Source organism: Amycolatopsis sp. PSD-21, assembly GCF_055561455.1.
This window is the reverse complement of sequence record NZ_CM145712.1, coordinates 7,580,859-7,636,960: the sequence shown is the minus strand read 5'-3', so window position 1 is coordinate 7,636,960 and position 56,102 is coordinate 7,580,859. Positions and strand designations below refer to the sequence as shown.

59 protein-coding genes (2 of these 59 cut by a window edge) are annotated in these 56,102 nt (G+C 68.4%); 42 read left to right on the top strand and 17 right to left on the bottom strand.

What is annotated here, in order from left to right:
- Positions 1–1,121 carry the 3' portion of an epoxide hydrolase family protein gene (locus tag ACZ1DY_RS35860; protein WP_465485750.1) on the top strand. 4 nt of this gene lie to the left of the window's left edge, so 1,121 of the gene's 1,125 nt are visible here — the last part of the coding sequence; the start codon falls outside the window, past its left edge; the stop codon is at positions 1,119–1,121.
- Positions 1,122–1,272: 151 nt separating this feature from the next.
- Positions 1,273–2,190, top strand: a complete 918-nt coding sequence (locus ACZ1DY_RS35855) for a cation diffusion facilitator family transporter (RefSeq protein WP_465482326.1) — start codon at positions 1,273–1,275, stop codon at positions 2,188–2,190.
- Positions 2,191–2,268: 78 nt separating this feature from the next.
- On the opposite strand, the gene ACZ1DY_RS35850 is transcribed toward ACZ1DY_RS35855, so the two are convergent.
- Positions 2,269–2,979: a DUF305 domain-containing protein gene (locus tag ACZ1DY_RS35850; RefSeq protein ID WP_257484570.1), complete on the bottom strand. Its 711-nt coding sequence runs from the start codon at positions 2,977–2,979 to the stop codon at positions 2,269–2,271.
- 8 nt (positions 2,980–2,987) lie between these two features.
- Complete coding sequence (locus ACZ1DY_RS35845; RefSeq protein WP_257489899.1) at positions 2,988–3,788, bottom strand: DUF3105 domain-containing protein; 801 nt, start codon at positions 3,786–3,788, stop codon at positions 2,988–2,990.
- Between the two features lie 203 nt (positions 3,789–3,991).
- On the opposite strand from ACZ1DY_RS35845, the gene argS reads away from it, so the two are divergent.
- The 6 genes from argS (at position 3,992) to rho (ending at position 12,736) form a co-directional block, all read left to right on the top strand.
- Positions 3,992–5,647: an arginine--tRNA ligase gene (argS, locus tag ACZ1DY_RS35840; protein WP_465482325.1), complete on the top strand. Its 1,656-nt coding sequence runs from the start codon at positions 3,992–3,994 to the stop codon at positions 5,645–5,647.
- Positions 5,648–5,653: 6 nt separating this feature from the next.
- The gene (lysA, locus tag ACZ1DY_RS35835; protein WP_465482324.1) at positions 5,654–7,087 is read left to right on the top strand and encodes a diaminopimelate decarboxylase; all 1,434 of its coding nucleotides are present in this window, start codon (positions 5,654–5,656) and stop codon (positions 7,085–7,087) included.
- Between the two features lie 3 nt (positions 7,088–7,090).
- Positions 7,091–8,401: a homoserine dehydrogenase gene (locus ACZ1DY_RS35830; protein WP_185927075.1), complete on the top strand. Its 1,311-nt coding sequence runs from the start codon at positions 7,091–7,093 to the stop codon at positions 8,399–8,401.
- Positions 8,398–9,459 (top strand): threonine synthase, encoded by a 1,062-nt coding sequence (gene thrC / locus ACZ1DY_RS35825; RefSeq protein ID WP_257484572.1) that lies wholly within the window; start codon positions 8,398–8,400, stop codon positions 9,457–9,459. The genes ACZ1DY_RS35830 and thrC overlap by 4 nt, the downstream gene beginning before the upstream one ends.
- A complete protein-coding gene (gene thrB / locus ACZ1DY_RS35820) occupies positions 9,456–10,337 on the top strand; it encodes a homoserine kinase (RefSeq protein ID WP_465482323.1) in 882 nt (293 codons plus the stop codon). The genes thrC and thrB overlap by 4 nt, the downstream gene beginning before the upstream one ends.
- A 419-nt stretch (positions 10,338–10,756) precedes the next feature.
- On the top strand, positions 10,757–12,736 hold the full coding sequence (gene rho / locus ACZ1DY_RS35815) for a transcription termination factor Rho (RefSeq protein WP_465482322.1): 1,980 nt from the start codon (positions 10,757–10,759) through the stop codon (positions 12,734–12,736).
- 301 nt (positions 12,737–13,037) lie between these two features.
- Here rho and ACZ1DY_RS35810 read toward each other — a convergent pair whose 3' ends face one another.
- Positions 13,038–13,574, bottom strand: coding sequence for a CHAP domain-containing protein (locus ACZ1DY_RS35810; RefSeq protein ID WP_257484576.1), 537 nt, complete (start codon positions 13,572–13,574; stop codon positions 13,038–13,040).
- Between the two features lie 222 nt (positions 13,575–13,796).
- Between ACZ1DY_RS35810 and rpmE the strand changes: the two genes are divergently transcribed.
- Positions 13,797–14,024: a 50S ribosomal protein L31 gene (gene rpmE / locus ACZ1DY_RS35805; protein WP_007028345.1), complete on the top strand. Its 228-nt coding sequence runs from the start codon at positions 13,797–13,799 to the stop codon at positions 14,022–14,024.
- Between the two features lie 81 nt (positions 14,025–14,105).
- Entirely contained in the window at positions 14,106–15,176 is a 1,071-nt protein-coding gene (prfA, locus tag ACZ1DY_RS35800) for a peptide chain release factor 1 (RefSeq protein WP_126732640.1), read from the top strand.
- Between the two features lie 108 nt (positions 15,177–15,284).
- On the opposite strand, the gene ACZ1DY_RS35795 is transcribed toward prfA, so the two are convergent.
- A complete protein-coding gene (locus tag ACZ1DY_RS35795; RefSeq protein ID WP_465482321.1) occupies positions 15,285–16,022 on the bottom strand; it encodes a hypothetical protein in 738 nt (245 codons plus the stop codon).
- 156 nt (positions 16,023–16,178) lie between these two features.
- On the opposite strand from ACZ1DY_RS35795, the gene ACZ1DY_RS35790 reads away from it, so the two are divergent.
- Entirely contained in the window at positions 16,179–17,990 is a 1,812-nt protein-coding gene (locus ACZ1DY_RS35790; RefSeq protein WP_465482320.1) for a hypothetical protein, read from the top strand.
- Positions 17,991–18,003: 13 nt separating this feature from the next.
- Here the strand turns inward: ACZ1DY_RS35790 and ACZ1DY_RS35785 are convergent, their stop codons facing one another.
- The 5 genes from ACZ1DY_RS35785 to ACZ1DY_RS35765 all read right to left on the bottom strand — a co-directional run bounded on the left by ACZ1DY_RS35785 (position 18,004) and on the right by ACZ1DY_RS35765 (position 23,168).
- Positions 18,004–18,435, bottom strand: a complete 432-nt coding sequence (locus ACZ1DY_RS35785) for a GtrA family protein (RefSeq protein WP_465482319.1) — start codon at positions 18,433–18,435, stop codon at positions 18,004–18,006.
- On the bottom strand, positions 18,432–19,412 hold the full coding sequence (locus ACZ1DY_RS35780) for a glycosyltransferase family 2 protein (protein WP_257484580.1): 981 nt from the start codon (positions 19,410–19,412) through the stop codon (positions 18,432–18,434). Before ACZ1DY_RS35780 ends, ACZ1DY_RS35785 begins: the two co-directional genes overlap by 4 nt.
- A 100-nt stretch (positions 19,413–19,512) precedes the next feature.
- The gene (locus ACZ1DY_RS35775; protein ID WP_465482318.1) at positions 19,513–20,778 is read right to left on the bottom strand and encodes a mannosyltransferase family protein; all 1,266 of its coding nucleotides are present in this window, start codon (positions 20,776–20,778) and stop codon (positions 19,513–19,515) included.
- Between the two features lie 106 nt (positions 20,779–20,884).
- Complete coding sequence (gene wsfD / locus ACZ1DY_RS35770) at positions 20,885–22,321, bottom strand: glycan biosynthesis hexose transferase WsfD (protein WP_465482317.1); 1,437 nt, start codon at positions 22,319–22,321, stop codon at positions 20,885–20,887.
- Positions 22,322–22,397: 76 nt separating this feature from the next.
- Positions 22,398–23,168 (bottom strand): alpha/beta fold hydrolase, encoded by a 771-nt coding sequence (locus tag ACZ1DY_RS35765; protein ID WP_465482316.1) that lies wholly within the window; start codon positions 23,166–23,168, stop codon positions 22,398–22,400.
- Between the two features lie 59 nt (positions 23,169–23,227).
- Between ACZ1DY_RS35765 and ACZ1DY_RS35760 the strand changes: the two genes are divergently transcribed.
- The 18 genes from ACZ1DY_RS35760 to ACZ1DY_RS35675 all read left to right on the top strand — a co-directional run bounded on the left by ACZ1DY_RS35760 (position 23,228) and on the right by ACZ1DY_RS35675 (position 39,274).
- Complete coding sequence (locus ACZ1DY_RS35760) at positions 23,228–23,575, top strand: MerR family transcriptional regulator (protein ID WP_126732644.1); 348 nt, start codon at positions 23,228–23,230, stop codon at positions 23,573–23,575.
- 7 nt (positions 23,576–23,582) lie between these two features.
- Positions 23,583–24,131 (top strand): HD domain-containing protein, encoded by a 549-nt coding sequence (locus ACZ1DY_RS35755; RefSeq protein ID WP_126732645.1) that lies wholly within the window; start codon positions 23,583–23,585, stop codon positions 24,129–24,131.
- Between the two features lie 84 nt (positions 24,132–24,215).
- Positions 24,216–25,082 (top strand): peptide chain release factor N(5)-glutamine methyltransferase, encoded by an 867-nt coding sequence (gene prmC / locus ACZ1DY_RS35750; protein ID WP_034308966.1) that lies wholly within the window; start codon positions 24,216–24,218, stop codon positions 25,080–25,082.
- 128 nt (positions 25,083–25,210) lie between these two features.
- Entirely contained in the window at positions 25,211–27,196 is a 1,986-nt protein-coding gene (locus tag ACZ1DY_RS35745; RefSeq protein ID WP_465482315.1) for a M6 family metalloprotease domain-containing protein, read from the top strand.
- Positions 27,197–27,280: 84 nt separating this feature from the next.
- Positions 27,281–27,931, top strand: coding sequence for an L-threonylcarbamoyladenylate synthase (locus ACZ1DY_RS35740; RefSeq protein WP_192743229.1), 651 nt, complete (start codon positions 27,281–27,283; stop codon positions 27,929–27,931).
- 189 nt (positions 27,932–28,120) lie between these two features.
- Entirely contained in the window at positions 28,121–29,272 is a 1,152-nt protein-coding gene (locus ACZ1DY_RS35735) for a glycosyltransferase family 4 protein (RefSeq protein WP_465482314.1), read from the top strand.
- A gap of 57 nt (positions 29,273–29,329) precedes the next feature.
- On the top strand, positions 29,330–29,785 hold the full coding sequence (locus tag ACZ1DY_RS35730) for a hypothetical protein (protein ID WP_257484585.1): 456 nt from the start codon (positions 29,330–29,332) through the stop codon (positions 29,783–29,785).
- Between the two features lie 379 nt (positions 29,786–30,164).
- Positions 30,165–30,962, top strand: a complete 798-nt coding sequence (gene atpB / locus ACZ1DY_RS35725) for a F0F1 ATP synthase subunit A (RefSeq protein WP_257484586.1) — start codon at positions 30,165–30,167, stop codon at positions 30,960–30,962.
- A 61-nt stretch (positions 30,963–31,023) separates the two neighbouring features.
- Positions 31,024–31,281 carry an ATP synthase subunit c family protein gene (locus tag ACZ1DY_RS35720; RefSeq protein WP_016336856.1) on the top strand — a complete coding sequence of 86 codons (258 nt, stop codon included), beginning with the start codon at positions 31,024–31,026 and terminating at the stop codon, positions 31,279–31,281.
- 34 nt (positions 31,282–31,315) lie between these two features.
- Entirely contained in the window at positions 31,316–31,882 is a 567-nt protein-coding gene (locus tag ACZ1DY_RS35715; RefSeq protein ID WP_257484587.1) for a F0F1 ATP synthase subunit B, read from the top strand.
- Positions 31,883–31,888: 6 nt separating this feature from the next.
- On the top strand, positions 31,889–32,710 hold the full coding sequence (locus ACZ1DY_RS35710; protein WP_126732653.1) for a F0F1 ATP synthase subunit delta: 822 nt from the start codon (positions 31,889–31,891) through the stop codon (positions 32,708–32,710).
- Between the two features lie 53 nt (positions 32,711–32,763).
- Positions 32,764–34,401 (top strand): F0F1 ATP synthase subunit alpha, encoded by a 1,638-nt coding sequence (gene atpA, locus ACZ1DY_RS35705; protein ID WP_257484589.1) that lies wholly within the window; start codon positions 32,764–32,766, stop codon positions 34,399–34,401.
- Between the two features lie 11 nt (positions 34,402–34,412).
- The gene (locus ACZ1DY_RS35700; protein ID WP_257484590.1) at positions 34,413–35,351 is read left to right on the top strand and encodes a F0F1 ATP synthase subunit gamma; all 939 of its coding nucleotides are present in this window, start codon (positions 34,413–34,415) and stop codon (positions 35,349–35,351) included.
- A complete protein-coding gene (gene atpD, locus ACZ1DY_RS35695) occupies positions 35,351–36,775 on the top strand; it encodes a F0F1 ATP synthase subunit beta (protein ID WP_007028325.1) in 1,425 nt (474 codons plus the stop codon). Before ACZ1DY_RS35700 ends, atpD begins: the two co-directional genes overlap by 1 nt.
- Positions 36,776–36,889: 114 nt before the next feature.
- Positions 36,890–37,255, top strand: coding sequence for a F0F1 ATP synthase subunit epsilon (locus ACZ1DY_RS35690; RefSeq protein WP_044852809.1), 366 nt, complete (start codon positions 36,890–36,892; stop codon positions 37,253–37,255).
- A gap of 25 nt (positions 37,256–37,280) precedes the next feature.
- A complete protein-coding gene (locus ACZ1DY_RS35685; RefSeq protein ID WP_126732655.1) occupies positions 37,281–37,715 on the top strand; it encodes a DUF2550 domain-containing protein in 435 nt (144 codons plus the stop codon).
- Positions 37,716–37,790: 75 nt separating this feature from the next.
- Positions 37,791–39,026: a 3-phosphoshikimate 1-carboxyvinyltransferase gene (gene aroA, locus ACZ1DY_RS35680; protein WP_465482313.1), complete on the top strand. Its 1,236-nt coding sequence runs from the start codon at positions 37,791–37,793 to the stop codon at positions 39,024–39,026.
- Between the two features lie 89 nt (positions 39,027–39,115).
- Positions 39,116–39,274: a hypothetical protein gene (locus tag ACZ1DY_RS35675; RefSeq protein WP_257484592.1), complete on the top strand. Its 159-nt coding sequence runs from the start codon at positions 39,116–39,118 to the stop codon at positions 39,272–39,274.
- A gap of 44 nt (positions 39,275–39,318) precedes the next feature.
- Here the strand turns inward: ACZ1DY_RS35675 and ACZ1DY_RS35670 are convergent, their stop codons facing one another.
- Positions 39,319–39,891, bottom strand: a complete 573-nt coding sequence (locus ACZ1DY_RS35670; RefSeq protein WP_257484593.1) for a cob(I)yrinic acid a,c-diamide adenosyltransferase — start codon at positions 39,889–39,891, stop codon at positions 39,319–39,321.
- A 61-nt stretch (positions 39,892–39,952) separates the two neighbouring features.
- On the opposite strand from ACZ1DY_RS35670, the gene murA reads away from it, so the two are divergent.
- Positions 39,953–41,227 (top strand): UDP-N-acetylglucosamine 1-carboxyvinyltransferase, encoded by a 1,275-nt coding sequence (gene murA, locus ACZ1DY_RS35665; RefSeq protein WP_034308927.1) that lies wholly within the window; start codon positions 39,953–39,955, stop codon positions 41,225–41,227.
- Between the two features lie 63 nt (positions 41,228–41,290).
- Here murA and ACZ1DY_RS35660 read toward each other — a convergent pair whose 3' ends face one another.
- Positions 41,291–41,725 (bottom strand): hypothetical protein, encoded by a 435-nt coding sequence (locus tag ACZ1DY_RS35660; protein ID WP_465482312.1) that lies wholly within the window; start codon positions 41,723–41,725, stop codon positions 41,291–41,293.
- 86 nt (positions 41,726–41,811) lie between these two features.
- On the opposite strand from ACZ1DY_RS35660, the gene ACZ1DY_RS35655 reads away from it, so the two are divergent.
- A complete protein-coding gene (locus ACZ1DY_RS35655) occupies positions 41,812–42,078 on the top strand; it encodes a hypothetical protein (RefSeq protein WP_465482311.1) in 267 nt (88 codons plus the stop codon).
- A 163-nt stretch (positions 42,079–42,241) separates the two neighbouring features.
- Here the strand turns inward: ACZ1DY_RS35655 and ACZ1DY_RS35650 are convergent, their stop codons facing one another.
- The 3 genes from ACZ1DY_RS35650 to ACZ1DY_RS35640 form a co-directional block, all read right to left on the bottom strand.
- The gene (locus tag ACZ1DY_RS35650) at positions 42,242–42,910 is read right to left on the bottom strand and encodes a hypothetical protein (RefSeq protein WP_465482310.1); all 669 of its coding nucleotides are present in this window, start codon (positions 42,908–42,910) and stop codon (positions 42,242–42,244) included.
- Between the two features lie 61 nt (positions 42,911–42,971).
- Positions 42,972–43,592, bottom strand: coding sequence for a LysE family translocator (locus tag ACZ1DY_RS35645; protein ID WP_257484596.1), 621 nt, complete (start codon positions 43,590–43,592; stop codon positions 42,972–42,974).
- A complete protein-coding gene (locus ACZ1DY_RS35640; RefSeq protein ID WP_457960272.1) occupies positions 43,589–44,215 on the bottom strand; it encodes a LysE family translocator in 627 nt (208 codons plus the stop codon). Before ACZ1DY_RS35640 ends, ACZ1DY_RS35645 begins: the two co-directional genes overlap by 4 nt.
- Before the next feature lie 234 nt (positions 44,216–44,449).
- Here ACZ1DY_RS35640 and ACZ1DY_RS35635 point away from each other — a divergent pair, with 234 nt between their 5' ends.
- From ACZ1DY_RS35635 to ehuA, 6 genes are all read left to right on the top strand, one after another.
- Complete coding sequence (locus ACZ1DY_RS35635) at positions 44,450–45,016, top strand: hypothetical protein (protein ID WP_126732663.1); 567 nt, start codon at positions 44,450–44,452, stop codon at positions 45,014–45,016.
- Positions 45,017–45,139: 123 nt separating this feature from the next.
- The gene (locus ACZ1DY_RS35630) at positions 45,140–47,161 is read left to right on the top strand and encodes a protein meaA (RefSeq protein ID WP_465482309.1); all 2,022 of its coding nucleotides are present in this window, start codon (positions 45,140–45,142) and stop codon (positions 47,159–47,161) included.
- Between the two features lie 118 nt (positions 47,162–47,279).
- A complete protein-coding gene (gene ehuB / locus ACZ1DY_RS35625) occupies positions 47,280–48,173 on the top strand; it encodes an ectoine/hydroxyectoine ABC transporter substrate-binding protein EhuB (protein ID WP_126732665.1) in 894 nt (297 codons plus the stop codon).
- 13 nt (positions 48,174–48,186) lie between these two features.
- On the top strand, positions 48,187–48,882 hold the full coding sequence (gene ehuC / locus ACZ1DY_RS35620; protein ID WP_257484599.1) for an ectoine/hydroxyectoine ABC transporter permease subunit EhuC: 696 nt from the start codon (positions 48,187–48,189) through the stop codon (positions 48,880–48,882).
- Complete coding sequence (gene ehuD, locus ACZ1DY_RS35615) at positions 48,882–49,538, top strand: ectoine/hydroxyectoine ABC transporter permease subunit EhuD (protein WP_192743212.1); 657 nt, start codon at positions 48,882–48,884, stop codon at positions 49,536–49,538. The genes ehuC and ehuD overlap by 1 nt, the downstream gene beginning before the upstream one ends.
- A gap of 7 nt (positions 49,539–49,545) precedes the next feature.
- Positions 49,546–50,310 (top strand): ectoine/hydroxyectoine ABC transporter ATP-binding protein EhuA, encoded by a 765-nt coding sequence (ehuA, locus tag ACZ1DY_RS35610; protein WP_465485749.1) that lies wholly within the window; start codon positions 49,546–49,548, stop codon positions 50,308–50,310.
- A gap of 172 nt (positions 50,311–50,482) precedes the next feature.
- Here the strand turns inward: ehuA and ACZ1DY_RS35605 are convergent, their stop codons facing one another.
- Positions 50,483–51,043 (bottom strand): cysteine hydrolase family protein, encoded by a 561-nt coding sequence (locus ACZ1DY_RS35605; protein ID WP_126732668.1) that lies wholly within the window; start codon positions 51,041–51,043, stop codon positions 50,483–50,485.
- Positions 51,044–51,114: 71 nt separating this feature from the next.
- On the opposite strand from ACZ1DY_RS35605, the gene ACZ1DY_RS35600 reads away from it, so the two are divergent.
- Together ACZ1DY_RS35600 and ACZ1DY_RS35595 are read left to right on the top strand one after the other, a co-directional pair.
- A complete protein-coding gene (locus tag ACZ1DY_RS35600) occupies positions 51,115–52,101 on the top strand; it encodes a GlxA family transcriptional regulator (RefSeq protein ID WP_465482308.1) in 987 nt (328 codons plus the stop codon).
- Positions 52,074–52,847: an enoyl-CoA hydratase-related protein gene (locus ACZ1DY_RS35595; RefSeq protein ID WP_126732670.1), complete on the top strand. Its 774-nt coding sequence runs from the start codon at positions 52,074–52,076 to the stop codon at positions 52,845–52,847. The genes ACZ1DY_RS35600 and ACZ1DY_RS35595 overlap by 28 nt, the downstream gene beginning before the upstream one ends.
- 2 nt (positions 52,848–52,849) lie before the next feature.
- Here the strand turns inward: ACZ1DY_RS35595 and ACZ1DY_RS35590 are convergent, their stop codons facing one another.
- The gene (locus ACZ1DY_RS35590) at positions 52,850–53,392 is read right to left on the bottom strand and encodes an NUDIX domain-containing protein (RefSeq protein ID WP_126732671.1); all 543 of its coding nucleotides are present in this window, start codon (positions 53,390–53,392) and stop codon (positions 52,850–52,852) included.
- Positions 53,393–53,429: 37 nt separating this feature from the next.
- Here ACZ1DY_RS35590 and nucS point away from each other — a divergent pair, with 37 nt between their 5' ends.
- Entirely contained in the window at positions 53,430–54,089 is a 660-nt protein-coding gene (gene nucS / locus ACZ1DY_RS35585) for an endonuclease NucS (RefSeq protein ID WP_185927077.1), read from the top strand.
- Between the two features lie 88 nt (positions 54,090–54,177).
- Here the strand turns inward: nucS and ACZ1DY_RS35580 are convergent, their stop codons facing one another.
- Positions 54,178–54,408, bottom strand: a complete 231-nt coding sequence (locus ACZ1DY_RS35580; RefSeq protein ID WP_465482307.1) for a hypothetical protein — start codon at positions 54,406–54,408, stop codon at positions 54,178–54,180.
- 330 nt (positions 54,409–54,738) lie between these two features.
- On the opposite strand from ACZ1DY_RS35580, the gene ACZ1DY_RS35575 reads away from it, so the two are divergent.
- Positions 54,739–55,701 carry a patatin-like phospholipase family protein gene (locus tag ACZ1DY_RS35575; protein ID WP_465482306.1) on the top strand — a complete coding sequence of 321 codons (963 nt, stop codon included), beginning with the start codon at positions 54,739–54,741 and terminating at the stop codon, positions 55,699–55,701.
- 45 nt (positions 55,702–55,746) lie between these two features.
- On the top strand, positions 55,747–56,102 hold the 5' portion of the coding sequence (locus tag ACZ1DY_RS35570) for a hypothetical protein (RefSeq protein ID WP_126732673.1). It continues 421 nt past the right edge of the window; 356 of the gene's 777 nt are visible here — the first part of the coding sequence; its start codon is at positions 55,747–55,749; its stop codon lies off the right edge, out of view.

The following is a 56,102-nucleotide window of genomic DNA, read 5'->3' as shown; positions in this document are numbered from 1 at the left end:
TCGAGCCGTTCGAAGTGCGGATCGCCGAATCCGCCATCGCCGACCTGCGCACCCGGCTGCGCGCCACGCGCTGGCCCGAGCCGGCCACCGTGGACGGCTGGGAGCAGGGGGTTCCGCTGGAGTTCGCGCGGGAGCTCTGCCGGTACTGGGCGGAGGACTACGACTTCGGTTTGGCCGAGCGTGTCAACGCTTTCCCGGGTTTCAAGACCACTGTGGACGGTCTCGGGATCCACTTCCTGCACGTTCGTTCGCCGGAGCCGGATGCGACGCCGCTCGTGCTCACGCACGGCTGGCCGGGATCGGTCGTGGAGTTCCTCGACGTGCTCGGGCCGCTGACCGATCCCGCCGTGCACGGAGGCGATCCGGCGGACGCCTTCCACGTCGTGGCGCCGTCGCTGCCGGGGTTCGGCTGGAGTGACAAGCCGTCGTCGACGGGATGGAACGTCGAGCGCATCGCCCGGGCCTGGGACGAGCTGATGGGGCGGCTCGGCTACGAGCGCTACGCGGCTCAGGGCGGTGACTGGGGCGCCGGGGTGACGAACATGCTCGCCAAGATCGCGCCGGAGCGGCTGATCGGTGTCCACGTGAACATGGCGGGTGTCCCGTACGACGAGGCCGTCCTCGGTGAACCGACGGCCGAGGAGAAGGCGGCGCTCAGCGACCTGGCGCGGTTCCGCGAGGTCGGGTCGGCGTACGCGCAGCAGCAGGCCACGCGGCCGCAGACGCTCGGTTACGGCCTCACCGACTCGCCCGCCGCGCAGGCGGCGTGGATCGCGGAGAAGTTCTGGGAGTGGACCGACAACGACGGCTCGCCGGAGACCGCGCTGTCGTGGCGGCAGATGCTCGACGCGATCTCCGTCTACTGGTTCACCGCGACGGCGGCCTCGTCGGCGCGGATCTACTGGGAGGGCAAGGCGCGGGACGTCTCGGTCGTTGAAGTTCCTTCGGGTATCTCGATCTTCCCGCGCGAGATCATCCGGCCCTCGCGGCGCTGGGCGGAGCTGCGCTACACCGATCTTCGCTGGTACGAGGTGCTGCCCGCGGGCGGCCACTTCGCCGCCTTCGAGCGGCCGGACGTCTTCGTCGGCCAGTTGCGGGGGTTCTTCCGCTCGCTTCGGTAGCGGTGCGTGGCGATTCCAGGTTTCGGGAAGGCCCTCCTGGGGGATGGCTTCCTTGTGTGGCTTAGGACATGGTGAACTTAGGCTCACCTGTATTGCACATATGCGCATGTGACAATATATTCGGCCTGTCGACTTCACGAGAGGCGGAGCAATGGGTCACGGGCACGGGCATGGAACGGCCTCGCCGTCGAGCGCGTCAGGCCGCTACCTCAAGAGCCTGACGATCGCGCTGGTCATCGGCGCCGGCTTCATGGTCATGGAGTTCGTCGTCGGGTTCGCCACCGGCTCGCTCGCGCTGATCTCCGACGCCGCGCACATGTTCACCGACGTCCTCGGTGTCGGCATGGCGCTGGCGGCGATCCTGCTCGCCCGGCGGAGCGGCCCGACGCTGACCCGCACGTTCGGGTTCTACCGGGCCGAAGTGCTCGCGGCACTGGCCAACGCCATCCTGCTGTTCGGCGTCGCGGGTTACGTCCTGGTCGAGGCCATCGGCCGGATCAGCGACCCGCCCGCCGTGCCCGGCCTGCCCGTCCTGCTGGCCGCGGCCGCCGGTCTCGTCGCGAACATCGTCTCGTTCCTGATCCTGCGCAAGGGCGCCGAGGAGAGCATCAACGTCCGCGGCGCGTACCTCGAAGTCCTCGCCGACCTCATCGGTTCCGTGGGTGTGCTGCTGAGCGGCGCGATCACGCTGCTGACCGGCTGGCGCTACGCCGACCCGATCATCGGTGTCGCGATCGGCCTCTTCGTCCTGCCCCGCACGTACGCCCTCGCTCGCCGCGCCCTGCGGATCCTGTTCCAGCACGCGCCGAAGGGCGTCGACGTCGCCGGGATCCAGGCCGAACTCGGCGGGCTGAAGGGCGTCGAGGACGTCCACGACCTGCACGTCTGGACGCTGACCTCGGGGATGGAGGTCGCTTCGGCGCACCTCACCATCGCGCCGACCGTGGAGCAGGCCGAGGTGCTGACCGAGGCGCAGAACCTCCTGGCGAACCGCTACTCCATCGAGCACGCGACCCTGCAGATAGAAGTGCCCCAATGCGCTCAACGCTGCCGGGAACTCTCCTGGTAGCCCCCTGACGCATTTCGTCCTCTGGACGCGGTAGTTGGCAACGCGAACTACCGCATCCAGAGGACGAAATGCATAGTGTCAGGCGGGAAGGGGCGCCGCACCGCGTTCCTGAAGGAGCCCCTTCATCAGCGTGACCTCGGCGCCCTGCGAGACCAGCATGCTCTGCGTCAGCGACTTCACGTCCGCGATCGACGTGTGGTCGTGGCCGTACTGGGCCATCGCCGTCCCGCCCTGGTGGTGCCGCAGCATCAGCTGGAGGAAGAAGACGTCCATCTCCTTGCCGGTCAGCGACCGCAGTTTGGCCAGTTCGGCCGACGTCGCCATCCCCGGCATCGGAGCGCCGTTCGACGCTTTCATGTCGGCGCCGCCGTGCCCGCCGTGGCCGGACGGCTCGGTCATCCAGGTCATGTAGGCGCCGGTCGTCTGCTCGGGCTGGCCCCACAGGCCCAGCCAGCCCTTCATCCGGCCGACCTGGCCGGTCTGCGTGCGCTCGATGTCGAACGCGAGGGTCTTGATCGCCGGATCGGTCGTGTGGTCCCGCGCCCAGCCCGCCATGGTGACGGCCTGGAGGTGGTGCACCGACATGTCCTGCGCGAAGCCGACCTCGACCGAGCCCGCGCCCGGCGTCTTCTGCTCCGGCTCGGAGTCGATCAGCCTGGTCGTCAGCGCGCCGAGGCCGAAGCCGACGATCAGCATGACGACCAGGGCGGCCCCGATCACCAGCCATCGGCTCTTGGTCGACCGCGAGGTGTCGTCCGGTTCGTCGACGTACTGGAGATCGGGGTCCACTTGGCTCACTAGTTGCTCGCGGGCGCCGAGGGCTGGGTGGCGGGCACGGAAGGCACGCCGCTCTGTCCGGCGCCGGGCTGGTCCTGCTGCGTACCCGCGGTGCCCTTGTAGTCCATCGGCTTCGCGTCCGGACCCGGCGGCGTCGGGTCGAAGTCGCCCGGCTCGATCTGCGCGTCGCAGGTGGCGTCACGCTCGGGGTACGCGCCGAACGGGTTGGTGCGCAGCGCGGCGACGAACTGGTCGATCCGCTCGTCGGAGGCGGAGTCCAGCTTCAGCTGGTGACCCCAGGACTGCACGGAGATCGGCTTGTCCAGGTTCGGGTACGGCGACATCACCATGTACGGCTTGCCCTCGACGCGCACCTTCAGCAGGTCCAGCGCCTCGCCGGTGATCTGCGCCGGGTTGTAGGCGATCCAGACCGCGCCGTGCTCGAGGCCGTGGACCATGTTCTCGTTGCGGACGGCCTTTTCGTAGACGACGCCGTTGCACGCGGCCCAGGCCTGGTCGTGCGGACCACCGAAGGGCGGGGTCTTGTCGTAGGCGACCCGCTCGGCGGCCGTGACGTGCACGGAGCCCTCGTAGGTGGCCGTGGTCACGCCGGGGATGCGCTTGGACGGGTCCGGGTCCTGCTGCGAGGGGGCGAAGGCGGCCGCGGCCTCTTCGCGGGTCTTCTGATCGCGCTTCGGCGCGGAAGCGATCATGTAATAGGTGACCACCGAGGCCGCCAGGGCGACGATCGCCACGACGGCGATGATCGTGCCCCAGGGCGTGCCCTTCTTGGACACGACGGAACTACGGGCGGCCTTCATGGCGTTCTTCGACGACGCGCCCTTTTTTCTGGTTGTCCCGTTAGCCATGGCTCCTGCGTTCTCCAAAGGGGGTGGTCCCTGCGCGGGCCAGTGTAGAGACCGCGCGTCTGATCACCGTGAACAGCCGGAAGATCACCGGCTTGGCTCACACCTTCCGGCGGTCGCTGCGAAGCCCGGACCAGGTCACACCTAGAATTCCGCGAGTGACTCCCGCAGCTCTCGCCGACCTGGTCCGTAACTCCGCCGTGCAGGTTCTCACCGCGCGCGGCCTCGACGATTCCGTGCTGCCGGAGAAGGTGACGATCGAACGTCCCCGCAACCCCGAGCACGGCGATTACGCGACCAACCTGGCGCTGCAGGTGGCCAAGAAGGCCGGGATGAAGCCCCGTGACTTCGCCGACGCGCTGGCCGAGGCGCTCTCGGCCACCGACGGCATCGACTCGGCCGAGGTCGCCGGGCCGGGCTTCCTCAACCTGCGGCTCGCCGCCGACGCGCAGGGCCAGATCGTCCAGCAGGTGCTCGACGCCGGCGAGAAGTACGGCCTCGGCGACGCGCTGGCGGGCGTCAAGATCAACCTCGAGTTCGTCTCGGCGAACCCGACCGGCCCGATCCACCTCGGCGGCACCCGCTGGGCCGCGGTCGGCGACGCGCTGGGCCGCGTGCTGTCCGCGCAGGGCGGCCAGGTCACCCGCGAGTACTACTTCAACGACCACGGCGCGCAGATCGACCGCTTCGTCCGGTCCCTGATCGCCGCCGCCAAGGGCGAGCCCGCCCCCGAGGACGGCTACGCGGGCGGCTACATCAACGACATCGCCGCCGAGGTCATCCGCCAGGAGCCGAGCGTGCTGTCGCTGCCCGACGACGAGCGGGCCGAGACCTTCCGCCGGGTCGGCATCGAGCTGATGTTCACCGAGATCAAGCAGAGCCTGCACGATTTCGGCACCGATTTCGACGTCTACTTCCACGAGAACTCGCTGCACGAGTCCGGCGCGGTGTCGTCCTCGGTCCAGCAGCTGAAGGACTCCGGGAACCTGTACTTCGAAGACGGCGCCTGGTGGCTCAAGTCCAAGGAGCACGGCGACGACAAGGACCGCGTCGTCATCAAGAAGGACGGCAACCCGGCCTACATCGCCGGTGACCTCGCCTACTTCCAGGACAAGCGCAAACGCGGCTTCGACCTCTGCATCTACATGCTCGGCGCGGACCACCACGGCTACATCGCCCGCCTCAAGGCCGCCGCGGCCGCCTTCGGTGACGACCCGGCCGTCGTGGAGGTGCTGATCGGCCAGATGGTCAACCTGGTCTCCGAGGGCAAACCGGTCCGGATGAGCAAGCGCGCCGGCACCGTGATCACCATGGAGGACCTGGTCGGCACCGTCGGCGTCGACGCGGCCCGCTACGAGCTGATCCGCTACTCGGTCGATTCCACTTTGGACATCGACCTCGACCTGCTTCGCAAGCACTCCAACGACAACCCGGTCTACTACGTCCAGTACGCCCACGCGCGGCTGGCCTCGTTGCAGCGCAACGCTTCCGACCTGGGCCTGAAATCCGATGGCGAAGTGGACTTCGGCCTGCTTACGCTGCCCGCCGAGGGCGATCTGATCCGCACGATCGGCGAATTCCCGACCGTCCTCCGCCGGGCCGCACAGCTGCGCGAACCGCACCGCGTCGCCCGGTACCTCGAAGAACTCGCCGGCGCGTACCACAAGTTCTACACCGTGGGCCGTGTTCTTCCCCAGGGCGACGAGGAGGCCACCCCCCTCACGTTCGCCCGGCTCGCGCTGTGCCAGGCCGCCCGCCAGGTGCTGGCGAACGGCCTCAACGTGCTCGGTGTCTCTGCTCCGGAACGGATGTAACGAAGAATGGCTCACCCCGCGGGCCCCCGCCACGCCGACGTCTACCCCCACGCCGACGCCTCCGGTTTCCCGCCGTCGAGTCCCGAAGAACTCGACAGGCTGTACCCGAAAGTCTGGCCCCGCAACACTTTCCGCGGCGGTGACGGTGTCGTCCGCATCGCCGGGGTCGACGTCCGCGAACTCGCCGAGAAGTACGGCACGCCGCTGTTCGTCGTCGACGAGGCCGACTTCAAGTCCCGCTGCGCCGACTACGCCGAGGCGTTCGACGACCCGGCGCTCGTGCACTACGCGTCCAAGGCGTTCCTCTCCATCGAGATCGCCCGCTGGGTGGCCGAGCAGGGGCTGAGCCTGGACGTCTGCAGCGGCGGCGAGCTCGCCGTGGCGCAGCGCGCGAACTTCCCGGCGGAGCGGATCACCTTCCACGGCAACAACAAGTCGCTGCCCGAGCTGGAAGCCGCCGTCGAAGCGGGCGTCGGCACGGTCGTGGTCGACTCCTACTACGAGATCGCGCGGCTGGCCGACGTCGCCGCCCGGCACGACGTCGTGCAGAACGTCCTCATCCGGGTGACCGTCGGCGTCGAGGCGCATACGCACGAATTCATCGCGACCGCGCACGAGGACCAGAAGTTCGGTTTCTCGCTGGCTTCCGGTGACGCGGCCGAGGCCGTGCGCCGCGTGCTCAACGCGCCGTCGCTGAAGCTGATCGGCCTGCACAGCCACATCGGCTCGCAGATCTTCGACGCCGACGGGTTCGAGGTCGCCGCCCGCCGCGTGGTCGGCCTGCTGGCCGAACTCGCCAAGGAGCACGGCACCGAGCTGCTCGACCAGCTGTCGATCGTCGACCTCGGCGGTGGTTTCGGTATCGCCTACACCGACAAGGACAACCCGCCGCCGCCCGCGCAGATGATCACGCAGATCCGCGAGATCGTCCGCAAGGAATGCGAGTACGCGGGCCTTCCGGTGCCGAAGATCGCAGGCGAGCCGGGCCGCGCCATCGCCGGCCCCGGCACGATCACGCTGTACGAGGTCGGCACCATCAAGGACGTCTCGCTCGGCGACAAGGCCGCCCGCCGCTACGTCAGCGTCGACGGCGGTATGAGCGACAACATCCGCACCGCGCTCTACGACGCGGTGTACGACTGCCGTCTCGTATCCCGGTCCGCGGACGACGACGGGGACGGCCAGGCCGCCGCCGCGCTGTCCCGGGTCGTGGGAAAACACTGTGAGTCCGGCGACATCGTCGTCCGCGACTGCTGGCTCCCGGACACCCTTGCTCCCGGCGACCTGCTCGCCGTGGCGGCCACCGGGGCGTACTGCTACTCGATGGCCAGCGGGTACAACCGGCAGCCGCGGCCCGCGGTGGTGGCCGTGCGCAACGGCAGCGCCCGCGTGCTGCTGCGGCGGGAGACGACGGACGACATGCTGCGCCTGGAGGTCTAGCAAGTGTCTACTGTGGACGAACGCGTGATCAGGGTCGCCCTGCTGGGCTGCGGGACGGTCGGCGGCGAGGTCGTCCGGCTGCTCACCGAGCAGGCGGAGGAACTCGCGGCCAGGGCGGGCGCCAGGGTGGAGCTGGCCGGGATCGCGGTGCGGCGCCCCGACAAGCACCCCGAGCTGCCGCCGGAACTGGTCACCTCCGACGTGACGAAGCTCGTCACCTCCCCGGACGTCGACGTCGTCGTCGAGCTGGTCGGCGGTATCGAGCCGGTGCGGGAGTGGCTGCTCGACGCGCTCAAGGCCGGGAAATCCGTTGTCACGGCGAACAAAGCGCTGCTCGCCGAGCATTCCGCGGAGCTGTTCGAGGCCGCCGACGCGGCGGGCGCCGACCTGTACTTCGAGGCGGCCGTGGCCGGGGCGATCCCGTTGCTGCGCCCGCTGCGCGAATCGCTGGCCGGTGACCGCATCACCCGCGTGATGGGCATCGTCAACGGCACCACCAACTACATCCTCTCCGCGATGGACTCCACCGGCGCCGGTTACGCGGAAACGCTGGAAGAGGCCAGCAGGCTCGGCTACGCGGAGGCGGACCCGACCGCCGACGTCGACGGGTACGACGCGGCGTCCAAGGCCGCGATCCTCGCCTCGCTCGCGTTCCACACCCGGGTGACCGCGTCCGACGTGCACCGCGAGGGCATCGCCGACGTCACCGCGTCGGACCTCGCCGCGGCGAACGTGCTGGGCCGCACGGTGAAACTGCTCGCCATCTGCGAACGCGTCACCGCCGACGACGGCACCGAATCCGTTTCGGCGCGCGTGCATCCGGTGATGATCCCGCGCAACCACCAGCTCGCCGGGGTCGGCGGCGCGTACAACGCCGTCTACGTCGAGGCCGACGCGGCCGGTGAGCTCATGTTCTACGGTCAGGGCGCCGGTGGCGCGCCGACCGCGAGTGCCGTGCTCGGCGACCTCGTCGCGGTGGCTCGGAACCGGGTCGTCGGCGGACGTGGCCCGCGCGAATCCGCGCACGCCGCGCTCCCGGTCAGGCCGATGGGCCAGACGCCGACGCGGTACCACGTCAGTCTCGACGTGGCCGATCGAGCGGGCGTCCTCGCCCAGGTGGCCCAGGCGTTCGCCGGGCACGGCGTCAGCATCGCCGCGGTGCGGCAGCGCGACGCGAACGACACGGCCAGCCTGGTCGTGGTCACCCACCTGGCGCCGGACGCGGCATTGCGGTCCACTGTGGACGACATTGCCCAGCTCGATGTGGTGAACCAGGTCGTCAGTGTGATGCGGGTGGAAGGCGAAGACCAGTGATTTCCCAACCGTGGCCGGGGATCATCCAGGCTTATCCGGACCGGATCCCGGTCCCCTCCGGCGCGAAGGTGATCACGCTCGGCGAAGGCAACACGCCGCTGCTGCCCGCCCCGCACCTTTCCGAACTCACCGGGTGCGAGGTCTACCTCAAGGTCGAGGGCGTGAACCCGACCGGGTCGTTCAAGGACCGCGGGATGACCGTGGCCATCACGCACGCGCTCGCCAGCGGGCTCCAGGCGGTCATCTGCGCCTCCACCGGGAACACCTCGGCGTCGGCCGCGGCGTACGCGGCCCGCGCCGGGCTCACCTGCGCGGTCCTCGTCCCGCAGGGCAAGATCGCGATGGGCAAACTGGCGCAGGCCGTGCAGCACGGCGCGCGGATCCTGCAGGTGGACGGCAACTTCGACGACTGCCTCGAACTCGCGCAGAAGACCGCGATCGACTACCCGGTGACCCTGGTCAACTCGGTGAACCCGGTGCGCATCGCCGGCCAGAAGTCGGCCGCGTTCGAGATCTGCGACGTGCTCGGCCGGGCTCCGGACATCCACTGCCTGCCGGTCGGCAACGCGGGCAACATCACCGCCTACTGGGCCGGGTATTCCGAGTACGCGGGCGACGGTGTGGTGAAGAACACCCCGCGGATGTTCGGCTTCCAGGCGGCCGGTGCCGCGCCGCTGGTGCACGGCGAGCCGGTGGCCGATCCCGACACCATCGCGACCGCGATCCGCATCGGCAGCCCCGCGTCCTGGGACGGCGCGATGAAGGCGAAGAACGCGTCCGCCGGCCTGTTCGAGGCGATCACCGACGAGAAGATCCTCGAGGCGTACCGGCTGCTCGCCCGCAAGGAAGGCGTGTTCGTCGAGCCCGCTTCGGCGACCAGCGTGGCGGGCCTGCTCGCCACGGCCGCCGACGGGCGCCTACCGAAGGGCTCGACCGTCGTGTGCACCGTCACCGGACACGGCCTGAAGGACCCGGCCACGGCGCTGGAGGGCAACGTCGAGGTCGAGCCGCTCGCCGTCGACCCGACCGCCGTCGCCGCCGCGCTGGACCTGCGATGACGCTGATCGAGGTCAAGGTCCCGGCGTCGTCGGCCAACCTCGGCCCTGGCTTCGACTCGCTGGGCCTGGCGCTGGCGTTGTACGACCGGGTCGAACTCCGGATCACCGACGCCGGCCTCAAGATCGAGGTGATCGACGTCGGCGCGGGCGGGGTGGAGGACGTCCCGACCGACGAGTCGCACCTGGTCGTCCGTGCCTTCCGGCGGGCGTGCGAGCACCTCGGCGTCCGGCCGCCGGGCCTGCATCTGCGCTGTTTCAACGCCATCCCGCACGCTCGCGGCCTCGGGTCGTCCGCGTCCGCCGTCGTGACCGGTGTCGCGGCGGCGTACGCGCTGGCTGAGAAGGCCCTGGACGACGACGCGCTGCAGCTGGCCGCCGGGTTCGAGGGGCACGCCGACAACGCCGCGGCGAGCCTGCTGGGCGGCTTCGTGGTGGCCTGGACCGAGGGCGAGCGGTTCCGCGCCGAACGGCTCCAGCCGCACCACGACATCCGGCCCGTGGTCGCCGTCCCGGCGCTGCGGTCCTCGACCGACGCCACGCGCGGGTTGCTTCCCGCCCAGGTCCCGCACGCCGACGCGGCGTTCACGGCGGGCCGCGCGGCGCTCGCGGTCCACGCGCTCACCTCGCGCCCGGACCTGTTGCTCTCCGCGACCGAAGATCGGCTCCATCAGCACTACCGGGCGCCCGCGTACCCGGCGAGCAGCGAATTGGTGCGCGCGCTGAGGGCCGAAGGAGTGGCCGCGGCCATCTCCGGAGCCGGTCCCACCGTGCTCGCGCTGACCACCGGCGGAATACTCCCGGCTGGCGTCGACGTTACGTCTTTCGACGTCACCGAGCTGCCGATCGATCCGGGCGGCGTTCAGGTTGCGGCTCAGTAAAGCCTCGGTCACATGCGAGAGCCTCGCCCCGCCACGCGGGGGGTGGTTGTTGCACCCGGCCGTGGCGCGGTCTACCCTCGGGGGCGTTCGATCACCGTGCGTTTCCGCACCCGGTGCCGGTCCAGGTGACCAGTGTCATCCTTGGCCCGCATCCTTCGTTGATCCGCCAGTTCCGTGCACCGCCTGGCAAGCGGGGAGTAGCGGATGGACGCAGGCGGGTTCCCGGTTCCGGCGGTGCCGAATTCCGCTTCCTCCGTTTGGAGGACGCAAATCCCTGTGCTGGAGGCCTTCTAGCTGTGTTCAACACGGCCGAGGAGCTGATCGCCCGTATCGGGGGCCAATTACGCCGTTTCGCAATCGGACGCGAGCGGCGGTCCGCTGATCCACCTGGAGGCGTGGATCGGTCAGGAAGGACATTTGTGAGCAACACCGATCTTTTGAGCGACGTCGAAGGTGGCGCCGCCGAGTCGAACGGCGCCGTGGCTCCCAAGCGCACGGTCGGCGGATTGACCGGCAAGACCGTCGCCGAGCTGCGCTCGATCGCTGGGGACCTTGGCATCGGCGAGACCACGGGTATGCGCAAGGGCGATCTGATCGCGGCCATCCGCGAGCGCCAGGGCAAGACCAAGCGCAAGACCCCCGCCGCGGCGAGCGAAACGCTTCCGCTCGAGGGGATCGATGCACCGCGTAAGGCCCCCAAGGCCGAAGCGCCCAAGCAGGAGGCCCCGAAGCAGGAGGCCCCGAAGGCCGAAACGGCTCCGGCCGAGGCTCCTCGCGCCGAGAAGGCCGAGAAGACCGAGAAGGTCTCGGAGAACGGCTCCGCGCCCGCCGCCGAGCGGCCCGCGCAGCAGGAGAACGGGGCCCAGCAGGACGGCCAGCCGCAGCAGGAAGAGGGCGGCCGCAACCGTCGTCGCCGCGGCTCCAACCGTGCCGCGGGTTCGCCCGAGCAGGGCGGTCAGCAGCGTGAGCGCGGTGAACAGCGCGAGCGCGGCGAGCGTGGTGACCAGCGTGAGCGTGGTGACCGCGGCGAAGGCGGCAACCGTCAGGGCAACCGCGACGGCCGTGGCCAGGACAACCGCCAGCGCAACCAGCAGGGCGGCGGCCAGGACAACAGCCAGCGCCAGGGCCAGGGCCCGCAGGGCGACGACGACGAGGAAGGCGGCCGTCGCGGCCGTCGCTTCCGCGACCGTCGCCGCCGTGGTTCCGGCGGTGGCCGTGAACAGGGCGGTTCGCCCGACACCGAGATCCGCGAGGACGACGTCCTGCTGCCCGTCGCGGGCATCCTGGACGTGCTCGACAACTACGCGTTCGTGCGTACCTCGGGCTACCTCGCCGGGCCGAACGACGTGTACGTCTCGCTTTCGCTGGTCCGCAAGTACGGCCTGCGCCGCGGTGACGCCATCACCGGTGTCGTGCGCCAGCCGCGTGACGGCGAGCAGCAGCGGCAGAAGTTCAACCCGCTGGTGCGCGTCGACTCGATCAACGGCCTGGACCCGGACGAGTCCAAGCGTCGTCCCGAGTTCACCAAGCTGACGCCGCTGTACCCGAACGAGCGGCTGCGCCTCGAGACCGAGCCGCACAAGCTCACCACCCGCGTCATCGACCTGGTGATGCCGGTGGGCAAGGGGCAGCGCGCCCTGATCGTGTCGCCGCCGAAGGCCGGCAAGACGACGATCATGCAGGACATCGCGAACGCGATCTCGACGAACAACCCCGAGTGCCACCTGATGGTCGTGCTCGTGGACGAGCGTCCGGAAGAGGTCACCGACATGCAGCGGTCGGTGAAGGGTGAGGTCATCGCCTCGACCTTCGACCGCCCGCCGTCCGACCACACCTCGGTCGCGGAGCTGGCCATCGAGCGGGCGAAGCGCCTGGTCGAGATGGGCCACGACGTCGTCGTCCTGCTCGACTCGATCACCCGTCTGGGCCGCGCGTACAACCTCGCGGCCCCGGCGTCCGGCCGGATCCTCTCCGGTGGTGTCGACTCGACGGCGCTGTTCCCGCCGAAGCGGTTCCTCGGCGCGGCGCGCAACATCGAGAACGGCGGTTCGCTGACGATCTTCGCCACGACGATGGTCGAAACCGGGTCCACCGGTGACACGGTCATCTTCGAAGAGTTCAAGGGCACCGCGAACGCGGACCTCAAGCTCGACCGGAAGATCGCCGAGCGGCGCGTGTTCCCCGCGGTGGACATCAACCCGTCCGGTACCCGCAAGGAAGACCTGCTGCTTTCGCCGGACGAGCTCGCGGTCACCCACAAGCTGCACCGGGTGCTGCACGCGCTGGACTCGCAGCAGGCCATCGACCTGCTGATCTCGCGTCTGCGCAAGACGAAGACCAACATCGAGTTCCTCATGCAGGTCTCGAAGACGGCCCTCGGCTCGAACGACGACGACTGAGTTTCGTTTCGTAAGTACGTGAAGGCCCCCTTCCTTGCGCCTAGCGCAGTGAAGGGGGCCTTCATGTACTTCAGGCGGGCCTGGTGAGTGCCCCGCGTGTTGCGAAAGCCACTTTCGCAACGCTGTAGGTTGCGAAAGTGGCTTTCGCAACACCGGTGCCGGGCCGGGTCGTCGTGTACGGGGTCACCGGTCGCGGACCCGGCGGTGCGGGTGGTGCGGCTTGCACAGCTGGGTAGCGCGTGAAGGCCCCCTTCCCTCGGCTCAGCGAAGGGAAGGGGGCCTTCACGCGCTACCCGAGGGCTCAGCGGTGCGGAACCGCCGCAGGAGTCCAGCCGCGGTAGTTGTTGAAGTAGTGCACGCTCGACGCGTGGCCGATCTTGCCGCCGATGCTGGTGGCGTAGATCCCGCCGGAGCCGTCGGCGATGCCGACGTGACCCCACTGGCTGATGTTCCAGTACACGAAGGAGCCCTTCGGCGGCGTCCCGGTCGTGTGCTTCGGGCTCGCGCCGTTCCAGTGCGCGTTGGCCGAGGCCCAGACGCCGGTGGTCCCGTACGCGTTCTCGACGGCCTTCTCGCAGAGGCCCTGGTACGCGGTGGAGCCCATGCGGTTCTTGAACCACTGGACGGCGCCGGCGGGCGTGCCGTCACCGGCGCCCTGGATGGCCAGGTCGCCGTCGGACAGGGTGGTGAACGTCCCCGCGGCCGGGTTGATGTCGGCGGCGGTGATGGTGGCGCCCGCTTCAGGGGCCGCCCCGGCGGCCGGGGCCATGGCGAGGGCCGCGATGGCCAGCGCGGCGACGGAGGCCGGCTTCGCCACCTTGGCGAGGATGCTGCGCATGATCAGTACCTCCTGTTGAGGAATCACCAACAAGAGAAGTTTCGCGTGATCAAGTACAAATTTCGTACAACCGGGTGTCGATAGTTGATAACTCAACGTAATGGAATACGCCGGGGGAGGGGTGCGTTGACGCCACTGCCAGCACATCTGGCAAAATCATCCGCTGAAGTCCGGCACCGGTTCACCCCGCACGGGGACCCGGGGCCAACGAGAGAGGACACCATGAAGAGCGGTATTCACCCCGAGTACGTCGTCACGCACGTGAACTGTGACTGTGGCAACGAATTCACCACGCGCAGCACCAAGACCTCCGGCAACCTCCACGTCGAGATCTGCTCGAACTGCCACCCGTTCTACACCGGCAAGCAGAAGCTCATGGACACCGGCGGCCGCGTCGCGCGCTTCGAGGCTCGCTACGGCAAGCGCAAGAAGGCCGAAGACGCCAAGTAGCTTGAACGACGGCGCCTACCCGCATGTCCGGGTAGGCGCCGTTTTTCATGGTTCTATCAGGGTCCGTTGAGAGGTGGAGTGGTGGATTCGAGTTCGCTGAAGGGTCTGCTCGAAGAGCACGCCCAGCTGGAAGAGCAGCTGGCCGACCCGTCCGTGCACGCCGACCAGGCGCGCGCTCGCAAGCTCGGCCGCCGGTACGCGGAGCTGAGCCCCGTCGTCAAGACGGTCCGCGAGCTCGACACCGCCCGTGACGACCTCGAAACGGCGAAGGAACTGGCGGCGGAAGACTCGGCCTTCGCGGCCGAAGCCGAAGAGATCTCCGCCAAGATCCCGGTGCTCGAAGCCAAGCTCACCGAACTGCTCCTGCCGCGCGACCCGTACGACGGTTCCGACGTGGTCATGGAGATCAAGTCGGGTGAAGGCGGCGAGGAGTCGGCGCTGTTCGCCGGCGACCTGCTGCGCATGTACCTGCGCTACGCCGAGCGTCACGGCTGGAAGGCCGAGGTGCTCGACTCGGTCGACTCGGACCTCGGCGGCTTCAAGGACGTCACCGTGTCCATCAAGAGCCGGTCCGCCGAGGCCGACGGCGTCTGGGCGCGGCTGAAGTTCGAGGGCGGGGTGCACCGCGTGCAGCGCGTGCCCGCCACCGAATCGCAGGGCCGTATCCACACCTCCGCGTCCGGCGTGCTCATCTACCCCGAACCCGAGGACGTCGAGGTCGAGATCGACCCGAACGACCTGCGGATCGACGTCTACCGCTCGTCCGGCCCCGGCGGCCAGAGCGTCAATACGACCGATTCGGCGGTGCGGATCACGCATATCCCGACCGGCGTGGTCGTCTCGTGCCAGAACGAGAAGTCGCAGATCCAGAACCGGGCCCGCGCCCTGCAGGTGCTGCAGGCCCGCCTCCAGGCGATCGCCGAGGAAGAGGCCGCCGCGAAGGCGTCGGACGCGCGCCGTTCGCAGGTCCGCACCGTGGACCGCTCCGAGCGGGTCCGCACCTACAACTTCGCCGAGAACCGCATCGCCGACCACCGGGTGAACTACAAGGCGTACAACCTGGACCAGGTCCTCGACGGTGATCTCGACGGCGTGCTGGACGCGCTCATCACCGCGGACCGCGAAGAGCGGCTGGCCGCCCACGCGGGCTGATCCTCGCGACCGCGCCACGCTCCGGCGACCATGTCGCGAAAGCCACTTTCGGGACATCAGGTGTCGCGAAAGTGGCTTTCGCGACGCTTTCCCGTGGGGGGGGGAACGTCAGCCCGGCTCGGTGTGGAACGGGTCGTCCTCCAGTCCGGTGTGGACGGCCCGGACGGACATGTTCACCTGGGACAGCTGGGCGTTCACCTCGTTCGTGACCCGGCTGAGTGCCTCTTCCCCGGTTTCCCCGGCTATGGCGGGGAAGGCCGACAGCAGCACCGCCTCGCACGGTCCCGCGGCCGTGGTGATCCGGACCAGCGAGGCCGTGAGGTCGTTCGCGGGCCCGCCGCACAGGCGCACGGCGGCCCGCAGATCGCCGGTGGGGACGTACAGGTGTACCCGGGTGATGACATCGGTCGCCGCGCGCGGGGTGAAGTCGTACCGGGGAACGTAGGTCGGTTCACGCGGATCGGTTCCGCCGACCGCCGTCATGAGCGAATAGATGGTGCGACCGTCGACTCGGGCGTCGTCGGCGTCGTAGCTTCCGTAGAGACCCGTCCGCGGCGTTCCGTGTATTTCGAAGAATTCCGCATTCAGGCCGAAATGGAACAGCGCGGGTAACGCGGCACGCTGCAGAGTTTCGGCGGGTTCCTCGCCGTCCGCGGGCGGAGTGCGATAGCCGACCGAGAGTGTGTACCCGGTCCTGCCGCCCTCGGGGATCGCCCGGCAGATCTCCAGCTCGGTGGCCTCGAACTCGTCGATGAAGCGTTCGCCGAGGGCCGTGGCCGCGGCGAAATCGTCCGTTTCGACATGTACGGAGATGGTCGTGACGACCGCTGTCTCCGGGAGATCCATGACCATTTGTTCTCGGGCCCTTCGGCGGTGGCAGGTCCGTGCAGCTTAACCGGCGGTGCGAAAACGGATTCACCATCCGCGTGATCGGTGCTTGGTAACCGAGTACGGTTGTCGGGTACTGAATCGGCTGAATCGCGCCGAACCCCGGACGACACCTTGCCGGACAATTCTTTGGGGGCTACTTTGCTGTGCGAGATCATCGAGGGCGGGGCGGCGACGCCTCCTGTCGCCGAACGAAGACGCTGGCCGCGGGCGATCATGATCGTCGGCGGAATCCTCCTGTTGAGCGCCGCCGTCGTCGCCAGGATCGGCCGGTTCGGCTTCAACCCGAGTGACCAGGGCTTCATCCTGGCGCAGACCTGGCGGGTCCTCCACGGTGAAATCCCCCAGGTGGACGTCCTGGCGCCGCGTCCCTTCGGGTCGGCGTACCTGCACTTGATCGACTATCTCGTCCCGGCGCCGCTGATGATCGGTTCGAGCTGGGTGATGATGGTCCAGCTGACCGTCGCCACCTTCGCGCTCGTGGCCTTCCTGACCGGGACATCGCCGCTGACCTGGGGGCCGCTCCGGCTCGGTCTCGTCTTCGCCGCCGCGCTGATCAGCTTGAACACCTACCCGACGATGGCGTGGCATACCGTCGACGGTGTCTTCCTGGTCGCCGTCGGCCTTTGGCTCCTCGACGCGGGACTTCGCGCCGGTTCGAGGTGGCAGCGCCGGCTCGGGCTGTTCTGCCTGGGTTTCGCGGTCATCGTCAAGCAGAGCTTCATGTTCGCCGTGCCGATCGGGCTGCTGATCCTGTTCTTCCACCCGGCCGGACGGTCCGGTGGCACTCGCCGGTGGCGCCCGATGGTCGTCGACGTCCTCGTGCTCGGTGCGGCGCCGCTGCTGTACTTCGGCATGATCACCCTCGCCGGCGGGCTTCCCTCGGCGATCGCGCAGCTGACCGGAAGCACCGGGGCCTGGGGGGAAGGACTTTTCCGGTTCTGGGCGTCGGATCCCGGCCGGCTGCGCGCCGACCCGCGAACGTACGTGCTACCGGTCCTGCTGGGCATGGTGGTGCTCGCGGTCGCCTGGACGTCGAGGGCCCGGTGGGGCGTCGCGGGACGGGGGCTGCGCGTCGTGACGGCGGCCTGTGTGGTGGCCGTGGTCGTCTTCGTGCTGGTCGACGGCGCGTTCGCCCATGCCGGGGCTTGGCAGCTCAAACTGCTCTGGATCTTCGTCGCCGCCGCCGTGCTGGACGCGGTGATCCGCCGACGGCTGCCGTGGCAGTACCTGCTCGTCGCACTGCTGGGATGGATGGCCAGCCTGTCCTGGGGCTATCCGCTGCCGGGGTTGATCACCGGTGTTCTCGTACTCGGCACGCTGGAAGTGGTGGCGCTGGCGGTACGCGGCGATCTGCCGGAGATCCGCGGAGTCGCCGCCGGCGCGATCGGTGCGGTCGTGTTCGTCCTCGTCGCGGCGCAGGTCGTCGCCGCCCATGACAAGGCGCCGTACGCGGACCGGCCGCAAGGAGAGCTGACCCGCGCTCTCGGCGACATCGTGCCGACGATGCGCGGGGTCCGGACGAACCCCAGTGCCTACACCTACGTCGCGCAGATCCGCGACTGCATCGACCGCTATCCGGCCACCCGGGTGGCCGTCCTGCCCGACAACGCGTTCGTCGCGCCCGTGTTCGGGGGGCGGAACCCCTTGCCGATGGACTGGCCCGTCCCGATGGAGATGACCGGCGACGCTCCACAAAGGATGGTCCAGGCGGCGGAACGCCTCAATGGGGAAGGCGACTACCTCATCCTCTTCCAAACCGTCCTGACGGCCTCGCTGATCGATGCCGGCCCGGTTCCCGCCGCCGTGGCCCCCGACGCGCACACCTTCGACTACACCCCCGTCGTGGAGCGAGTGCGGCAGACGCTGAACGGGGCCAGGGTCGGCTGCGGGAGTTTCGTCGGTTCCTGGGCGCCCCGCCGCTGAACTCCGCGGTGGTTCAGGCCGGCGGACGGGGCTGAACCACCGCGGCGGGCTCGGTGGCCCCGTGCCGGAAGACGACCTTCTTGTACAGGACGTAGTTCCACACCATGCCGACCGCGATCGCGCCCAGTTTCGGGATGAGCACATTGATCCCGGGGAAGAGCTTGGTGACCGCGAAGATCACCGCAGCGTGCACGACCCACAGGCCGAAGGCCGTCACGGCGAAGAAGAGAACGGCCTGACGCCGGATGTCGCCGTCCTTCGCGCGGAAGGTGAAGTTCCGGTTGAGCGTGAAGCTCAGCAGCATGCCCGCCGTGGTCGAGATGAAGTTCGCGACGAACATCGGGACGCCGAGCGTCGCCAGCAGGGCATAGCCGAGCGCGTCGACCGCGGTGTTGAGCACCCCGACGACGCCGAAACGCACCTGGGTGGCGCTGATCGGCTTCACCGGGCGACTTGCCCGGCGTCGACGGGTGAACCGGAGCGGACCGACGCGATGCCGTAGAGCGGGCGGTTCTGCACCTGTGAATAGGTCCGGCCGATGTAGCTGCCGAGTACGCCGAGCATGATGATCTGGATACCGCCGAGGAAGAACATCGCGGCGGTGATGAAGGCCCAGCCCGGAACGGCGGTCGTCGGCGCGAAGAGCTTGACCCCGAGCACGTACAGGATGCCGAGGAAGCTGAGCAGCGAGATCAGGTAACCGAGCCGGGTGATCATCCGCAGCGGCGCGACGGAGAAACCGAGGATGCCGTCCGCGGCGAAGCGGAGCATCTTGCGCAGGGGATAACCGGTCACTCCCGCGTGCCGCTTGTCCCGGTCGAACAGGACGGCCGTCTGCTTGAAACCGATATAGCTGATAAGCCCGCGCAGGAACCGGTCCTGTTCGCGGTACTTGCGCAGTTCGTCGACGACCTTGCGGTCGATCAGCCGGAAGTCGCCGGTGTTGCGGGGAATCTCGACGGACGCCATCTTCCGGAGGAACCAGTAGAAGGCGCCGGCGGTGAGCTTCTTGAACATCGAATCCTGGCGCGAACGGCGCTGCGCATAGACGACGTCGAAGCCTTCTTCCCATTTTTCGATCAATTCCAGCGCCACCCTCGGCGGGTCCTGCATGTCGCTGTCCATGATGATCGCGGCGTCCGCGTCCACCAGGTCGAGCCCGGCGGTGACCGCCATCTGGTGGCCGAAGTTGCGGGAAAGTTCGATCACGGTGACCCGGGCGTCGCGCCGGCTCAGCGCCGTGAGCAGGTCCATCGACCGGTCGCGGCTGCCGTCGTCGACGTAGATGAAGCTGAAGTCGTACTTGCCGGCGAGCGGCGCCATCGTCTCGTCCACCGTGCGGTGGAGGAGTTCGATGTTCTCTTCCTCGTTGTAAATGGGAAAGATGAACGCGATCCGGCGTCTGTCGTGGTCCGCGGGCATTGGAAACCCCCGTTGCGATTTCTGGAGAGGGCGGTGAATGGGTTCACGGCCGAGGTGGGTTGATTCTAGGAGGTCGGGCGGAGGTGACTCTTCCGGGTGGTCAGCCGGACCAATGACCGGCGGCGAAACGGAGGAAGATCGCGCCGCAGATCAGCGAGTTGAGGTACATCGTCGCGTACACCACGCCGCGCAGGTTCGGGCGCCGTTCGGCCAGCAGCACCAGCGCGAGGTACATGACCAGGCACGGGAGCAGGTACCGGTGCACCGAGACGACGTTGCTGTTGAGCGTCAGCATCACGAAGGAGGCGATCCCGAACAGCGCGAGCGGCAGGCCCTTCGACCGCAGCGCGACGAAGAAGTAGACCGAAGCCGCCAGGAGCAGGAGCAGGCCGAGCATGGGCAGCGCGTGACTCAGCAGCGTCCACGCGTCCATCGGCTTCACGCCGATCAGCGCGCGGAAGGTGATCTTGAGTTCCGTGAACGTCGTCTCCACGATGTTCGGGTTGAACTTGTGGTACGACCAGGTGCTCGCGCTCTTGAGCGCGGTGAAGCTCGACATCGCGCTGCCGGTCTCGATCTTCATGTAGAGCATGTGCGCGGCGAGGCCGAGGTACGCGGCGGGGAACCAGAGGATGGGCCAGGACAGCAGGCCGCGCGGCTTCCAGTCCGCGGATCGCCAGAACTCCAGGAAGCACAGGCCGACGAACACCGCGGCGGTGATCCGCGACGCGGTGAGCGGGATCAGGCAAAGGCCCATCCACAGCCATTGCCGTCGTAACGCGAACAGATACGCCCAGAAGCCGAGCGCGCAGAACACCGCCTCGCTGTAGAACGAGTGCAGGAAGAAGGCGGCGGGCGCGGTCAGGAACGCGGCGACGACCAGCCAGTGCGAGCGAGGGGAGTTGAGGAAGAACCGGGCGATCTTCAGCAGGGCCACGCCCGCCAGCCAGGTCGCGACCAGGTTGACGATGAACCCGGCCGTGAGCAGGCCGAGGGTGCCGAAACTGAGGGTCTTGACCAGCCACACGCAGATCGGGAAGACCGGATAAAACGCTCGTACCGGCACATAACTGCCCGTGTAGGCGTGTTCGGCGATCTCGCCGTAGTTGCCGGCGTCCCAACGGTAGGTGTGGGAGAGCAGGCTCCATGTCGAACCGATGCCGGTCTTGGGGATGCCTTCGCTCGACGGAGTGGACGGGCCGAACAACCACGCCACCGCGGTCAGCGCCACGTTCCAGGCCAGGACGACCAGGAGCACCTTGCCGTAGTCGCCGGCGAGCCAGCCGAGGATCCGCTCGCGACCGGTTCTTCGCTCGCTCGACGCCGCGGGCACCCTGGTGGGGCCCGCCGTGATCATGTCGGTCATGACTGAATTACTACAGGGACGGCCCGACCAGGCCTGACCGGGGTGCCGATGCCGGTGAGCGGGACACGACCGGCTACCCGCCCGCGATTGTCCGGATAACGCCGATTCAGGAAGCCGCGGTCGCCGGTTCCTTGGTTTCGGACTGCTTTTCGGGGTCCGATTCGTCGTTTCGACGCGGAAGGAACGAAAGCGCGGCGAAGGCGCCGGCGAGGAGGGTCGGGAAGATCGTCAGCTGCTGGTGCTTGATGTTCTCGATCCCTTCCGCGAGGCCGGCGACCAGGAACTGGCCCATCGCGAACAACAGGAACGTGAGCACCACCAGACCCACGTCGCGCCGCCCGACGCGCTTGCGGAAGGCGCGGAGCCCCGCCCAGCCGATGAGCAGCCAGATCGGCAGCAAGGCGAACAGTCCCAGCGGCGCGATCCAGCCGGTGATCCCGGACAGGACGGGGACCCGGTACTCCTTGGCCAGCGGCGGCTGGCCGGCGTGCTCGCCGAAGCTGCCGAGGTTCGGCACGCGGGCCGTCAGCGTCTCCTGCGCGGAGCGGTGCAGCATCTGGACCACGCGGACCGGGTGCTCGAGGTAGTACTGGGCGATGTTGCGGCGGCTGATCTTGTCCCGGTACTTCGGGTAGTCGGGGGACGACCACGCCCCGTTGGCGCTCCACCAGCCCGTGCCGACGTACGCCGCGAACTCCGGCGGGAGCCCCAGCGCGGCGAGGTCGCCGGCGGTGTCGTGTTTCCCGTCCACGATCCCGTTGAACACGACGTGGTAGGTGTTGATCTCGCGGTATTCCGCGTTCGCCGGGTCGCCCGTGCTCTGCATCAGCGCGGTGCCCGTGCCGACGACGGCCAGCACGGCCAGCGGCAGGGCCCACCGGGCGAGGCCGCGGCTGCCCTCCGGCCGGACGAACAGCATCGCGAGCGCGAACAGCGGGATCAGCAGCAGCGTCTGCGACTTCGCGTTGATCCCGATCATCGCGCCGAGCACGGTGACGGCGGCGCCGGCGTAGCGCCACGGCCCGGTGCGGTGCATGAGCAGGAGCCCGCCGGCGAGCAGGAGCATCCCGAGGAAGGCGGCGCCCTCGCTCAGCACCGAGGCGAAGTAACCGAAGAAGGCCGAGTCCGCCACGACCAGCAGCAGCGCGACCGTGGCGATGACGCTGTTCCGGACCGAGAGGCGCAGGCCGGTCACGACCGCGGCGATCCCGCCCGCGACCAGCAGGCAGCCCAGTACGCCCAGTACCAGCAGGTTCAGTATCGCCGACGAGCCGAGCCACTGCCCGATCTCACTGGCGAGCTTGTCGATCCAGGTCTGGCTGGAGATGTACGCGCTGTCGCAGGCCGGGGCGGGGCCGTACGAGAAGCGGACGAAGTATTCGGAGGGCCGGTCGAGCTCGCGGGCGCCGAGCCGGCACAGGATGCGCCAGCCGTCGCCGTTGTCCGCCATGCCGATGGGGCGCGGAACAAGGAAACGGACGAGCAGCACGCCCAGCGCGGCTGAAAACACGCCGAAGGGCAGCCCGATCTCCCGATACCTCATCCGGGCCACCATAGAATATCGGCCGAAGTGATCGACTCGGCACCCTCTGTGTGCTAGGGCGACGCCTGGTGGACCTCTAGATCCTCACGGCGAGGAACTTCTGGATCACACCGAGCCATTCGTCGCGGGCCTCGGCGCTGATACCGTGCCCGGCCTCGATCTCGACCAGTTCGGCGCCGGGGATCCCGGCCGCGAGTTCGCGGGAGTGGACGGGCGGGGCGAGGCCGTCCAGTGTCGTGGCGACGACGAGGGTGGGGACCGAGATCCCGGCCAGTTCGGCGCGGGTGTCGACGTTCGCGACGAGGCCCACGTGTTCGGGGCTGCCCTCCGGGATGAATCCGGCGAGCCCGTCGATGGCGGCTTCGAGCTCCGAGGGCGTCAGCGCGTTCAGGTGCTTCTCGCCGGTGGCGGCGAAAGTGAGGAACTTCGCCAGCAGCTTCCGGTCGCCGCCCAGCAGTTCGCGCCAGATGTCGACGGCCAGCAGCAGCCGGTTGTCCGGTTTCGTGAACCCGGCGGTCAGGATGAGTCCGGTGACCCGCCCGGGGTGCCGGGTCGCGGCGCGGACGGCGACTCCGGTGCCGAGCGAGTAGCCCAGGATCGCGAAGCGTTCGAGGCCCGCGTCGACGGCGATGGAGACCAGTTCGTCGGCGACGGCGTCGAGGTCCAATGGCTCGGTGCTGCGCGGCGTGGCCCCGGAGCCGGGGTAGTCGGGGCCGACGACGGTGTGGGTGCGGGCGAGGTCGTCGAGGATGCTCCCGAAGTTGCCCTCGACGCTGCCGCCACCGCCGTGGGCGAGCAGCAGGCCGGGACCGGAACCGCGGACGACGTGCGCGAAATGATTCGTCATGCCGGCGACGTTAGGTACTGACATCGATGTGAAGGTCAAACTCGGATGACGGGGGTCACATGCTGATCGGTGAGCTGTCCCGGCGGACCGGCGTGAGCCAGCGGTTGCTTCGCTATTACGAGGAGCAGGGGCTGCTGGTCTCGCGGCGCGACTCCAACTGCTACCGCAGCTTCGGCGAGGACGCGGTCACCACGGTGCGGCAGATCCGCGCCCTCCTGGCGGCCGGGCTGAGCACGCAGGTCATCGCCAAAATGCTTCCGTGTGCCACGGGTGAACTGCCCGAGCTGGACATGTGCCCGACCGTGGTGGCGGAGATCCGGCGCGAACTGGCCGAAATGGACGACCGCATCGACACCCTCCGGCAGCGGCGCGGGACACTGGCCGGATATCTCACCGCCGACGCGTAGGAGAATTGTGGAAGCCCTGGCCAGATTCGGGTTCGAACTGGGTGTGCTCAAGCGGATCCGGCGGGCCGGGTGGTGGCAGGCGGGGGTCCGCGATCCCGAATCGGTCGCCGAGCACACCATGCGGGTGGCGCAGCTGGCCGGTCTGCTCGCGGCCGAGGGCGGCGCCGATCCGGCGAAGGCGGCGTATCTCGCGCTCTGGCACGACACGCAGGAGACGCGGACCGGCGACCTTCCGCACACGATCAAGGGTTTCGTCGAGAAACCGGATCCGCGCGCGATCACCGCCGCGCAGACGTCGTCGCTTCCCGATGCGGCGCGTGACTCGGTGCGCGACGCCGTCGACGAGTACGAGTCCGCCGAAAGCCCGGAGGCGCTCTACGCGCGCGACGCGGACAAGCTCGAGATGTTGCTTCAGGCCGTCGAGTACCGCGATGTCGGTGTACGGAACGTGGACGAGTGGATCGCTTCGGCGACGAAGAGCCTTCAGACCGACCTTGCGCGGCGTGTGGCCGAAGCGGCGCTGACGTTGTCGTCGCTCTCGTGGCGGGTGAGGTGAAAGGAATCGATACCCTGGGCCCGCGTGTATCGACCCCGGCACGCGTGCCTCGTGTGTCAGGCTTGACTCTGTGAAGGAACACCAGTGAACCGGCAGCCGTTGCGCCTCGCCATCATGGAAGCGACCCGCATCCTCACCGAGGCCGGTGTGGCGTCACCGCGTTCGGACGCGGAACTGATCGCCTCCCATGTCCTCGGCGTCGAACGCGGCCGCCTGCCGATGGTGCCGCTGGTGGACCCGCCCGTCATCGACGCGATCGGCCAGCTCGTGAACCAGCGGGCCAAGCGGATCCCGCTGCAATACCTCACCGGCTGGGCCGCGCTCGGCGACATCACGGTCAACGTCGGCGCCGGGGTGTTCGTCCCGCGGCCGGAGACCGAACTGCTCCTGGAATGGGGCCTCAAACTGCTGCACGGGCGCGAGTACCCGGTCGTGGTCGACCTGTGCACGGGATCGGGCGCGCTCGCGCTGGCCGTGCAGCACGCGCGGCCGGACGCCGTCGTCTACGCGGTCGACATCGACGCGCAGGCGCTCGCGTGGGCCCGGCACAACGCGGACGTGCACGCCGACGCGGGGGACACCCCCATCCGCCTGTACTCCGGCGATGTCGCGGACAGCACGATGTTCGCCGAACTCGACGGGCTCGTCGATCTCGTCCTGTGCAACCCGCCGTACGTCCCCGAAGGCACGCCGGTGCCGACGGAGGTCGCCGAGCACGACCCGCCGCGGGCGGTGTTCGCGGAGGAGAGCGGGCTGGCGGTGATCCGGCACGCGATCGCCGCGGCCGCGCGCCTGCTGCGGCCCACCGGCGGCATGGCGATCGAGCACGACGACACGCACGGTTCCGCCGTCCCGGCGCTCGTGCGGGCGCGACGGGTGCTGACCGACGTCCAGGGACACCTCGACCTCGCCGGACGGCCACGTTTCGTCACCGCCCTGCGCGTTTCCTGACTCCTTCCATCCGAAACGCCGGGATAGTTAGCGAGACTCACGACTTCCGGCGGTGCCCAGGACGAAGCCCGCCTCCTAACGTCGATCACGGCCGCCTCTTCGGCGGTCCGACTGGGAGGTGTACCCCGATGCGATCGTCTCTCCGACGAACCCCGCTCAGAACACTCGCCGTCCTCGCCACCGTCGCGCTGCTGCCGGGTCTGGTCGCCCAGCCCGCGTCCGCCGCGGTGCCGGTGCACGGCTGGCCCGCCCCGATCGACGGGTCGACCTGGGAGAACCAGGACCACATGACGTGGGACGACTACCGCAAACCGCCCGGCACGAACTGGGCCGACCCCGCGCTGAAGCCGACGAAACGGACGTTCAAGGGCGCCGTGGTGCTCGCGGACTATCCGGATCAGGAGTTCGCGGTCACGCAACCGGCGCATTCGACGGTGTTCGGCAACCCCGGTCCCGCCGCGAGCGACATCCCGCGAGCGAACGTCGCGAAGTTCTACCAGGACTTCCTGAACAAGCCGCAGGCGATCAACCGCGGCCACACCATCAACGAGTACTGGATGGAGGACTCCGGCGGCCGGATGGGCGTCGACCTGACCGCGTTCGGGCCGTACCGCCTGCCCGGCAAGTCCTTCGAATACGGCATGGAGTTCCAGCCCGACGCCTGCCCGCCGGACGCGAACTGCAAACGCGACCTGCGTGCCGACGCGGGCGCGGCCTGGCGGGCGGACGTGGGTGACGTCGCCAAGCAGTTCGACTTCGTCTTCTATCTTTCCGCTGGTCAGGACGAGAGCGCGACCTGGCAGGAATTCGGCGTGATGAAATTCGGCGAACCGGGGAACGTGCCCGACGAATTCGGCCCCGGTGTCGCCGGAATGCCGAACGCCGCGTCCACCCGGTACGTTCCATGGACGTCGTGGAAATCGGCGGCGAGTATCTGGCCGAACGCGGTCCCCGGTTCCTCGACCCAGGCCGAAAGCTCGGGTCAGGCGGTTTACGCGCACGAATTGAGCCATATCCTCGGCATCGGTGACAATTACAACAACCCGTTCGGCACTCCGCCGTCCAGGACCTACACCGGTCCGTGGGAGATGATGTCGCGCGGCAGCTTCAACGGTCCCGGCGGACCGCACACGCGCTGGCAGATCCCGGCGATCCAGGGTGGCTCGATGGGGTCGCACCACATGCTGCGCACCAAGATGAAGCTCGACATCATCGACCAGGAAGACGTTCTCAAACTCGACCGGAACTCGCTCGCCACGACCGGCCCGGTCTCGGCGAGGATCACGGCGCGTTCGGTCCTTCCCGGACAGGGCGCCTACAGCGGCATGAACATCGCGCTGACCGGCGGGGACCTTTCGCCGAAATGCGACCGGTCCAAGGATCCGTTCTGCGACGGCGGCGGATACCACAATTACACAGTCGAGGTCGTCGACCGGATGGGCAGCGATTCCTTCGCTCCCGATTCCGGCGTCATCATCGCGAAGACGAAGAACCAGGACAACGCGCCGTTCGAATGGATCGTCGACGCGAATCCGGCCGACATCGGCATGACCGACTACAAGAAGCCGGACGGCACCCCGGTGCCGATCACGATCGGCGACTACCGCCAGCTCAACGACGCGGCGTTCAAGGCGGGCACCGGTTCCGCGAGCAAGTACGAGTACACCGACGAGGCGAACAGGCTGAAGTTCCTCGTCTCGGACGTCGAGCGCGACCGCAAGGGCGTGCTGTCCTACGTCGTCACGGTGGCTTCGCTCGACGGCGCGGGCTCGCGGGCCAGGGGCGTTTCGCTGTGGCCGTCGGCCCCGGCGTTCGCCAAGCAGGGCCTCGCGAGCTGCTCGTTCCCGGTGCTCAACACCGGTGACGGTAAGGGCGCCGTGGCGCCGTACGACACCGACACCTACCGCCTGAGCGCGTCCACCAACGCGAAGGGCTGGGAGGTGCGGCTGCCGAACGAGCTGTCCACCGTCCCGTTCGGCAAGCGGTCTTCGGCGACGGCGCACGCCAAACGGGCCGCGGGCGGTGACCACGTCGCGCATATCAAGCTGACCGCGACGTCGATCGCGGATCCGGCGAAGACGGCGACGTCGTTCTGTACCGCGTTCGCGTTCTGATCCAGCCCACCTCGTGAGTGGCAAGGACGGTTAGAACCGTCCTTGCCACTCACGAGGAAAGGGACAGGGCTACCCTCAGGGGCCATGAGCGCGGTGTACGACTGCAGCAAGCATGAATCCCGGGCCGACGGGCTCGCCGCGGCGGCGAGCGCCGTGCGTTCGAGCCGTCTCGTCGTCCTCCCGACCGACACGGTCTACGGCATCGGCGCGGACGCCTTCGACAGCGGCGCCGTCCAGTCCCTGCTCCGCGCGAAGAACCGCGGCCCGGACATGCCGGTCGGCGTCCTGGTCGGCTCCTGGTCCACAGTGGACGGACTCGTGCTCGGCACGCCGCCGCAGGCCCGCGCGCTCATGGAGGCGTTCTGGCCTGGCGACCTTTCCATCGTCCTGCCGCACGCGCCGAGCCTGCAGTGGGATCTGGGGCAGTCACGCGGAACGGTGATGCTGCGGATGCCGCTGCACCCGGTCGCGCTGGAACTGCTGCGGGACGTCGGCCCGATGGCGGTCTCCAGCGCCAACGTCTCCGGGCAGCCGCCGGCTTCCACCGCGCAGGAGGCCGTCGACCAGCTCGGCGACAGCGTCGCGGTGTACCTCGACGGCGGATCCACCGGGGAACCCGTCCCGTCCACGATGGTCGACCTCACCGGCGACGACCCGGTCATCCTGCGGGAGGGCGCGGTCAGCCGGGCCGCCGTCGCGGAGGTGCTGGGCGTGCCCGCGGAGTCGCTCGCCTAGCCGTCACGCGTGATCGGACGGACGTCACGTGTGATCAGGCGGACGACACACGTGATCGGACGGACGGCTCGCGTGATCGGACGGACGACACGCGAAGCGGGGCCTGGTGACAGCAGGACCGTTGGCCGCCGTATCCCCCTGACGCGGTAGCGTGTTCGAGTGACTTGGACCTCGGTGGCGTAACGCATCATGCCTCCTACGCAAGGCCTCCCGATCCGGGAATACCTCCTCGTCGCCCTCACCGCGGCGGCCGTGACCTTCCTGCTCACCGGCGTCGTGCGCCGGGTCGCGATCCGGATCGGCGCGATCGCCAACCCGCGGGCCCGCGACGTCCACGTCACCCCGATCCCGCGGATGGGCGGAATCGGCATCTTCCTCGGTGTCGCCGCCGCGATGGGGCTCGCGCACCAGCTGCCCGCGCTGAGCCGCGGTTTCGACTTCTCCTTCGACTCGCTGGGCGTCCTGCTCGCCGCGGGCGTGATCTCCCTGATCGGCGCCCTCGACGACCGGTTCGAGCTGGACGCCTGGACGAAACTGGCGGGCCAGGTCATGTGCGCCGGGATCCTGGTGATCTTCGGTGTGCAGTGGGTGTCGTTCTGGGTGCCGTGGGGCGGCGGTGGCGAATCCTTCGGCCAGGTCCTGGTGCTGGACAAGAACCAGGGCGCGCTGCTGACCGTCGTGCTGGTGGTCGTCATGGTCAACGCGATGAACTTCGTCGACGGCCTCGACGGGCTCGCCGGCGGTCTGGGTTTCATCGCCGCCGCGGCGACGTGCTCCTTCTCCCTCGGCCTGCTCGACTCCTCCGGTGGCGACGTCGGCGCGTACCCGCCCGCCCTCATCGCCGCCACGCTCGCCGGGGCCTGTCTGGGCTTCCTGCCGTACAACTTCCAGCCCGCGAAGATCTTCATGGGCGACTCGGGTTCGATGATGATCGGCCTCATGCTGGCGGGCGCGACGACGTCCGCATCGGGCCGCGTGCCGTACCCGCAGTTCAGCGGCAAGGACGCGCTCGCGCTGCTTTCGCCGCTCGTCGTCGTCGCCGCGGTGCTGTTCGTGCCGATGCTCGACCTGATCATGGCGGTCATCCGCCGCACCCGCCGCGGTGAGAGCCCGTTCGCCGCGGACAAGATGCACCTGCACCACCGCCTGCTGGAGATCGGTCATTCCCAGCGCCGCGCGGTACTGCTCATCTACTTGTGGGCGGGCCTGCTCGCGTTCGGCGCCGTTTCGGTCACGCTGTTCGACAGCGCCGCGGTCTTCTGGATCGTCGGATTCGGCTTCGTGCTGGCGACCCTGGTGTCGATCGTGCCGCGGCTGCGGTCCCGGAACCGGACCGCCTGAACCGCCCGCGACGGCGCGGGCCTACACTGGCGGGCTGAGACGACCAGGGAGTTTTCTGTGAGCGAGACCGAGAAGACCGTCGAGGCGGAGGAGAACCCCCACGCCAAGGTGGTCCTGCAGGCGGCCAACGCGATGACAAAGGCTTCCCTGAAGCTGGTGCCGCCCGCGGTGCTGGTCTGCATCGTGGTCTTCACCATCCTCAATGGACTCCCGGGCCTGCTCGGCTCGGTCATCGGTGGTGTGCTCGCCATCGTGTCCGCTCTCGCGACGCTGGGCCTGATGCGCTTCAGCGCGGGTATGGACCCGATGTTCGTGATGGTGATCGCTCTCGGTGGTTACGTGCTCAAGGTCGTCGTCCTGTTCGGCGCGCTGAGCCTCCTGCGAGGGGTGACCTCGATCCACCCGATGGCCTTGGGCGTCACCATGATCGTCGCGATCCTCGTGGCCGCCGCGGTGGAGTTCGCGGCCTTCCGCAAGACCAAGATCCCGACGATCATCCCCGCTTCCCGCTGATTCCGGGACCGAGGTCCTGACCTGGGGCGGGACCTAGGTCCTCGGCCGATCGGGGGCAATGTAGTACGCCTGTACGGCCTGTCGGAACCTGCTGATATGGTCCGCGTATGGGCGGCGGCCTCGGCTGCCGGCTCCTGATGACGAACCCCGAACAGCAGTGTGGCGGCGGCGTTGAATCGTCCCTCATTACCCGCTGGTAGGCGTCTGTCTCCCGGGAGCGCTGCATCGAGAATCCTCGTGTGCGGAACGTGAAACCGTGTTCAGCACATCGTGGGGTGGCCGCCTCCGACGGCCCGATACGTGTCGGGTACGTTAAGTCCAGATCGTGACGATTCCCCCGGCGGAGTGAACGCCGGCCGGGAGAACCGGAAGGAGCCCAGTGGGCGCGCTGGTACTAGCCGAGGGTGCGGAGTTCGCGCCGCCTGGTGTCAAAGACTTCAACCTGCCGCCGTTGTTCGGTTCCGGCTATTGGTTGAGCTTCACCAAGCCGATGCTGCTGGTGATCATCTCCCTGATCATCATCATCACCTACTTCATGGTGACGTCGCGCCGGCTGAAGGTCGTCCCCGGCAAGGGACAGTTCATCGCCGAGTCGATTTACAACTTCGGCCGCAACAACATCGCGCGTGAGCAGATCGGTTCGGCCGACTTCAAGCCGTTCATTCCGCTGATCCTGGGGTTGTTCAGCTTCATCCTGGTCAACAACCTCTTCGGGATCATCCCGTTCTTCCAGTTCCCGACGATGGCCCGGTTCGGCTTCCCCGTCGCTCTCGCGTTCCTCGTTGTTTACCCGGTGTACCACTACGTCGGCATCAAGCGCCACGGCTTCGGTCACTACATGAAGAAGGAACTGGCGCCGCCCGGCATCCCCGGATTCGTTCTGCCGCTGTACTCCACCATCGAGTTCGCGCAGAAGTTCTTCATCGCGCCGGCCACGCTGGCCATCCGGGTCTTCGCGGCGATGTTCGCCGGGCACCTCATCATCATGGTCTTCACGCTCGGCGGGAGCTTCCTGCTGACCGAAGGTGAAGGCATCGTGAAGGTCGCGTCGCCGGTGGCGTTCCTGTTCGCCATCGCGATGACGTTCCTGGAGGCATTCATCCAGGTCCTGCAGGCATACATTTTCGCACTGCTGTCCGCAGGGTACATCGGCGCCGCGCTGGCGTCGGAGCACTGAGAAACACCAAAAGCCCCCGATCCGCGTGAGTCGCGCGGACCGAGTTTGAAGGGAAACGCACGTGAGCAACATCGTTCTTGCGCAGGCTGCCGAGGCCGCTTCCAACATCAACCCGGGTCTCGCCGCCATCGGCTACGGCCTCGGCGCGATCGGCCCCGGTATCGGTGTGGGTCTGATCTTCGCCGCGGTCATCAACGGCACCGCCCGTCAGCCGGAGGCGCAGGGCAAGCTGCAGAGCATCGCCTTCTCGACCTTCGTTCTGACCGAGGTGCTGGCGCTGATCGGTATCGTTATTTACTTCCTCGCCTCCGTCGGCTGAGTTTTTCCAGGCTCATCTCGCTTAAGGAGACGTTGTGCTGAAGACCGAATTGGTGTTGGCCGCCGGAGACGCGCCCAACCCGATCGTGCCGCACGTTCCCGAGCTCATCCTCGGGTTCATCGCCTTCCTTCTGCTGCTGTTCGTTCTGAAGAAGTACGTCGTTCCGCGTTTCGAGGCGACCTACGAAGAGCGGACCAAGCTGATCGAGGGTGGCATCGAGCGGGCCGAGAAGGCTCAGGCCGAAGCCGAAGAAAACCTTGCGCAGTACAAGGCGCAGCTGGCGGAAGCCCGTTCCGAGGCCGCGAAGATCCGCGACGACGCCCGGCTCGAAGCCGAGCAGATCAAGGCGGAACTGCGGGCCGAGGCGGAGTCCGAGTCCCAGCGCATCGTCGCCCAGGGCCAGGCTCAGCTGCAGGCCCAGAAGGCGCAGATCATCGCCGAACTGCGCGCCGAACTCGGCCGTAACTCCGTCGAGCTGGCCAGCCGCATCGTCGGCGAGTCGCTCGCGGACGACGCGCGCCGTCACGGCACCGTGGACCGGTTCCTGGCCGAATTGGAGACCGCCGGTACCAACGGTGCCGGTCTCGGAGCGGGGAAGTAGACCAGAATGACGCTGCATGCTGCGAGCCGTGAAGCGCTCGACCTCGCCGAGAATCGTCTCGGCGAGGTTCTGGCCGAAGCGGGTACCGACCCGGCGACGGTCGGCGACGAGCTGCTTTCGGTCGTCGCCCTGCTGGACCGGGAGATCGGCCTGCGCCGGGCCGTCGCCGACGGTTCGGCCACGCCCGAAGCCCGGATCGGCCTCGCCCGCGGGATCCTCGCGGGCAAGGTTTCCGAGCCGGCCCTGCAGGTGCTCGACTCCGTGGCCGGCAGCCGCTGGTCGAGCCCGCGCGAACTGACCGACGGGCTCGAGGCCCTCGGCCGCTCGGCGCTGCTCACCAGTGCGGAGAAGTCCGGGAACATCGACGCTGTCGAAGACCAGCTGTTCCGGGTCACTCGTATCGTTGCGGGTGCGCCGGAGCTCGAACAGGCCTTGTCCGACCTGACCGCTCCCGCCGAGGCGAAGCGGACCCTCGTCCGCACCCTGTTCGCCGACAAGGTGGACGTGGTCACCAAGACCCTCGTCGAGCAGGTCGTCCTGCGCGCCAAGGGCCGCGGGGTCGCCAACGCCCTCGAGCGGCTGGTCCAGCTGGCCGCGGAACGCCGTCAGCGCTCGGTCGCCCAGGTGACCAGCGCCAGCGCGCTGTCCGAAGAGCAGCACGCTCGGCTGAGCGAGAAGCTCAACGCCCTGTACGGGCGGCAGCTCGCGCTGCACGTCGAGGTCGACCCGTCACTCGGCGGCGGACTGGTGGTCCGCGTCGGCGACGAGGTCATCGACGGCAGCACCGCGGGGCGCATCGACGCCCTGCGTCGCCGGCTGGCCGGCTGACCCACAACAACGACTTTGCACACTGGCACGAACGAAGCGAGAGCGGGATTGAAATGGCGGAGCTGACGATCTCCTCGGATGAGATCCGTAGCGCGATCGAGAACTACGTCTCGAGTTACGCCCCGGACGTGAGCCGGGAAGAAGTTGGCGTCGTCATCGACGCCGGTGACGGTATCGCCCACGTCGAGGGCCTTCCCTCGGCGATGGCCAACGAACTGCTCGAGTTCCCCGGCGGGGTCCTCGGCGTGGCGCTGAACCTGGACGCGCGCTCCATCGGTGCCGCGATCCTCGGTGACTTCGAGACCGTCGTCGAAGGCCAGGAAGTCAAGCGGACCGGGCAGGTCCTTTCGGTTCCGGTCGGCGAGGGCTACCTCGGCCGCGTTGTGAACCCGCTGGGCGCCCCGATCGACGGCCTCGGCGAGATCGAGACCACCGACCGCCGCCCGCTGGAGGTCAAGGCCGCTTCGGTGGTCGAGCGCCAGCCGGTGTCGGAGCCGCTGCAGACCGGTATCACCGCGATCGACGCGATGACCCCGATCGGCCGTGGCCAGCGTCAGCTGATCATCGGTGACCGCAAGACCGGTAAGACGGCCGTCGCGGTGGACACGATCATCAACCAGAAGGCCAACTGGGAGTCCGGCGACCCGAAGAAGCAGGTTCGCTGCATCTACGTCGCGGTCGGCCAGAAGGGCTCCACGATCGCCGCGGTGAAGAAGTCCCTCGAGGACGCCGGCGCGATGGAGTACACCACCATCGTCGCGGCCCCCGCGTCGGACTCCGCCGGCTTCAAGTGGATCGCGCCGTACACCGGTTCGGCCATCGGCCAGCACTGGATGTACGAGGGCAAGCACGTCCTCATCGTGTTCGACGACCTGACCAAGCAGGCCGACGCCTACCGCGCGATCTCCCTGCTGCTGCGTCGCCCGCCGGGCCGTGAGGCCTTCCCCGGCGACGTCTTCTACTTGCACTCCCGTCTCCTCGAGCGTTGCGCGAAGCTCTCGGACGAGCTGGGCGCGGGCTCGCTGACCGGTCTCCCGATCATCGAGACCAAGGCGAACGACGTGTCGGCGTACATCCCGACCAACGTCATCTCGATCACCGACGGCCAGTGCTTCTTCCAGTCGGACCTGTTCAACGCCGGTCAGCGCCCGGCCATCGACGTGGGTATCTCGGTCTCCCGCGTGGGTGGTGCCGCGCAGGTCAAGGCGATGAAGTCGGTTTCGGGTTCGCTCCGTATCGACCTGTCGCAGTACCGCGAGCTGGAGGCCTTCGCGGCCTTCGCCTCGGACCTCGACGACGCGTCGAAGGCGCAGCTCGAGCGCGGTGCCCGCCTGTACGAGGTGCTCAAGCAGCCCCAGTACTCCCCGATCCCGGTCGAGGAGCAGGTCGTCACCGTGTACCTGGGCACCAACGGGCACTACGACTCGGTCCCGACCGAGGACGTGCGCCGCTTCAACCACGAGTTCATCGAGTCCGCGCGCCGCAAGCACGGCGAGCTCCTCAAGGACATCCGCGAGTCGGGCAAGTTCTCCGACGAGACCGCTGCCGGGCTGGTCGACGCGGTGAACGAGTTCAAGAAGGAGTTCACCACCGCCGAGGGCAAGAGCCTCGTCGAGGTCTCCGACGCGATGGACGCCGAGAAGGTCGGGCAGGAGACCGTCAAGGTCAACAAGCCCGCCCCGAAGAAGTGAGCTGATAGCTCATGGCCGCACAACTCCGAGAACTCCGGTCGCGTATCAAGGCGACCAAGTCCATCGGCAAGATCACCAAGGCGATGGAGCTCATCGCCACCGCGCGCATCACCAAGGCGCGGGCGAAGGTCGCGGCGTCCCGGCCCTACTCGGACGAGATCACGAACGTGCTCTCGGCCCTGGCCGGCGCCTCGGCCAACCTCGACCACCCGCTTCTGGTCGAGCGCCCCAACCCGAAGCGCGCGGCGGTCCTCGTGATCACCAGCGACAAGGGCCAGTGCGGTGGGTACAACTCCAACGTGCTGAAGGCGACCGAGGAGCTCCTCACGCTGCTGCGTGAGCAGGGCAAGGAGCCGGTGCTGTACGTAACCGGCAACAAGGGCCTGAGCTACTACCGGTTCCGCGGCCGCGAGGTGACCGAAAGCTGGACGGGCTTCTCCGACCAGCCCGGTTACGTCAACGCCGCCGAGGCCGGTGAGCTCATCGTCGAGTCGTTCCTGAACGGCGCCGACGACGAGGCGGGCAACGCCGACGGCATCCTGGGTGTCGACGAGATCCACGTCGTCTACACCGAGTTCGTCTCGATGCTCACCCAGCGTCCGACCGCCAAGCGCGTCGCGCCGCTCGAGGTCGAGTACGTCGAGGGCGAAGAAGAGAAGCCCGAAAGCCTGCTCCCGAGCTACGAGTTCGAGCCCAGCGCCGAGAAGCTGCTCGCCGCGCTGCTGCCGAAGTACATCAACACGCGGATCTTCGCGGCGATGCTCGAGTCGGCCGCGTCCGAACTCGCGGCCCGCCGCACCGCGATGAAGGCGGCGTCGGACAACGCGAACGAACTGGTGAACACGCTGACGCGGGAGGCGAACCAGGCCCGCCAGGCGCAGATCACCCAGGAGATCTCCGAAATCGTCGGTGGGGCGAACGCTCTCACCGCAGCAGGAAGTGATGACTGATGACCAGTACTGAAGCCCGTGCCAAGGGGCGCATCGTCTCGGTGACCGGCCCGGTCGTCGACGTCGAATTCCCGCGCGGTTCCGTCCCCGACCAGTTCAACGCGCTCAAGGTCGAAATCGAGTTCGAGCAGCTGCGCAAGACGGTGACGCTCGAGGTCGCCAGCCACCTCGGTGACAACCTCGTCCGCACCATTTCGCTCCAGCCGCAGGACGGCCTCGTCCGTGGCGCCGAGGTCACCGACACCGGCGGCCCCATCACGGTGCCGGTCGGCGACAAGGTCAAGGGCCACGTCTACAACGCGCTCGGCGAGTGCCTCGACGAGCCCGGCTACGGCGACGACCTCGAGCGCTGGGGCATCCACCGCAACCCGCCGTCCTTCGACCAGCTCGAGGGCAAGACGGAGATGCTGGAGACCGGCCTCAAGGTCGTCGACCTGCTGACCCCGTACGTGCAGGGTGGCAAGATCGGCCTGTTCGGCGGTGCCGGCGTCGGCAAGACGGTGCTCATCAAGGAGATGATCACCCGTGTCGCCCGGAACTTCGGTGGTACCTCGGTGTTCGCCGGTGTCGGTGAGCGCACCCGTGAGGGCAACGACCTCTTCCTGGAGATGTCCGAGGACGGCGTCATCAACGACACCGCCCTCGTCTTCGGTCAGATGGACGAGCCGCCGGGCACCCGTATGCGGGTCGCGCTGTCCGCGCTGACCATGGCGGAGTACTTCCGCGATGTGCAGAACCAGGACGTGCTGCTCTTCATCGACAACATCTTCCGGTTCACCCAGGCCGGTTCCGAGGTGTCGACCCTGCTGGGCCGCATGCCTTCGGCCGTGGGTTACCAGCCGACGCTGGCCGACGAGATGGGTCAGCTCCAGGAGCGGATCACCTCGACCCGTGGTCGGTCGATCACCTCGATGCAGGCGATCTACGTCCCCGCGGACGACTACACCGACCCGGCCCCGGCGACGACGTTCGCCCACCTGGACGCCACCACCGAGCTTTCGCGGTCGGTGTTCCAGAAGGGCATCTTCCCGGCGGTGGACCCGCTGGCGTCGACGTCGACCATTCTCGACCCGGCCATCGTCGGTGAGGACCACTACCGCGTGGCCTCCGAGGTCATCCGGATCCTGCAGAAGTACAAGGAGCTGCAGGACATCATCGCGATCCTCGGTATGGACGAGCTGTCGGAAGAGGACAAGCTGACCGTTCAGCGCGCGCGCCGCATCGAGCGGTTCCTGTCGCAGAACATGCTGGTCGCCGAGGCGTTCACGCAGATCCCGGGCTCGACCGTGCCGCTGTCGGAGACCATCGAGTCCTTCGACCGCATCACCAAGGGCGACTTCGACCACTACCCGGAGCAGGCGTTCCTGGGTATCGGTGGCCTCGAAGACCTCGAGAAGAAGTACAAGGAAATCACCAAGAAGTGATGTTCCGATGAGCGGCGGGATCAGTGTCTACTGTGGACGCTGGTCCCGTCGTTCGCATACCGGGAACTTCGACTATTACACTCGGTGCCAGCACCTGAGGTGAAGGGAAGCTACGTGGCTGAGATTTCTGTCGAGCTGGTAGCCGTCGAGCGCCGTCTCTGGTCGGGTACCGCCACGTTCGTGGTGGCGCAGACCACCGAGGGCGAGATCGGCATCATGGCCGGTCACGAGCCGGTTCTCGGCCAGCTCGTCGAGGGTGGCGTCGTGAAGGTGACGACCACGGACGGCGAGACCGTGACCGCCGCGGTGCACGGCGGGTTCCTGTCGGTCACCGCGACCGGCGTGAGCATCCTCGCCGAGAGCGCGGAGCTTTCGGACGAGATCGACGTCGACGCGGCCAAGAAGGCGCTGAGCGGCGAAGACGAGCAAGAGCGGGCTCGGGCGACCGCCCAGCTTCGCGCGGCCGGTCAGTCGGTCTGACCGGGCGACGGGCAGGGGCCGGGCCGTGGAAATCGCCGTGGGTGTTCTCGGGGCCCTGACCGTCCTGGCCGTCGTCGTGGCCTGGTATTCGTTGCGGTGGGTCCGGATGCGCCGCGGTGGTGGCGTGAGTGTCGCCCTGCGGTGGCGTCCGGACGAGGCGCGGTCCAGCTGGCATCTGGGGCTGGGCCGCTACGAGGGCGACGAGTTCGTCTGGTTCCGGGTGTGGAGCCTGCGGACCGGCCCGGACCGGGTCTTCCAGCGGGCGAGTATGGAGATCGCGGACCGGCGCGATCCCTCCGGCACGGAGGCGTACGCCGTCCCCGAAGGCTCGATCGTCCTGCGGTGTGAGTCCGCCACGCAGGAGGCGATCGAGATCGCGATGGGCCCCGGCGCCCTCACCGGCTTCCTCTCCTGGCTCGAATCGGCCCCGCCCGGGCGCCGCCTCCCGCGCGCTTCCTGAGTTACGCCTTCGATCACGCGAGTTACGCCTCTGATCACGCGAGTTCCGCGTTCGAGCACGCCGTATGCTCACGCCGTGACCACCGTCGACATCCCCGGTTCGAAGTCGATCACCGCCCGAGGCCTGTTCCTCGCGGCCGCTGCCCACGGGACGACCGTACTGGGCAGGCCGCTGCGTTCGGACGACTCCGAGGGCTTCGCCGAAGGCCTCCTCAAGCTCGGCTATCAGGTCTCCCGTGCTTCCGGCGAGTGGACGATCGAGGGCAGGCCCGAGGGCCCCGCCGTCGACAGCGCCGACGTCTTCTGCCGCGACGGCGCCACCACCGCCCGCTTCCTGCCCGCACTGGCCGCCGCCGGGCATGGCACCTTCCGTTTCGACGCCTCCGAGCAGATGCGTGCCCGCCCGCTGGGGCCGCTCACCGACGCGCTGCTGGAACTGGGCGTCGACCTCACCTTCGAAGGCGAGCCGGGGCACCATCCGCTGGTGGTGCGGGCCGACGGGATCAAGGGCGGGGAGCTGACGCTGGACGCGGGGCTCTCCTCGCAGTTCCTGACCGCGTTGCTGCTGGTCGGCCCGCTGACGGCCGAGGGGCTGCGGATCACCGTGACCGACCTCGTCTCGGTGCCCTACGTAGAGATCACCATCGCGATGATGCGGCGCTTCGGCGTCGAGGTCGTCCGGGAGGGTGACACGTTCGTCGTGCCGCCGACGCCGTACCGGGCTTGCCGCTACGAGATCGAGCCCGATGCCTCGACGTCCAGCTACTTCTTCGCGGCCGCCGCCCTGACCGGCAACTCGGTGACCGTGCCGGGCCTGGGCGAGGGCGCGCTGCAGGGCGACCTGGCCTTCGTAGACGTCCTGCGGCAGATGGGCGCGGACGTCGAGGTCGGCCCCGACGCGGTGACGGTGACCGGGACGGGCGGGCTGCGCGGCGTCACGGTGAACATGCGTGACATCTCCGACACCGTGCCGACACTCGCGGCCATCGCGCCGTTCGCGGACGGGCCGGTGCGGATCGAGGACGTCTACAACACGCGGATCAAGGAATGCGACCGGCTCGCGGCGTGCGAGGAGAACCTGCGCGCGATGGGGATCTCGGTCGAGACCGGGCGGGACTGGATCGAGATCCGGCCGGGTGTGCCGACGGGGGCACTGGTGAAGTGCCGGCGGGACCACCGGATCGCGATGGCGTTCAGTGTCACGGGGCTGCGGACGCCTGGGATCACGCTGGACGACCCGGGTTGCGTGAAGAAGACGTTCCCCGGCTTCCACGACGCGCTCGCCTCGCTCCGGGCTTCCTGGGGCGTTTAGTCCTCTGAATGCGCCGGCGGAAACATGGGATCATCACGAAGCGGCATTTCTACCGGCTTTCCGACGTGATGCACGTCTATTCTCGGTCTATGACTCAGAGCGAGGACACGAACCGCTGGAGCCACCTTCCCGAAGCCGTGTCCCTGGAGGACACGATCACGATGAAGGCGATCGACCCGGGCAAGGACGGCACGCCCGAAGTCGACCTCGAGCGCTATTGGGCAGCACAGGAGCAGGGCCGATTGTGAGCTGAAGGACGTTTTCCCCGCATCCGATGCGGGGGAAGCGTCCTTCAGTCCGCCCCGCCGGGCTGCCACAGGATGTCGCCGTCCGGATTCGCCAGCCGCGACAGGATGAACAGCAGATCCGAAAGCCGGTTCAGATATTTGATCGCCAGCTGGTTCGTCGTGGCCTGTTCGGCCTCGAACAGCGCCCAGCCGGACCGCTCCGCCCGCCGCGCGACCGTGCGGGCCTGGTGCAGGAAAGCCGCCCCCGGAGTGCCACCGGGGAGGATGAACGACGTCAGCTTCGGCACGCGCTCGTTGAACTCGTCGCACCAGCCTTCCAGCCGTTCGATGTACCGCTCGGTGATCCGCAGCGGTTCGTACGGCGGGTTCTCCACGATCGGCGCGCACAGATCCGCGCCGACGTCGAAGAGATCGTTCTGCACCGCGCGCAGGACCCGCGTGATCTCTTCGGACAGGCCACCCATCGCGAGCGCGAGCCCGATGACGGAGTTGGCTTCGTCGACGTCGGCGTACGCGCCCAGCCGCGGCGAGGTCTTCGGCACGCGGGAGCCGTCGCCGAGCGCCGTGGTGCCGTTGTCGCCGACCTTCGTGTACACGCGGTTGATGCGAACGACCATGAAGCCGACTCTACCGGCCCGGCGTAAGGCAAATCCGGGCGAGAGGGCATGATTGGCGCCCATGAGCGAGCACTTCGACGTGCACGGCGGAGCTCGGCTGGTCGGCGAGGTCGACGTGGTCGGGGCCAAGAACAGCGTCCTGAAACTGATGGCCGCGGCCCTGCTGGCCGAGGGTACGACGACCATCACGAACTGCCCCCAGATCCTGGACGTCCCGCTGATGGGCGACGTCCTGCGCAGTGTCGGCTGCGACGTCGTCATCGACGGCGACACCGCCAAGATCACCACGCCGGCCGAGCTGTCGCACCGGGCCGATTCGGCCGCGATGGGCAAGCTGCGCGCGTCGGTGTGCGTGCTGGGCCCGCTGGTCGGACGGCTCAAGCAGGCCGTCGTGGCGCTGCCGGGCGGTGACGCCATCGGGTCCCGTCCGCTGGACATGCACCAGAACGGCCTGCGGAAGCTGGGCGCCACCAGCACCATCGAGCACGGCTGCGTCGTGGCGAAGGCCGACGGGTTGCGCGGCGCGCAGATCTGGCTGGACTTCCCGAGCGTCGGCGCCACCGAGAACATCCTGATGGCCGCCGTGCTCGCCGAGGGCACCACGGTCATCGACAACGCCGCGCGCGAGCCCGAGATCGTCGACATCTGCACGATGCTGACCGAGATGGGCGCGAAGGTCGAAGGCGCGGGCACCTCGACCCTCACCGTCGAGGGCGTCGAGAAGCTCCACCCGACCGAGCACCGCGTGATCGGCGACCGGATCGTCGGCGCGACCTGGGCGTTCGCCGCCGCGATGACCAGGGGCGACCTGACCGTCCGCGGCGTCAACCCGCATTACCTCGACCTGGTCCTCGACAAGCTCCGCCTGGCGGGCGCCGAGGTCGAGACGTTCGACGGCGAGGGTTTCCGCATCGTCCAGAACGAGCGCCCGAAGGCCGTCGACTGGGTGACGCTGCCGTACCCCGGTTTCGCGACCGACCTGCAGCCGTTCGCGGTGGCACTGTCGGCGGTCTCCGAAGGCACGTCGATGATCACGGAGAACATCTACGAGGCCCGGTTCCGCTTCATCGAGGAGATGATGCGGCTTTCCGGCGACGCGCGCACCGACGGCCACCACGCCGTCGTGCGGGGCGTGGAGAGGCTTTCGAGCGCTCCGGTGTGGGCCGCGGACATCCGCGCCGGTGCCGGGCTGGTCCTGGCCGGGCTCTGCGCGGACGGCGTCACCGAGGTCTGGGACGTCTTCCACATCGACCGCGGTTACCCGCATTTCGTCGAGAACCTGAACCGGCTCGGTGCCAGGATCGAACGCGTGGCGGGCGAGCCGGACCGGGCTTGAGCGATCGCGCGTGAAGGCCCCCTTCCCTCGGCTCAGCCGAGGGAAGGGGGCCTTCACGCGCGATCAGGGCAGGGCTACGAACGGCGCGAGGAAGTCACGCGACGTCGGCGAGTCCAGCCGGTAGGTGACGTTGGTGGCGTAGCAGGGCCCGTCGCCGGTGATGGTCGTCGACACCAGGACGCGCTTGCCGCCGATGGTGGCGAAGTTCGGCCCGCCGGAGTCGCCGTAGCAGGCGCCGCCGTTGCCCTGGGGCGCCGTCATCGCCAGCCGCACCCACGTGTTGTTCAGCGCGTTGAAGGTGACCGGCGCCTTCATCCGGACTCCGCCGCCCGGATGGGTGTGCCCGCCCGGCCCGTTCACGGCTTCCTGCGTGCCGTAGCCGGCGACCACGAACGGCGTCGAGTTCAGCCCCTGCGGCCCGAGCGCGTCGAGCTGGCCGGCGCTCGGCAACGTTGCTGGGGTGAAGCTCCAGCGCGCGGCGATCTGCTTCGCGGGCACCTGGACGACGGCGATGTCGTGCGAGTCGGCCGAGTTGCCGGGGTAGCCGGGCTCCGTTGTGCGCGACCCCTTCGACGGCGACGGCCTTGGCGACCGCCACCGGGTCGCCGGGGTATTTCTTCGCCGCGGCGTCGAGACCCGCTTGCACGTCCTGGTCGAGCGAGACGAAGAACCGCACGTTCGCGGGCCAGTCGCTGGTGCAGTGCGCGGCGGTGAGGAAGGTGTCGGCGTCCACCATCGTGCCGGAGCACACCCAGTCGACCCGGTCGGGCGTGGCGGGGTCTCCGTCGTTGTCCCAGGTCGCGACGAGGGCGCCGACCTCGGTGCGCTCCGGTGCCGGGGTGGCGTTGTAGGAGTTGATCGCGGGCGCGGTGGTAGCGCCGCCCAGCAGCAGGGCGGCGGCCAGCGCCGCGACGGTGGCGGCGGGGGTGAACCTCACGAACGGCCTCCTCGTCTCGTGCTTCTGGAGACGGGATTCAACGTGGTGGGCGCCCGAAAGTCATCCGCCGAAAGTAGTCACGCGTCTCTCCGCCGCCGGGTCCCGGCGTACAGCATGGCGCCCGCGGCCAGCGAACCCAGGCCGGTCAGCAGCACGGGTTCGAGCTCGAAACCGGTCTTGGCCAGCGAAGGCGGGCTCGCGGCGGCGCTGACCGCGCTGTCGGCGCGAGGCGCGACGGCCGGGGCCTGGACCGCTGCCGGCACGACCGCGGGACGGACGACCTCGCCGTGCGATCCCCCGGGCGGGGGAGTCTCGGCCGGTGGGTTCGTGGCGGGCGGTGTCCGGTCCGGCACGCAGGCGGTGTGCGCGGGATTGCCGCGACCGACGCCGTGGTTGCGGTCGCATTCGTAACCCGCGTTGGCGTCCGAGCCGCCGGGCAGCTGTCCGGGCGGGTTCTTGTTGTCGGCCTTGCCGACGCAACCGGCGCAGGGTTTACCGGCGGCCTCACCACCGCCGTTGCCGTTGGCCGACGGCGAACCGTCGCGGGTGGAGTCGTAGGGCCCGTGCTTGTTGGCACCGTGCCCGGAGAAGTCCGCTTTGGAGGGCGGCTGCGGTTTGGTGGTGTCCTTGGCGTGGCCGGGAGGAGCGCCGCCGTTGCCGCGCTCTCCGGCGTCGGCCGGGCCCGCACCGAGGAGAAGGAGGGAGAAGGCGGCTCCGGCGATAACGCCGTAGGTCTTCTTGTTCATCGAAGCCTCCCTGGGTCGCGCCCTTGCGACATCTGGAGTATCGCGTGAACGACCGAAGGGGTTACTCGAGTACGAGAGCGGCGCCGAAACCGACCAGCGCGGTGCCGGTGACGCCGTCGAGCGCGCGGCGCACCTTGCGGCGTTCCAGCCAGGCCCGCACGCGGTGCACGAAGAACAGCAGCAGGAGCTGGGCGACGGTGCCCGCCGCCGCGATCGTGTAGGCCAGCAGCAGGGCGTCGCCGGTGCCGGTGACGCCCGGGGTCAGGAACTGCGGCAGCACCGACAGGTACAGCACGAGGACCTTCGGATTGGTGAAGTTGGAGAGGAAACCCTCCCGCCAGCGGCGAAATCCGCTCCGCGTGGCGGCGGTTTCGGCGAGACGGCCGTAGTCGCCGCGGAAGGCACCGATCAGGGCCCGCACGCCGAGGTAGCAGAGGTAGGCCGCGCCCGCCCATTTCACGGCCTCGAACACCGGCCGCGAGTTCATGATGACCGCTCCGAGGCCGAGCGCCGCCGCGGTCGCCTGCGCGAGGTTCGCGACGCCGATGCCGAAACAGGCCCAGCCGCCACCGCGGACACCGCCGGACAGCGCGTTCTTCAGCACCACCATGTTGTCCGGCCCCGGGACGAGCGCCAGCGCCAGCATCATCAGCGCGAAACCGCCGTACACGCCCCAGGTCATGATTCGAGCACCAACGCCGCGCCGAAACCGACCAGCGCGGTGCCGGTGACGCCGTCGAGCGCGCGGCGGACCTTGCGGCGTTCCAGCCAGGCCCGCACGCGGTGCACGAAGAACAGCAGCGTCAGCAGCCAGACCGCGCCCAGCACCGCGACGGTGTACGCGAGCAGCAGCGCGTGCCACGCCGACGTCGTCGCCGGATCGAGGAACTGCGGCAGCACCGACAGGTAGAGCACGAGCACCTTCGGGTTGGTGATGTTGGAAAGGAAGCCCTCACGGAAACGGCGGAAGCCGCTCGACCGTTGCTGCTTCGCCGCCGTGACACCGGAGTAGTCGCCGCGCCATGCACCGCGCAGCGCCTGGAAACCGAGGAAGACCAGGTACGCGGCACCGACCCATTTGAGCGTCACGAACACCGGCTGCGACTGCGCGATGACGACGCCGAGGCCGAGCGCGGCGGCGGTGCCCTGGACGGCGTTGGCCACGAAGATCCCGGCCGTGGTGAGGAAGCCGCCGCGGGTGCCGCCCGACAGCGAGTTCTTGAGCATCACCATCGTGTCCGGCCCGGGCGCGAGGACGATCAGGACGACGATGACCAGATAGCTGCTGTACGAACTCCACGTCACGGTCACCCACGCTAGACGCCGGGCGCGGGGTGAGTCTCGCGGATTTCGGTCACAGTCCCGAGCACGGCCGCGGTGGGCGCTGGGCCGGGTGGGTCGTGAGTGGCGATTCGGGTTCTAACCCGAATCGCCACTCACGACCCACCGCACCGACCACTCGATAGGTCCGTTCGGCCCGGAATTTCACCGACGAACGGACACTCCTCGCCCATCCCCGGACGGGTAGTGTGCCGTGGCATGCATGAGGGGCAGATCGACCTCCTTCCAGGCGAACGGGTCATCTGGGCCGGGCAGCCGGTGCGCAGGCCCCTCTTCAACCCCGGCGACCGGTTCAACGTCCCCGTCGGCCTGCTCTGGCTGGGCGGTGTCACGCTGTTCTTCGCCGCCAACCACGACACGGCGTTCCACCTGGCCGCGTGGGTCGTGCTCACCGCCGCGGGCGTCTTCCACCTCGCCGGCAGGCCGCTGATCCGCTACCTCAGGCTCGCCTCGACGACGTACGCCGTGACGGACGGCCGGGTCATCGCGACCAGTTCGCTCGTCCGGCGCAAGGAGGAGTCCGCGGCGCTGGCCGCGCTGGCCGACCCCGTCGTCACCCCCGGGCCGGGCAAGACCGGGACGATCACCTTCGGCAGGCTCGGTGTGCTGGCGTGGGCGTCGGCGAACTTCGGCGCGGGTACCGGGAAGGACCGCGAGCCGCCGATCATCCTGGTGGGGGTCAGCGATGTGGCCAAAGTGCGCGAGAAGCTCGCGAAAGCCGTCGACGAGGCACGACAGCGTCAGGGATCGATGGCCGGAGAATGACCCGGCTGTGTTCGATTCAGCCACCGAGAAGGACTCGACTGTGTGCAATACAACCGCGCGGCCGATGTTACCGGCGGGTACACTCAGGCGGTCGTCCAGCTGTGCCCGACTCGGAGGTGCACCGTGCCCTATCCCACGGACCGTGAACGGGACCGCCCCTGGGTGATGCGGACCTACGCGGGCCACTCGTCCGCGGCCGCGTCCAACGAGCTGTACCGCCGCAACCTCGCGAAGGGGCAGACCGGCCTCTCGGTCGCCTTCGATCTGCCGACGCAGACCGGCTACGACCCCGATCACCAGCTGTCCAAGGGCGAGGTCGGCAAGGTCGGCGTCCCGGTTTCGCATATCGGCGACATGCGGCGCCTCTTCGACGGCATCCCGCTCGCCGAGGCCAACACGTCGATGACGATCAACGCGCCCGCCATGTGGCTGCTGGCGCTCTACGTCTCCGTGGCCCGTGAACAGGCCGAAGCCGAGGGCCGCGACGTGGACGAGGTGCTGGCGAAGCTCACCGGCACCACGCAGAACGACATCATCAAGGAATACCTCTCCCGCGGCACCTACATCTTCCCGCCGGGCCCGAGTCTCCGCCTGATCACCGACATGATCGCGTGGACCGTGCACCACGTGCCGAAGTGGAACCCGATCAACATCTGCAGTTATCACCTGCAGGAAGCCGGCGCGACGCCGACGCAAGAGGTCGCGTACGCGTTGTGCACCGCCATCGCCGTCCTCGACGCGGTCCGCGATTCCGGCCAGGTCGAGCAGGCCGACATGGCCAAGGTCGTCGCGCGGATCTCGTTCTTCGTCAACGCCGGTGTGCGGTTCGTCGAAGAGATGTCGAAGATGCGCGCGTTCACCGCGCTCTGGGACGAGATCACCCGGGATCGTTACGGCGTAACGGATGCCAAGGCGCGGCGGCTGCGTTACGGCGTGCAGGTCAACTCGCTGGGCCTGACCGAGGCGCAGCCCGAGAACAACGTCCAGCGCATCGTGCTGGAGATGCTCGCGGTCTCGCTTTCCCGCGGCGCCAGGGCCCGCGCGATCCAGCTGCCCGCGTGGAACGAAGCGCTCGGCCTGCCCCGGCCGTGGGATCAGCAGTGGGCGCTGCGGATGCAGCAGGTGCTCGCGTTCGAGACCGACCTGCTGGAGTACGAGGACATCTTCGACGGCTCGCACGTCATCCAGGCCAAGGTCGACGAGATCATGGCAGGCGCGCGCGAGGAGATCGCGCGCGTCCAGGATCTCGGCGGCGCCGTGGCGGCCGTCGAGAGCGGCTACATGAAGTCGCAGCTCGTCGCCTCGCTCGCCGAGTACCGGCGCGGTATGGAGAACGGTGAGCGGATCCTGGTCGGGGTCAACAAGTTCGAGACCACCGAGCCTTCGCCGTTGCAGGCCGAAGGGGCCAAGGCGATCGAAACGATCGACCCCGCCGTCGAAAAGCAGGCCGTCACCGCGATCGAGGAATGGCGGACGCGGCGCGACAACGCGGCCGCCGAGTCGGCGCTGGAGAAGCTGAAGACCATCGCGAAGACGTCGGAGAACCTGTTCGAGGCCACGATCGAGTGCGCCCGCGCGGGCGTCACCACCGGTGAATGGTCGGGCGCGCTGCGCGAGGTGTTCGGCGAATACCGCGCTCCCACCGGGGTTTCGGCGTCGGCGGCCGCGGGCGAGGGCAACGAGGAGATCCGCCGGGTCCGCGAGCGGGTCAAGGCGACGAACACCGAGATCGGCGAGCGGCTGCGGATCCTGGTCGGCAAACCCGGTCTCGACGGGCACTCGAACGGCGCCGAGCAGGTGGCCGTGCGGGCCCGCGACGTCGGTTTCGAGGTGGTGTACCAGGGCATCCGGCTCACGCCGGAGCAGATCGTCGCGGCCGCCGTCCAGGAGGGCGTGCACGTCGTCGGGCTCTCGGTGCTCTCGGGTTCGCATCTCGAGGTCGTGCCGCAGGTCGTGGACGGCCTGCGGGCCGCGGGCGCGGGCGACATCCCGGTCATCGTCGGCGGCATCATCCCGCCCGACGACGAGAAGCTCCTGTTGGAGCGGGGGATCGCGAAGGTGTTCACGCCGAAGGACTACGAACTCACCGACATCATGGACGGAATTGTCGGATTGGTGCGCGAGCGCCACGGCCTGAGCACATAAAGTCACCGTAAATCTCGGTACCGTAACAGCGGATGGTTCGTCACCCGCTCACACTGCCCGCGCCAAGGTACCCACCTACGTTTCGATTAAAACCGATTAATCGAAAAGAGGTGCCGCGATGGTGCACGGCGAGTGGTCGAGGCGGGAGTTCTTTCGGCGGTCCGCGGTTCTCGGTGCGGTGACGATCGGCGGTCCGGTGCTGCTGTCCGCGTGCACGACGACGACTTCCGGGGACGCGTTGGAGGCGGCGAAAAGCTCCAAGAAGATCAAGATCGGTATCGCGAACGAGGCGCCGTACGGCTTCACCGACCAGAGCGGCAAGGTCACCGGTGAGGCGCCCGAGGTCGCCCGCGCCGTCTTCAAGGCCATGGGCATCGACAACGTCGAAGCCGAAGCGGTCTCCTTCGACCAGTTGATCCCCGCGCTCAACGCCAGGAAGTACGACGTCGTCGCGGCCGGGATGAACATCAAGAAGGAACGGTGCGACGCGGCGGCCTTCTCGATCCCCGACTACTCGGCGCTGACGGCTTTGCTGGTACCCAAGGGGAATCCGCAGCAGGTGCTGAAGTTCGAGGACATCGCGGCCAAGAAGGTCAAGGTCGCCGTGCTCTCGGCGGCCGTGGAGAAGGGGTACGCGACCGACTCCGGCGTCGCCGAGGACCAGATCGTCACGCTCGATTCGCAGGACAACATGCTCCGCGCGGTCACCGACGGCCGGGTCTACTGCGCCGCGCTCACCGACATCTCCCTCAAGGACGTGCTGAGCAAGAGCCCCGGCGCGGCCGCCGAGGTCACGCCCGGCTTCGACCCGATCAAGGACGGAAAACCGGTCGTGTCCGCCGGCGCCTTCGTCTTCCGCAAGGACGACAACCCGTTGCGCGAGGCGTTCAACGTCGAACTCAAGAAGCTGCAGGACAGCGGCGAATGGACCAGGATCGTGACACCGTTCGGGTTCTCGGCGGACAACCTGCCGAAGCCCGATGTCACCACCGAGAAACTCTGCGCGGTGTGACGAGGCGGACCACATGTCGTCGTCGGTATCGCATATCATCACGTCCGTCCTCAGTGGACTGACCGCGACCGTCACCGCGGCGCTCGGCGGGATCGCGCTCACCGTGGTGCTCTCGCTGGCCGCCGGGCTGGCGCTGAGGTCCCGGTCCCGGGCGGTGCGCGGGATTTCCCGGGTCTACGTCGAGATCTTCCGCGGCACCTCGGAAGTCGTCCAGTTGTTCTGGCTCTATTTCGTGCTTCCGGTGCTGGTCGGCCTCCAGCTGGTCCCGATGTTCGCCGGAATCCTGGTGCTGGGGCTCAACCACGGGGCCTACGGCGCGGAGATCGTCCGCGGCGCGGTGAACTCGGTCCCGCGCGCGCAGTTCGAGGGCGCCGTCGCGCTCAACCTCAGCCCGGCCCAGCGGATGCGGCGGGTGATCCTGCCGCAGGCGTTCGCGGAAATGCTGCCACCGTTCAACAATCTCTTCATCCAGTTGCTGAAGAGCACCGCGCTGCTGTCGTTCATCGGGGTACCGGAGATGGCCCGCCAGGGTGAACTGCTGCGGCCGGTGTTCAGTGCCGAGATCGGCTGGATCTACGGCACCGAACTCGTGCTCTACCTCGTTCTCGCGCTGCTGATCACGAGCGGGATGCGGCTGCTGGAACGGCTCGCCGCGCGGCGCCTCGGCCGGGCCCCGGCCAAGATGACGGCAACCGCGGGAGGTGTGTGATGGACTGGAGCTGGGAATCCGCCGCGAATTCGGTTCCCCTTCTGCTGGAAGGGCTTCTCGTCACCGTCGAGATCACCCTGCTCGCCTCGGCGGTCGGCTACGTGCTCGGCCTGGTGTTCGCGTTGATCCACCGCACCGGGATACCCGTGCTGTCACAGGCGGTCCGGCTGTTCATCGAGTTCGTGCGCAGCACGCCGCTGCTGATCCAGGTGTTCGTTCTCTACTACGTGATCCAGCCGGTGGGCGGCCTGACGTTGTCCCCGTTCGTCACCGGCGTCATCGCGCTCGGCGTGCATTACGCGACTTACGCGGCCGAGGTCTACCGTGCCGGGATCGAAGCCGTCCCGAAAGGACAGTGGGAGGCCGCGACCGCGCTGAACCTCCCGAGGTCGCGGGTGTGGACCGCGGTCGTCCTGCCGCAGGCGGTGCCGCGGGTGCTGCCCGCGCTCGGCAATTACACGATCTCGATGTTCAAGGAAACGCCGCTGCTGCTGGCGATCGGCGTCGTCGACGTCCTGGCGAGGGCGAAGGAGGTCGGCGCCGACACGTTCCGCGTCGTCGAGCCGTACACCCTGGCCGGGGTGCTGTTCCTGCTGGTGAGCCTGCCGGCTTCGATTCTGGTGAGAAGGTTGGAGCGACGTGCCGCCCACAGTTGATTCCCCGATGATCCGGTTCTCGCAGGTGGTCAAGTCCTACGGGGATCACGTCGTGCTGCGGGACCTCGATTTCACCGTCGCGCCGGGGGAGTTCGTCTCGCTGATCGGGCCGAGCGGGTCCGGGAAGACGACGATCCTGCGGCTGCTGATGACACTGGAGAAGGTCGACGGCGGGACCATCGAGGTCTGCGGCGACTACCTGAGTCATATGGAACGCGGCGGGAAACTGGTACCCGCGGACGAGAGGTACCTGCGCGAGGCGCGCAAACGGATCGGCATGGTGTTCCAGCAGTTCAACCTGTTCCCCAACATGAACGTGCTGCGCAACATCACCGAGGCGCCGATCCATTCGCTCGGCGTCCCCAGGGACGAGGCCGAGGCGCGGGCCGTCGAACTGCTGGAAATGGTGGGGCTCACGGAAAAGAAGGACGAGCACCCCACCAGGCTTTCCGGCGGCCAGCAGCAGCGCGTCGCGATCGCCCGCGCGCTCGCGATGCGGCCGGACGTGCTGCTGCTGGACGAGGTGACCTCGGCGCTCGACCCGGAACTGGTCGCCGACGTCCTGCGCGTGCTGCGGGAGATCGCGACGTCCACCGACATCACGATCCTGTGTGTCACGCATGAGATGCAGTTCGCGCGCGACGTCTCTGATCGGGTGATGATGTTCGACCAGGGGCAGGTGCTGGAGGACGCCACGCCGGACAAGCTGTTCAACGATCCGGAGCACGACCGGACGCGGCGGTTCCTCAAGGCGGTCATCGACCGGGCTTGAGGCTCGCGCCGCCCCTCGGTGGAGCATGTCGCGAAAGCCACTTTCGGGACGTCAGACGTCGCGAAAGTGGCTTTCGCGACACCGCCGGCTGCCCGGGGGCTTGAGAGGCAAGGCGAAGGTGCGCGTTGCGAAAGCCACTTTCGCAACCTCGGTGGGCGAGCCCATCCGCGCCTCAAAGGCCCGCCAGGATCTCCTTCGTCGAGGTGACCGTGGCGAACCCGCCGCCGTGCAGGTTCGTCGCGGTCGCCCGGTACAGCTCGTCCGCGGTCAGGACGCCGCCGTCCGGCCCGGCGAGGTCGAAGGTGAAGGTGGCGTCGAGCGCGAAAGTCACGTCGTAGCCGAGGTTCCCGCCGACGCGCGCGGTGGTCTCGCAGCAGAAGTTCGTCTGGATTCCCGCGAGCACGAACGACGTGATGCCGCGGGTCTTCAGCCAGCCGTCGAGATCGACGTCGCCATGGAACGCCGAGTTGACCTTCTTGCCGAACACCAGGTCCGCGCGCACGCCGTCGAGTTCGGGCTTGAAGTGGTTGCCCTCCTGTCCCGGCCGCAGCGACGAGCCGGGTTTCACGGAGTCGTGGTGCACCAGCACGATCGGCAGCCCGCGCTCCTGGAACGCGTCGACGAGCGCCTTGATGTTGGCCTCCGCGCCGGGGTTGTTGCGCGGGCCCCAGACGGGCTTGTCGAAGCCGCGCTGGGCGTCGATCACGAGCAGGGCCTTGTTTTCAGTGGTCATGAGTTCGAGTTTCACGCGTTCCGCTGCCGGAGGGGAGTGGCAGAAGAAGCGCGATGCGGTACTTTCCTGCCATGCGAACCGTGGGTGTGCTCCTCCTGCCGGGCAGCCGGTCCTTCGACCTCGGCGTGATCGGTGAGGTCTGGGGCGTGGACCGGACCGACAGCGGCATCGGGCCCTTCGAGGTCCGGCTCTGCGCGGCCGGCCGCGGCTCGATCGCCGTCCACCCGTTCGGCCGGATCGAGGCCACGCATGGGCTGAGCGGGCTGGCGGGCTGCGACCTCGTCCTCGTGCCCGGCCGGGTGGATCCGCACGCCGAGGTGCCCGCGGCGGCGGTCGCCGCGCTGCGCAAGGCGCACCGGGCAGGTGTCACCGTGGCGTCGCTGTGTTCCGGCGCCTTCACCCTCGCCGCGGCCGGGCTGCTCGACGGCCGCTCCGTCACCACGCACTGGCGCCTGCTGGACGACCTCGAAGCCGCCGCTCGTGACGCCGTCGTCCAGCGGGACGTGCTGTTCACCGACGAGGGTGACGTCCTGACCTCCGCCGGGGTGGTCGGCGGCCTGGACCTCTGCCTCCATCTGGTGCGCCGCGATCACGGTGCCGAGGTCGCCGCCGCCCTCGCCCGGCGGCTGGTGATGCCGCCCGCGAGGGAGGGTGGCCAGCGGCAGTACGTCGACAACCCGTTGCCGCCCAAGCCGTCCCGGCCGAGCGTGTCGTCCACAATGGACTGGGCGCTGGAGCGGATCGCCGACGACATCGGCGTCGACGACCTCGTCGGGCACGCCGGGCTGAGCGAGCGGACCTTCCACCGCGAGTTCGCGGCAGCCACCGGCGTGACACCGGGGCGGTGGCTGCGCGCGCAGCGGGTGCGCCTCGCGCGGCGGCTGCTGGAGACCACCGAGCTCCCGGTCGAGCGGGTCGCGCAGCGCTCCGGCCTCGGTACCGCCGCCAACCTGCGGCGACGGCTCCGCGCCGACGTCGGTGTCGGGCCCGATTCGTATCGCCGGACGTTCCGGTCGGTTACCGTCGAAGCATGGCCGAGTACGAGCACATCCTCGTGAAACGGGACGGGGACACCGTCACCATCACCATGAACCGCGCCGCGCGGCGGAACTCGCTGTCGGCGGACCACCTCGCCGAGCTCCTCGCGGCGTTCCGCGAGGCCGGGGAGACCGACGCCACCGGGATCGTCCTGGCGGGCGCCGGGCCGGTGTTCTCGGCGGGGCACGACTTCGGCGACGTCGCCGCGCGCGACCTGATGGGCGTGCGCGAGCTGCTGCGGCTGTGCACGGACCTGATGGGCACGATGCAGTCCGTCCCGCAGGTCGTCGTCGCGCGGGTGCACGGGCTCGCGACCGCGGCGGGCTGCCAGCTGGTGGCCTCGTGCGACCTCGCCGTCGCCGCGGAGTCCGCCGGGTTCGCCCTTCCCGGTGGCAAGGGCGGCTGGTTCTGCCACACGCCCGCGGTACCGGTGGCGCGCGCGATCGGGCGGAAACGCCTGATGGAACTGGCGCTCACCGGTGACGTCGTCGACGCCGCCACCGCGCTCGACTGGGGCCTGGTGAACCGCGTCGTTCCGGACGACTCGCTGGACGAAGCCGTCGCTTCGCTGCTCGGCCGTGCGACGCGCGGGAGCCGGGCCAGCAAGGCGATGGGCAAGCAGACCCTCTACGCGCAGCTGGACCGGCCCGAGGCCGACGCCTACGCGCTGGCGCTCGAGGTGATGGCTTCGGCTTCGCAGCTGCCCGGGGCGCGGGAGGGGATGGCCGCCTTCCTGGAGAAGCGTTCGCCGGTCTGGCCCGACTGAGTTCAGAGAACGCGCTCGCGCATGAGCAGAAGCGTGTAGGCGGCCAGCGTCTGGGAGTCGGTGATGTCTCCCGAAGCGATCATCTTCTCGAACTCGCCGCGCTCGAACCACGCCGTGCGCATGTCCTGCTCCTCGACCTCGCGCTGGGCTTCGGCCTGCGTGAGCTCGGTGGCGAGGAACACGCGCCCGAGCTGGCTGGAGAACCCGGGCGCGACGTCGGTCCTGCCGAGGTCGGTCATCGAGCCCGCGATGAGCCCGGTCTCCTCCCGCAGTTCGCGGGCGGCGAGTTCGAGCGGCGGGACGTCGGCCAGCTCGGGCGCGGTGCCCATGGGGAACTCCCAACGCCGCATCCCGACCGGATAGCGGAACTGCTCGACCAGGTGAAACCCGGCGCCGTCGAACGGGATCACCACGGCGCAGACCGGTTTGTCGACGACGGCGTAGATCCCCTCGGAACCATCGAGCCGCCGGACGGCGTCCTCGCGCAGGGTCATCCAGTTGTTCCGGTACACCTCGCGGGAGCTGACACGCTGAACGGGGTCCATGCGCACAGTATCGCCGCGCTTGTCCTACCCTCGCGGGGTGCGCCTAGTGATCGCTCGCTGCCAGGTCGACTACGCCGGCCGTCTGACCGCCCATCTGCCGATGGCCACCCGGCTGCTGCTCGTGAAGGCCGACGGTTCGGTGTCCGTGCACTCGGACGACCGTGCCTACAAGCCGCTGAACTGGATGAGCCCGCCGTGCTGGCTGATCGAGGACGGCAAGCTGTGGATCGTCGAGAACAAGCAGGGGGAGAAGCTCGTCATCACGATCGACGAGATCTTCCACGACCACGCCCAGGAACTCGGCGCGGAACCGGGGCTGCAGAAGGACGGCGTCGAGGCGCACCTGCAGGAACTGCTCGCCGAGCACATCAAGACCCTCGGCGAGGGCTACACCCTGGTGCGGCGGGAGTTCCCGACCGCGATCGGGCCGGTGGACATCATGGCCCGCGACGCCGACGGCGCCAGTGTCGCCGTCGAGATCAAACGGCGCGGCGAGATCGACGGCGTCGAGCAGCTGACGCGGTACCTCGAACTGCTCAACCGCGACCCGCTGCTGGCGCCGGTGCAAGGTGTCTTCGCCGCGCAGGTCATCAAGCCGCAGGCGCGAGTGCTGGCCGAGGACCGGGGGATCCGGTGCCTCACGCTGGACTACGACGCGCTGCGCGGCATCGAGTCGGACGAGTTCCGCCTCTTCTGAGCCGGAGGTACATGAAGGCTCCCTTCCTTGCGCTAGACGCAAGGAAGGGAGCCTTCATGTACTAGGGGTCGCCGTCTGATCTCAGCGATCACCAGCAGGTGTGCCCGCCAGGGTGCGTTTCGGAATAGCGCTTGATCGCTGTGCAGTTGCCCAAGTAGGAGCTGTAGTCGTCGAGACCGCCGAGAACTCCATCCGGTGAAGGCCCGGCGTAGACGCCGGGGGCAAGCATCACCATCTTGTCGGCCTTGGATTTCGGCACGGACTTCGGATACTCGCTCGGCGCACTCGTGCTTGTCCTGGTCGTCGGGGTCGCTGCCATGGAGGTTGTCGTCGATGACGGCTGCGAGCTTGTCGCCACCGTCGAGGCTGGGGCCCTCCGTGCATCCCGCCGCGTGTTACCTGACTTGCTGCCGCTGAACAGCCGATATCGAATCGAGTCCTCGGATTCGTATCTGCATTCTTTCTCGCGCCACGGAATGCCCTAAAGGGCGAGAGAAATTAACGAACTCGCGTTCTCCTGCAAAAGAACCAGCTGTTTCCGTGTCATTCGGGTGAACGCCGGATTGGCCGGTCTCGCGCTGTGTCACACTCGATTTCCGCGAGGGGTACCGCCGACATACGGCGGTCGCGGGCGCAGGGGTGATGGGCCATGGCTGATTCTCGGAAGAACGTCGATCTCGTGCTGGAAGGCGGCGGCGTCAAAGGCATCGGGCTGCTCGGCGCGGTACTGGAGTTGCACGACGCCGGTTATTCGTTTCCCCGGATCGCCGGGACGAGCGCGGGCGCGATCGTCGCGGCACTGGTCGCCGCCTATCAGAAGGCGGGGAAGGATCTCGGCGGCCTGGAAGCGGTGATGAACGACCTGGACTGCCGCCGGTTCCAGGATCAGTCCCTGCTCGACAGGGTCACCGGCCCGATCGGGGACGGCGTCGATCTGCTCCTGCACGACGGGATGCACTCCGGTGACTATCTCGTCGAATGGCTCACGCCGTTGCTGGAAGAGGTCGGCGTGCGCACCTTCGCCGATCTCGCCATCGAGGATCCCGAAGGTACTTTGCTTCCGTACCAACGGTATTCGCTCGTCGTCCATGTCAGCGACCTGACCAGGCGCGTACTCGTCCGGCTGCCTTGGGATTATTCCCAGTACGGCCGCGACCCCGGCGCGGAGAAGATCGTCGACGCCGTCCGCGCGTCGATGTCGATCCCGCTGTATTTCCGGCCGGTGCAGTTCGACGTCCGCCCCGAGGGCACCGTCACGTGGGTCGACGGCGGCCTGCTGTCGAATTTCCCGATCACCGTTTTCGACCGGACCGACGCGAAGAAGCCGCGGTGGCCGACCTGGGGCGTGAAGCTGTCCGGCGAACCCGCGGGTGGCAAGGACAAACCGGTGAAGAGCGCGTTGCGGATCGCCATCGGTTCGCTCGAAACCCTGCTGTCGGACTGGAATCGTTACCGGTTGCACGAGGAAGGTGTGAACCGGAGGACGGTGTACGTCGACACGACCGGGGTTTCCGCCGTCGACTTCGGGCTCGGCGAAGAGGAGAAGAAGCGCCTCTTCGAAAGCGGGCGTGAGGCCGCGCGGCGGTTTTTGGAAAAGATCGTGCCGCAGTGAACTCGCCGGCGGTGTTTCCGGTGGGATGAGGGATAGGAGGATCCCATGCGTTATCGCCCGATCGGCAGTGATCCGGCGGACGGCCGCCTCGGCCGGTTCGTCCCGGACGACTGGCGCCACGTCGAGCGCTATCCGCTGACCGCGCTGGCCACCGAGGACCGGCCCACCCGGTCACCGGTCGTCATCGGTGTCAACTGGTACAAGGAATTCGACGTACCGGAGAAGGACGAGAAGTCCGGCGAGTTCTTCGTCGCGAAAGGCGGCGCGAAATCGCTCACCAGGATCCGCGGCGGGCACTGCGTCTGCCTCGAACCCGGTGAATCGACCGACGGTGAGACCCAGTACGCCTTCTACGACCAGGGCAAGGAAGGCGCCTGCGTCGGCTTCGGCTGGTCGCGCTG

Bases quoted from the DNA above. Each gene is read 5' to 3' on its own strand.
- atpA (WP_257484589.1), top strand. From the start codon at position 32,764: ATGGCGGAGCTGACGATCTCCTCGGATGAGATCCGTAGCGCGATCGAG.
- ACZ1DY_RS35600 (WP_465482308.1), top strand. From the start codon at position 51,115: ATGCGAACCGTGGGTGTGCTCCTCCTGCCGGGCAGCCGGTCCTTCGAC.
- ACZ1DY_RS35710 (WP_126732653.1), top strand. From the start codon at position 31,889: ATGACGCTGCATGCTGCGAGCCGTGAAGCGCTCGACCTCGCCGAGAAT.
- ehuD (WP_192743212.1), top strand. From the start codon at position 48,882: ATGGACTGGAGCTGGGAATCCGCCGCGAATTCGGTTCCCCTTCTGCTG.
- ehuC (WP_257484599.1), top strand. From the start codon at position 48,187: ATGTCGTCGTCGGTATCGCATATCATCACGTCCGTCCTCAGTGGACTG.
- ACZ1DY_RS35575 (WP_465482306.1), top strand. From the start codon at position 54,739: ATGGCTGATTCTCGGAAGAACGTCGATCTCGTGCTGGAAGGCGGCGGC.
- ACZ1DY_RS35745 (WP_465482315.1), top strand. From the start codon at position 25,211: ATGCGATCGTCTCTCCGACGAACCCCGCTCAGAACACTCGCCGTCCTC.
- ACZ1DY_RS35675 (WP_257484592.1), top strand. From the start codon at position 39,116: ATGACTCAGAGCGAGGACACGAACCGCTGGAGCCACCTTCCCGAAGCC.
- ehuA (WP_465485749.1), top strand. From the start codon at position 49,546: ATGATCCGGTTCTCGCAGGTGGTCAAGTCCTACGGGGATCACGTCGTG.
- ACZ1DY_RS35810 (WP_257484576.1), bottom strand. From the start codon at position 13,574: ATGCGCAGCATCCTCGCCAAGGTGGCGAAGCCGGCCTCCGTCGCCGCG.
- atpD (WP_007028325.1), top strand. From the start codon at position 35,351: ATGACCAGTACTGAAGCCCGTGCCAAGGGGCGCATCGTCTCGGTGACC.
- ACZ1DY_RS35590 (WP_126732671.1), bottom strand. From the start codon at position 53,392: ATGGACCCCGTTCAGCGTGTCAGCTCCCGCGAGGTGTACCGGAACAAC.
- wsfD (WP_465482317.1), bottom strand. From the start codon at position 22,321: ATGAGGTATCGGGAGATCGGGCTGCCCTTCGGCGTGTTTTCAGCCGCG.
- ACZ1DY_RS35765 (WP_465482316.1), bottom strand. From the start codon at position 23,168: ATGACGAATCATTTCGCGCACGTCGTCCGCGGTTCCGGTCCCGGCCTG.
- ACZ1DY_RS35855 (WP_465482326.1), top strand. From the start codon at position 1,273: ATGGGTCACGGGCACGGGCATGGAACGGCCTCGCCGTCGAGCGCGTCA.
- lysA (WP_465482324.1), top strand. From the start codon at position 5,654: ATGGCTCACCCCGCGGGCCCCCGCCACGCCGACGTCTACCCCCACGCC.
- murA (WP_034308927.1), top strand. From the start codon at position 39,953: ATGAGCGAGCACTTCGACGTGCACGGCGGAGCTCGGCTGGTCGGCGAG.
- ACZ1DY_RS35735 (WP_465482314.1), top strand. From the start codon at position 28,121: ATGCCTCCTACGCAAGGCCTCCCGATCCGGGAATACCTCCTCGTCGCC.
- ACZ1DY_RS35740 (WP_192743229.1), top strand. From the start codon at position 27,281: ATGAGCGCGGTGTACGACTGCAGCAAGCATGAATCCCGGGCCGACGGG.
- ACZ1DY_RS35845 (WP_257489899.1), bottom strand. From the start codon at position 3,788: ATGAAGGCCGCCCGTAGTTCCGTCGTGTCCAAGAAGGGCACGCCCTGG.
- ACZ1DY_RS35635 (WP_126732663.1), top strand. From the start codon at position 44,450: ATGCATGAGGGGCAGATCGACCTCCTTCCAGGCGAACGGGTCATCTGG.
- ACZ1DY_RS35580 (WP_465482307.1), bottom strand. From the start codon at position 54,408: ATGGCAGCGACCCCGACGACCAGGACAAGCACGAGTGCGCCGAGCGAG.
- rpmE (WP_007028345.1), top strand. From the start codon at position 13,797: ATGAAGAGCGGTATTCACCCCGAGTACGTCGTCACGCACGTGAACTGT.
- ACZ1DY_RS35605 (WP_126732668.1), bottom strand. From the start codon at position 51,043: ATGACCACTGAAAACAAGGCCCTGCTCGTGATCGACGCCCAGCGCGGC.
- ACZ1DY_RS35795 (WP_465482321.1), bottom strand. From the start codon at position 16,022: ATGGATCTCCCGGAGACAGCGGTCGTCACGACCATCTCCGTACATGTC.
- thrB (WP_465482323.1), top strand. From the start codon at position 9,456: ATGACGCTGATCGAGGTCAAGGTCCCGGCGTCGTCGGCCAACCTCGGC.
- ACZ1DY_RS35670 (WP_257484593.1), bottom strand. From the start codon at position 39,891: ATGGTCGTTCGCATCAACCGCGTGTACACGAAGGTCGGCGACAACGGC.
- ACZ1DY_RS35595 (WP_126732670.1), top strand. From the start codon at position 52,074: ATGGCCGAGTACGAGCACATCCTCGTGAAACGGGACGGGGACACCGTC.
- ehuB (WP_126732665.1), top strand. From the start codon at position 47,280: ATGGTGCACGGCGAGTGGTCGAGGCGGGAGTTCTTTCGGCGGTCCGCG.
- ACZ1DY_RS35760 (WP_126732644.1), top strand. From the start codon at position 23,228: ATGCTGATCGGTGAGCTGTCCCGGCGGACCGGCGTGAGCCAGCGGTTG.
- ACZ1DY_RS35775 (WP_465482318.1), bottom strand. From the start codon at position 20,778: ATGACCGACATGATCACGGCGGGCCCCACCAGGGTGCCCGCGGCGTCG.
- ACZ1DY_RS35645 (WP_257484596.1), bottom strand. From the start codon at position 43,592: ATGACCTGGGGCGTGTACGGCGGTTTCGCGCTGATGATGCTGGCGCTG.
- ACZ1DY_RS35780 (WP_257484580.1), bottom strand. From the start codon at position 19,412: ATGCCCGCGGACCACGACAGACGCCGGATCGCGTTCATCTTTCCCATT.
- ACZ1DY_RS35700 (WP_257484590.1), top strand. From the start codon at position 34,413: ATGGCCGCACAACTCCGAGAACTCCGGTCGCGTATCAAGGCGACCAAG.
- ACZ1DY_RS35650 (WP_465482310.1), bottom strand. From the start codon at position 42,910: ATGAACAAGAAGACCTACGGCGTTATCGCCGGAGCCGCCTTCTCCCTC.